General features: G+C 60.3%; 56 protein-coding genes and 1 pseudogene (2 of these 57 cut by a window edge). 14 read left to right on the top strand and 43 right to left on the bottom strand.

The window, feature by feature from the left end:
- Positions 1–339: the 3' end of a DEAD/DEAH box helicase gene (locus HCZ23_RS12675; RefSeq protein ID WP_167602096.1), read on the top strand. 1,125 nt of this gene lie to the left of the window's left edge; 339 of the gene's 1,464 nt are visible here — the last part of the coding sequence; its start codon lies off the left edge, out of view; its stop codon occupies positions 337–339.
- A 181-nt stretch (positions 340–520) separates the two neighbouring features.
- On the opposite strand, the gene HCZ23_RS12670 is transcribed toward HCZ23_RS12675, so the two are convergent.
- The 28 genes from HCZ23_RS12670 to HCZ23_RS12535 form a co-directional block, all read right to left on the bottom strand.
- The gene (locus HCZ23_RS12670) at positions 521–2,182 is read right to left on the bottom strand and encodes a ribonuclease J (RefSeq protein ID WP_167602095.1); all 1,662 of its coding nucleotides are present in this window, start codon (positions 2,180–2,182) and stop codon (positions 521–523) included.
- Positions 2,179–2,958: a type III pantothenate kinase gene (locus tag HCZ23_RS12665; RefSeq protein WP_167602094.1), complete on the bottom strand. Its 780-nt coding sequence runs from the start codon at positions 2,956–2,958 to the stop codon at positions 2,179–2,181. Before HCZ23_RS12665 ends, HCZ23_RS12670 begins: the two co-directional genes overlap by 4 nt.
- Entirely contained in the window at positions 2,958–3,647 is a 690-nt protein-coding gene (locus HCZ23_RS12660; RefSeq protein ID WP_368487352.1) for a biotin--[acetyl-CoA-carboxylase] ligase, read from the bottom strand. Before HCZ23_RS12660 ends, HCZ23_RS12665 begins: the two co-directional genes overlap by 1 nt.
- 59 nt (positions 3,648–3,706) lie before the next feature.
- A complete protein-coding gene (gene nuoN / locus HCZ23_RS12655) occupies positions 3,707–5,143 on the bottom strand; it encodes an NADH-quinone oxidoreductase subunit NuoN (RefSeq protein ID WP_167602092.1) in 1,437 nt (478 codons plus the stop codon).
- 13 nt (positions 5,144–5,156) lie between these two features.
- Positions 5,157–6,689: an NADH-quinone oxidoreductase subunit M gene (locus tag HCZ23_RS12650; RefSeq protein ID WP_167602091.1), complete on the bottom strand. Its 1,533-nt coding sequence runs from the start codon at positions 6,687–6,689 to the stop codon at positions 5,157–5,159.
- Entirely contained in the window at positions 6,689–8,806 is a 2,118-nt protein-coding gene (gene nuoL / locus HCZ23_RS12645; protein WP_167602090.1) for an NADH-quinone oxidoreductase subunit L, read from the bottom strand. The genes HCZ23_RS12650 and nuoL overlap by 1 nt, the downstream gene beginning before the upstream one ends.
- A 6-nt stretch (positions 8,807–8,812) precedes the next feature.
- Positions 8,813–9,118 (bottom strand): NADH-quinone oxidoreductase subunit NuoK, encoded by a 306-nt coding sequence (gene nuoK / locus HCZ23_RS12640; protein ID WP_090056114.1) that lies wholly within the window; start codon positions 9,116–9,118, stop codon positions 8,813–8,815.
- A gap of 89 nt (positions 9,119–9,207) precedes the next feature.
- Positions 9,208–9,822: an NADH-quinone oxidoreductase subunit J gene (locus HCZ23_RS12635; RefSeq protein ID WP_167602089.1), complete on the bottom strand. Its 615-nt coding sequence runs from the start codon at positions 9,820–9,822 to the stop codon at positions 9,208–9,210.
- Positions 9,819–10,226 carry a carboxymuconolactone decarboxylase family protein gene (locus HCZ23_RS12630; RefSeq protein ID WP_167602088.1) on the bottom strand — a complete coding sequence of 136 codons (408 nt, stop codon included), beginning with the start codon at positions 10,224–10,226 and terminating at the stop codon, positions 9,819–9,821. Before HCZ23_RS12630 ends, HCZ23_RS12635 begins: the two co-directional genes overlap by 4 nt.
- Positions 10,223–10,717 carry an NADH-quinone oxidoreductase subunit NuoI gene (gene nuoI, locus HCZ23_RS12625; protein ID WP_167602246.1) on the bottom strand — a complete coding sequence of 165 codons (495 nt, stop codon included), beginning with the start codon at positions 10,715–10,717 and terminating at the stop codon, positions 10,223–10,225. Before nuoI ends, HCZ23_RS12630 begins: the two co-directional genes overlap by 4 nt.
- Positions 10,718–11,755, bottom strand: a complete 1,038-nt coding sequence (nuoH, locus tag HCZ23_RS12620) for an NADH-quinone oxidoreductase subunit NuoH (protein WP_167602087.1) — start codon at positions 11,753–11,755, stop codon at positions 10,718–10,720.
- Between the two features lie 11 nt (positions 11,756–11,766).
- Positions 11,767–12,186 carry a hypothetical protein gene (locus HCZ23_RS12615; protein ID WP_175580907.1) on the bottom strand — a complete coding sequence of 140 codons (420 nt, stop codon included), beginning with the start codon at positions 12,184–12,186 and terminating at the stop codon, positions 11,767–11,769.
- Positions 12,186–14,204, bottom strand: coding sequence for an NADH-quinone oxidoreductase subunit NuoG (gene nuoG, locus HCZ23_RS12610; RefSeq protein ID WP_167602086.1), 2,019 nt, complete (start codon positions 14,202–14,204; stop codon positions 12,186–12,188). The genes HCZ23_RS12615 and nuoG overlap by 1 nt, the downstream gene beginning before the upstream one ends.
- A 6-nt stretch (positions 14,205–14,210) precedes the next feature.
- On the bottom strand, positions 14,211–14,606 hold the full coding sequence (locus tag HCZ23_RS12605) for a DUF5333 family protein (protein WP_167602085.1): 396 nt from the start codon (positions 14,604–14,606) through the stop codon (positions 14,211–14,213).
- Positions 14,603–15,025, bottom strand: a complete 423-nt coding sequence (locus HCZ23_RS12600; RefSeq protein WP_167602084.1) for a DUF5333 domain-containing protein — start codon at positions 15,023–15,025, stop codon at positions 14,603–14,605. The genes HCZ23_RS12605 and HCZ23_RS12600 overlap by 4 nt, the downstream gene beginning before the upstream one ends.
- A gap of 4 nt (positions 15,026–15,029) precedes the next feature.
- Positions 15,030–15,515 carry a DUF3291 domain-containing protein gene (locus tag HCZ23_RS12595; protein WP_167602083.1) on the bottom strand — a complete coding sequence of 162 codons (486 nt, stop codon included), beginning with the start codon at positions 15,513–15,515 and terminating at the stop codon, positions 15,030–15,032.
- A gap of 191 nt (positions 15,516–15,706) precedes the next feature.
- Complete coding sequence (gene nuoF, locus HCZ23_RS12590; protein WP_167602082.1) at positions 15,707–17,005, bottom strand: NADH-quinone oxidoreductase subunit NuoF; 1,299 nt, start codon at positions 17,003–17,005, stop codon at positions 15,707–15,709.
- Between the two features lie 13 nt (positions 17,006–17,018).
- Positions 17,019–17,240, bottom strand: coding sequence for a DUF5337 domain-containing protein (locus HCZ23_RS12585; protein ID WP_167602081.1), 222 nt, complete (start codon positions 17,238–17,240; stop codon positions 17,019–17,021).
- A gap of 11 nt (positions 17,241–17,251) precedes the next feature.
- Positions 17,252–17,968 (bottom strand): helix-hairpin-helix domain-containing protein, encoded by a 717-nt coding sequence (locus tag HCZ23_RS12580; RefSeq protein ID WP_167602080.1) that lies wholly within the window; start codon positions 17,966–17,968, stop codon positions 17,252–17,254.
- Between the two features lie 71 nt (positions 17,969–18,039).
- Positions 18,040–19,242 carry an NADH-quinone oxidoreductase subunit E gene (locus HCZ23_RS12575; protein WP_167602079.1) on the bottom strand — a complete coding sequence of 401 codons (1,203 nt, stop codon included), beginning with the start codon at positions 19,240–19,242 and terminating at the stop codon, positions 18,040–18,042.
- Positions 19,243–19,706: 464 nt separating this feature from the next.
- Positions 19,707–20,951, bottom strand: a complete 1,245-nt coding sequence (locus tag HCZ23_RS12570; RefSeq protein WP_167602078.1) for an NADH-quinone oxidoreductase subunit D — start codon at positions 20,949–20,951, stop codon at positions 19,707–19,709.
- Complete coding sequence (locus HCZ23_RS12565; RefSeq protein ID WP_167602077.1) at positions 20,952–21,848, bottom strand: sulfotransferase; 897 nt, start codon at positions 21,846–21,848, stop codon at positions 20,952–20,954.
- A 1-nt stretch (position 21,849) separates the two neighbouring features.
- Complete coding sequence (locus HCZ23_RS12560; RefSeq protein WP_167602076.1) at positions 21,850–22,449, bottom strand: NADH-quinone oxidoreductase subunit C; 600 nt, start codon at positions 22,447–22,449, stop codon at positions 21,850–21,852.
- A gap of 12 nt (positions 22,450–22,461) precedes the next feature.
- Positions 22,462–22,995 (bottom strand): NADH-quinone oxidoreductase subunit B family protein, encoded by a 534-nt coding sequence (locus HCZ23_RS12555; protein WP_167602075.1) that lies wholly within the window; start codon positions 22,993–22,995, stop codon positions 22,462–22,464.
- Positions 22,986–23,351, bottom strand: a complete 366-nt coding sequence (locus HCZ23_RS12550) for an NADH-quinone oxidoreductase subunit A (RefSeq protein ID WP_167602074.1) — start codon at positions 23,349–23,351, stop codon at positions 22,986–22,988. The genes HCZ23_RS12555 and HCZ23_RS12550 overlap by 10 nt, the downstream gene beginning before the upstream one ends.
- Before the next feature lie 287 nt (positions 23,352–23,638).
- Positions 23,639–24,349, bottom strand: a complete 711-nt coding sequence (locus HCZ23_RS12545; protein ID WP_167602073.1) for a DUF1629 domain-containing protein — start codon at positions 24,347–24,349, stop codon at positions 23,639–23,641.
- A 38-nt stretch (positions 24,350–24,387) separates the two neighbouring features.
- Positions 24,388–25,578: a DegT/DnrJ/EryC1/StrS aminotransferase family protein gene (locus tag HCZ23_RS12540; protein ID WP_167602072.1), complete on the bottom strand. Its 1,191-nt coding sequence runs from the start codon at positions 25,576–25,578 to the stop codon at positions 24,388–24,390.
- Positions 25,575–26,240, bottom strand: coding sequence for an HAD-IA family hydrolase (locus tag HCZ23_RS12535; protein WP_167602071.1), 666 nt, complete (start codon positions 26,238–26,240; stop codon positions 25,575–25,577). The genes HCZ23_RS12540 and HCZ23_RS12535 overlap by 4 nt, the downstream gene beginning before the upstream one ends.
- Before the next feature lie 164 nt (positions 26,241–26,404).
- Here HCZ23_RS12535 and glmU point away from each other — a divergent pair, with 164 nt between their 5' ends.
- Together glmU and glmS are read left to right on the top strand one after the other, a co-directional pair.
- Positions 26,405–27,757, top strand: coding sequence for a bifunctional UDP-N-acetylglucosamine diphosphorylase/glucosamine-1-phosphate N-acetyltransferase GlmU (gene glmU, locus HCZ23_RS12530; RefSeq protein ID WP_167602070.1), 1,353 nt, complete (start codon positions 26,405–26,407; stop codon positions 27,755–27,757).
- A gap of 1 nt (position 27,758) precedes the next feature.
- A complete protein-coding gene (gene glmS, locus HCZ23_RS12525) occupies positions 27,759–29,582 on the top strand; it encodes a glutamine--fructose-6-phosphate transaminase (isomerizing) (protein WP_167602069.1) in 1,824 nt (607 codons plus the stop codon).
- A gap of 68 nt (positions 29,583–29,650) precedes the next feature.
- On the opposite strand, the gene HCZ23_RS12520 is transcribed toward glmS, so the two are convergent.
- Positions 29,651–30,439 (bottom strand): hypothetical protein, encoded by a 789-nt coding sequence (locus tag HCZ23_RS12520; RefSeq protein WP_167602068.1) that lies wholly within the window; start codon positions 30,437–30,439, stop codon positions 29,651–29,653.
- A 63-nt stretch (positions 30,440–30,502) separates the two neighbouring features.
- Here HCZ23_RS12520 and HCZ23_RS12515 point away from each other — a divergent pair, with 63 nt between their 5' ends.
- Together HCZ23_RS12515 and moaA are read left to right on the top strand one after the other, a co-directional pair.
- Positions 30,503–31,153, top strand: coding sequence for a DNA alkylation repair protein (locus HCZ23_RS12515; protein WP_167602067.1), 651 nt, complete (start codon positions 30,503–30,505; stop codon positions 31,151–31,153).
- Positions 31,154–31,194: 41 nt separating this feature from the next.
- Complete coding sequence (gene moaA / locus HCZ23_RS12510; protein ID WP_167602066.1) at positions 31,195–32,208, top strand: GTP 3',8-cyclase MoaA; 1,014 nt, start codon at positions 31,195–31,197, stop codon at positions 32,206–32,208.
- A gap of 81 nt (positions 32,209–32,289) precedes the next feature.
- On the opposite strand, the gene HCZ23_RS12505 is transcribed toward moaA, so the two are convergent.
- Both HCZ23_RS12505 and HCZ23_RS12500 read right to left on the bottom strand, forming a co-directional pair.
- On the bottom strand, positions 32,290–33,453 hold the full coding sequence (locus HCZ23_RS12505; RefSeq protein ID WP_167602065.1) for a M20 aminoacylase family protein: 1,164 nt from the start codon (positions 33,451–33,453) through the stop codon (positions 32,290–32,292).
- Between the two features lie 39 nt (positions 33,454–33,492).
- Complete coding sequence (locus HCZ23_RS12500) at positions 33,493–35,361, bottom strand: ABC transporter ATP-binding protein (RefSeq protein ID WP_167602064.1); 1,869 nt, start codon at positions 35,359–35,361, stop codon at positions 33,493–33,495.
- 459 nt (positions 35,362–35,820) lie between these two features.
- Here HCZ23_RS12500 and HCZ23_RS12495 point away from each other — a divergent pair, with 459 nt between their 5' ends.
- The 4 genes from HCZ23_RS12495 (at position 35,821) to HCZ23_RS12480 (ending at position 40,844) form a co-directional block, all read left to right on the top strand.
- A complete protein-coding gene (locus tag HCZ23_RS12495; protein ID WP_167602063.1) occupies positions 35,821–37,536 on the top strand; it encodes a peptide ABC transporter substrate-binding protein in 1,716 nt (571 codons plus the stop codon).
- Positions 37,537–37,603: 67 nt separating this feature from the next.
- Complete coding sequence (locus tag HCZ23_RS12490) at positions 37,604–38,611, top strand: ABC transporter permease (protein ID WP_167602062.1); 1,008 nt, start codon at positions 37,604–37,606, stop codon at positions 38,609–38,611.
- A gap of 12 nt (positions 38,612–38,623) precedes the next feature.
- Complete coding sequence (locus HCZ23_RS12485) at positions 38,624–39,538, top strand: ABC transporter permease (RefSeq protein WP_167602061.1); 915 nt, start codon at positions 38,624–38,626, stop codon at positions 39,536–39,538.
- A gap of 241 nt (positions 39,539–39,779) precedes the next feature.
- Positions 39,780–40,844: a YeeE/YedE family protein gene (locus HCZ23_RS12480; RefSeq protein WP_167602060.1), complete on the top strand. Its 1,065-nt coding sequence runs from the start codon at positions 39,780–39,782 to the stop codon at positions 40,842–40,844.
- On the opposite strand, the gene HCZ23_RS12475 is transcribed toward HCZ23_RS12480, so the two are convergent.
- Complete coding sequence (locus HCZ23_RS12475; protein ID WP_167602059.1) at positions 40,777–42,063, bottom strand: DUF3422 family protein; 1,287 nt, start codon at positions 42,061–42,063, stop codon at positions 40,777–40,779. The genes HCZ23_RS12480 and HCZ23_RS12475 overlap by 68 nt on opposite strands.
- Before the next feature lie 13 nt (positions 42,064–42,076).
- Positions 42,077–42,271, bottom strand: a complete 195-nt coding sequence (locus HCZ23_RS12470) for a hypothetical protein (RefSeq protein ID WP_167602058.1) — start codon at positions 42,269–42,271, stop codon at positions 42,077–42,079.
- Between HCZ23_RS12470 and HCZ23_RS18240 the strand changes: the two genes are divergently transcribed.
- Positions 42,270–43,007, top strand: coding sequence for a pentapeptide repeat-containing protein (locus HCZ23_RS18240; RefSeq protein WP_167602057.1), 738 nt, complete (start codon positions 42,270–42,272; stop codon positions 43,005–43,007). The genes HCZ23_RS12470 and HCZ23_RS18240 overlap by 2 nt on opposite strands.
- Positions 43,008–43,013: 6 nt before the next feature.
- Here the strand turns inward: HCZ23_RS18240 and HCZ23_RS12460 are convergent, their stop codons facing one another.
- The 6 genes from HCZ23_RS12460 to HCZ23_RS12435 form a co-directional block, all read right to left on the bottom strand.
- Positions 43,014–44,201 carry an amidohydrolase gene (locus HCZ23_RS12460; RefSeq protein WP_167602056.1) on the bottom strand — a complete coding sequence of 396 codons (1,188 nt, stop codon included), beginning with the start codon at positions 44,199–44,201 and terminating at the stop codon, positions 43,014–43,016.
- 108 nt (positions 44,202–44,309) lie between these two features.
- Positions 44,310–44,681: a carboxymuconolactone decarboxylase family protein gene (locus HCZ23_RS12455; RefSeq protein ID WP_167602055.1), complete on the bottom strand. Its 372-nt coding sequence runs from the start codon at positions 44,679–44,681 to the stop codon at positions 44,310–44,312.
- Entirely contained in the window at positions 44,674–45,045 is a 372-nt protein-coding gene (locus HCZ23_RS12450; protein ID WP_167602054.1) for a MerR family transcriptional regulator, read from the bottom strand. Before HCZ23_RS12450 ends, HCZ23_RS12455 begins: the two co-directional genes overlap by 8 nt.
- Positions 45,046–45,217: 172 nt before the next feature.
- Positions 45,218–46,645: an NAD(P)(+) transhydrogenase (Re/Si-specific) subunit beta gene (locus HCZ23_RS12445; RefSeq protein ID WP_167602053.1), complete on the bottom strand. Its 1,428-nt coding sequence runs from the start codon at positions 46,643–46,645 to the stop codon at positions 45,218–45,220.
- A gap of 13 nt (positions 46,646–46,658) precedes the next feature.
- Positions 46,659–48,230: a Re/Si-specific NAD(P)(+) transhydrogenase subunit alpha gene (locus HCZ23_RS12440; RefSeq protein ID WP_167602052.1), complete on the bottom strand. Its 1,572-nt coding sequence runs from the start codon at positions 48,228–48,230 to the stop codon at positions 46,659–46,661.
- A gap of 112 nt (positions 48,231–48,342) precedes the next feature.
- Positions 48,343–48,798: an isoprenylcysteine carboxylmethyltransferase family protein gene (locus tag HCZ23_RS12435; RefSeq protein WP_167602051.1), complete on the bottom strand. Its 456-nt coding sequence runs from the start codon at positions 48,796–48,798 to the stop codon at positions 48,343–48,345.
- Between the two features lie 46 nt (positions 48,799–48,844).
- Between HCZ23_RS12435 and HCZ23_RS12430 the strand changes: the two genes are divergently transcribed.
- Both HCZ23_RS12430 and HCZ23_RS12425 read left to right on the top strand, forming a co-directional pair.
- Positions 48,845–49,309 (top strand): GNAT family N-acetyltransferase, encoded by a 465-nt coding sequence (locus HCZ23_RS12430; RefSeq protein ID WP_167602050.1) that lies wholly within the window; start codon positions 48,845–48,847, stop codon positions 49,307–49,309.
- A 229-nt stretch (positions 49,310–49,538) separates the two neighbouring features.
- Positions 49,539–50,930, top strand: a complete 1,392-nt coding sequence (locus HCZ23_RS12425) for an NAD-dependent succinate-semialdehyde dehydrogenase (RefSeq protein WP_167602049.1) — start codon at positions 49,539–49,541, stop codon at positions 50,928–50,930.
- 174 nt (positions 50,931–51,104) lie between these two features.
- Here the strand turns inward: HCZ23_RS12425 and HCZ23_RS17985 are convergent.
- A pseudogene (locus tag HCZ23_RS17985) lies at positions 51,105–51,206 on the bottom strand (3-hydroxybutyrate dehydrogenase); the annotation flags it as partial.
- Positions 51,207–51,509: 303 nt separating this feature from the next.
- Between HCZ23_RS17985 and HCZ23_RS12415 the strand changes: the two are divergent.
- Positions 51,510–51,992: a hypothetical protein gene (locus tag HCZ23_RS12415; protein WP_167602047.1), complete on the top strand. Its 483-nt coding sequence runs from the start codon at positions 51,510–51,512 to the stop codon at positions 51,990–51,992.
- A gap of 40 nt (positions 51,993–52,032) precedes the next feature.
- Here HCZ23_RS12415 and HCZ23_RS12410 read toward each other — a convergent pair whose 3' ends face one another.
- The 3 genes from HCZ23_RS12410 to HCZ23_RS12400 form a co-directional block, all read right to left on the bottom strand.
- Positions 52,033–52,809: a gamma-glutamyl-gamma-aminobutyrate hydrolase family protein gene (locus tag HCZ23_RS12410; RefSeq protein ID WP_167602046.1), complete on the bottom strand. Its 777-nt coding sequence runs from the start codon at positions 52,807–52,809 to the stop codon at positions 52,033–52,035.
- 340 nt (positions 52,810–53,149) lie between these two features.
- A complete protein-coding gene (locus HCZ23_RS12405) occupies positions 53,150–55,303 on the bottom strand; it encodes a malate synthase G (RefSeq protein WP_167602045.1) in 2,154 nt (717 codons plus the stop codon).
- A gap of 95 nt (positions 55,304–55,398) precedes the next feature.
- Positions 55,399–55,587 (bottom strand): hypothetical protein, encoded by a 189-nt coding sequence (locus tag HCZ23_RS12400; protein WP_167602044.1) that lies wholly within the window; start codon positions 55,585–55,587, stop codon positions 55,399–55,401.
- 129 nt (positions 55,588–55,716) lie between these two features.
- Here HCZ23_RS12400 and pepN point away from each other — a divergent pair, with 129 nt between their 5' ends.
- Positions 55,717–56,000: the 5' portion of an aminopeptidase N gene (gene pepN, locus HCZ23_RS12395; protein ID WP_167602043.1), read on the top strand. 2,302 nt of this gene lie beyond the right edge of the window; 284 of the gene's 2,586 nt are visible here — the first part of the coding sequence; it begins with the start codon at positions 55,717–55,719; its stop codon lies off the right edge, out of view.

Below are 56,000 nucleotides of genomic sequence, written 5' to 3'. Positions count from 1 at the left end.
CCGCGTTTGGAGAACCCGCTTGGGACCGTTACGGAAGAGGCCCCGGCGAGCGACGAAGCAACGTCTGACAAGCCGAAACGCACCCGCTCGCGCCGTCGTCGGTCGGACAAATCGGATGAGGTCAAAACCGCGGATCAAGCGGAAGAGGCTCAACAGGATCGCAGCACCACGCCGCCGAAATCGGAGCCTAAGCCGGAGCCCAAATCCGACCACAGCTCAGACCAGAAACCGCAACATCGTCGTGGCCGTGGCCGCAAAGAGGATGACAAGGTCGTGGGCCTTGGCGACCACCTTCCCTCTTTCATTGCGCTGAGCTTTGACGAGCGTCAGGCGGGATAAACCTCAAGCCAGACCCAGAATTGAAAAACCCGCGCCTGAGAGCGCGGGTTTTCTTTTGAGTATTTGTGGCAGCAAAGGAAACGGCGGCCTGTTAAGCTCTCTCCTCGGCGTTAACCTTAATCAGATTAACCTTAACGCCGAAGAAAGATGAAGACAGTGACGCTGCCTTAAGGCGCTCAGATCAGCTCGACAGGCGCGAGATGATGATCTGGACCTCGGGCTTTTTGCCGACTTCTTCTTGGGTCGTGCGGCGGATGATGCGGCGCATTTCCTCTTCGAGCTTGTCGTCATCGGACAGGGTCTTGGGCTTGGCGCGCATCAGGAACTGGTTCACATCCTCTTCGAGCACCTCATTGAGAGGCGCGCGCGACAGGCCGGTTTCCGGCAGACCGCGCAGCTCGCACCAGCAATCGCCCAGCGGCTCGTCATCTTCGATGATCACCGTGGCCACGACGAGGCCGTTCAAGGCCATGCGGATACGGTCGCGCACGATGCCATCGAGCGCGCCGATCTGGATCGAGCCATCGAGATAGGTGCGGCCGGTTTCGATATAGTCGACCACGCGTGGGGCATTGCCGGAGAGATCCACGCCGACACCGTTCGGCGCCACGATGGATTGGAAACCATTGGAGTCGGCCAGTTTCGCATGTTCGCGCAGGTGGCGGTGTTCGCCATGCATCGGGATCACGACCTGCGGTTTGACGATCTCATGCATCAGCGCCAGATCGGGGCGGTTGGCGTGACCAGAGACGTGAATCTCATCACGGCCAGAGATCGTCTCGACGCCCATTTCCGAGAACGCATTGAGGATGCGACCGACGGAGACCTCATTGCCGGGGATGGTTTTCGAGGAGAAAATCATCGTATCCCCCTCGGCCATCTTGAGGCCAAGGTATTTGCCGCGGGAAAGCTGTGCGGTGGCCGCACGATGTTCGCCCTGCGACCCGGTCGTGAGCAGCATGAGGTTCTCATGCGGAATATCGGCGGCGTTTTCCGGCGACACGGTTTTCGGAAAATCGGAGATGATGCCGGTCTCGATCGCCGCCGTGATCATCCGGCGCATGGCGCGGCCCAGAAGGACGACGGAACGCCCGGCTTTCGAGCCGGCTTCGGCCAGGGTTTTCACCCGCGCGATGTTCGAGGCAAATGTGGTCGCCGCCACCATGCCGTCGAGCGAGGAAATAAGCTCGGTCAGCGGGCCGATCACTTCGGATTCAGAGCGGCCCGGATTGGGCGAGAAGACATTGGTGGAATCGCAGACCAGCGCTTTGACGCCGTTCTTGGAAATCTCTTCGAACAGGGCCCGGTCGAACGGCTCGCCCACCACCGGGTTTTCATCCGTCTTGAAGTCGCCGGTGTGGATCACGCGGCCCGCCGGGCTGTCGATCACAAGGGCGGAGGATTCCGGGATCGAGTGGGAGATCGGCACGAAGCCCACGGTGAAGGGGCCGACAGTGATCTGTTCGGGCCAGGCGGAGACGGTTTTGATCTGCAACTCGTCATGGCCGTGCTCTTCGAATTTCAAACGCGCCAGATGGGCGGTAAACGCGCGGGCATAGATCGGCGCGTCCAGACGCGGCCAGAGGTGGCCGACGGCACCGACGTGATCTTCGTGCGCGTGGGTGATGAAAATGCCGTCGATGCGGTCCTTGCGCTCCTCGAGCCAGGCGACATCGGCGAAGATCAGATCGACGCCCGGCGTGCCATCCATCGAGGGGAAGGTGACGCCCAGATCGACGACGATGAAACGTTCCTGATCCGCAGGCCCGTAGCCATAGACATAGCAGTTCATGCCGATCTCGCCGGCGCCCCCCAGAGGAAGATAGAGAAGACGGTCGCTCATAGGTTACCCATGTCCTTATTATAATTATGGATCACGACGAGGCCGTGAATGGTCAGAAATTCATCGAAATGGTCAAAGAGTTTGTGACCCTGATCGAAGAGCGGCGCAAGGCCTCCGGTCGAAATCACCTGCATCGGACGGCCATATTCGGCCTTGATGCGGTTACATGTCTCACGCACGAGACCAATATAGCCCCAAAACACCCCCGATTGCATACAGGCGACCGTGTTGGTGCCGATGACCTTCTCGGGCATGGTGACATCGACATGCGGCAAAGCGGCGGCTTTGAGGTGGAGGCTTTCGAGCGAGGTGTTCACACCGGGGGAAATCACGCCGCCGACATAAGCCCCGTCCTCCGCCACCACGTCGAAGGTGGTCGCCGTACCGAAATCCACCACGATGAGATCGCCACCAAAGCGATCAAAGGCGCCTGCGGAGTTCACAAGACGGTCGGGACCGACAGTGGTGCCCTCGTCGACACGCGGCATATGCGGCAAGAGGCATTCCGGCTTGCCGACCACAAGCGGCCGACAGTTGAAATAGCGGTTCGCCAGAACCCGCAGGTTGAACACCACACGCGGCACGGTCGAGGAGATGATCACCTCGGTGATGTCCGCCTCGATCTTTTGGAAATTCATCAGCGTCGAGAGCCAGACGTAATACTGATCCGCCGTGCGCTGGTGCTCGGTCGAGGTGCGCCATGTGGCGATGAACGCGCTTCCGTTCCAGATGGAAAAGACGGTGTTGGTGTTGCCGGTGTCGATACAGAGAAGCATCAGAAATAGACCTCTGCGGCTGGGATGGTGAGCTTGCCCTTGGAGGTGGCCAGCACGAGATTGCCAAAGGCATCTACGGTCTCAAACGTGCCGTGATGGGTCTCGCGCATCGTCCGCGCGCGAATTTCACTGCCTAGACGCGCCGCACGCGCCAACCAGGCCTCGCGGATCGGGGCAAAACCGTAGGTGGTGAATTGCGCCTCCCAATGGGCGTAGGCGGGTGCGAGCAGGTCGAGGAATTCCTCAGGCGCCACCAAGGCACCGGTCTCATGCGCCAGGGACACGGGCGGTGTTGCGCCCTCTTCCACCATGGACAGAGGCGGCGCTTCGGCGAGGTTGATGCCGATGCCGATGGCCAGATGCGAGGCGCCGCGCTCCAACAGGATGCCCGCGACCTTGCCACCGTTCAACAGCACGTCGTTGGGCCATTTGAGCGAAAACGGATCGGAGCGGCCGGTCACGGACACGAAGGCGTCATAGAGCGCCAGAGAGGCCACGAAACTGCGCAGCGCGACGAGTTCGGGACGTTCCTGCGGGAACATCAACAGGGTCGCGGCGAAATTGCCCTCCGGCATGGTCCAAGGGCGCCCGCGACGACCGTGCGCCGCCGTCTGGGTCTGGGCCATGATCCATTGCGGAAATGTGGAAGAGGCCGCGACACGCGCGGCCTCCGACATGGTGCTGTCCACAGATGCGAGGACGGTACGTCCTACGCCTGCGGGCCATGTATGACGTGCAGCAGCGGGGCTCACTTGACCAGCGCATCCGCCGCAAGCGCCGCCATACCCTCGACGCCGAACATGTTGACGATGCCGACAAGCATGATCAGAGCGGAGAGGGTCAGAAGCGCGAAGGTCACGGGGCTCGACACCTTGTCGAGCGGCTCGGTCTCGGCGCCGAAGTACATGTAGTAGACGATGCGCAGGTAGTAGAACGCGCCGATCACGGAGGCGATCACACCGAAGACGGCGAGATAGACGAGACCTGCGCCCCAAGCGGCCTGAAGCACCGCCAGCTTCCCGAAGAAACCGAGCATCGGCGGCACACCCGCGAGCGAGAACATCAGGACCAAAAGGGCCAGCGCTTTCGTCGGAGAATTGCGCCAGTAGAGGTTCAGCGCGGAGATGTCGGTGACAGGTTTGCCGTCCCGCTCCATCGTCATGATGAAGGCGAAGGTGCCGATGTTCATCGTCACATAGATCGCCATGTAGATCATCGCGGATTGCACGCCCTCGGCATTGCCAGCCGCCAAGCCCATGAGCGCGAACCCCATGTGGGAGATCGAGGAATAGGCCATCAGACGTTTGATGTTCTTCTGACCGATCCCGGCGATGGCGCCCAAGAACATGGAGGCCACGGCGATGACGGCCAGAACCTGTTGCCAGTCGCCGACGATGCCGCCGAAGGCGTCATGCAGCACGCGGGCGAAGAGGCCCATGGCGGCAAGTTTCGGCGCGGTGGCAAAGAAGGCGGTGGTCGGCGTCGGTGCGCCTTCGTAGACGTCCGGGGTCCACATGTGGAACGGCACGGCGGAGACCTTGAACGCGAGGCCGGTCATCACGAAGACCAGGCCAAAGAGCACGCCCACAGGCACGTCATCTTGCACGACGGAGATGATGCCCGCGAAAGAGGTGGTGCCGGAGAAGCCGTAGACCAAGGACGAGCCATAGAGCAGCAAGCCAGAGGACAGGGAGCCAAGCACGAAATACTTGAGGCCCGCTTCGGTGGATTTCACACTGTCGCGACGGAAGGAGGCGATGACGTAGAGCGCCAGGGACATCAGTTCGAGGCCGAGATAGAGCGCCATCAGGTCGCCCGCAGACACCATGACCATCATGCCGATCGTCGAGAACAGCACGAGGATCGGGTATTCGAATTTGGCGAAGCCGCGTTTGTCCAGGAAGTCATAAGACATCACGAGCACGGCAGCACCCGCGAGAAGCACGCCCACTTTGCCGAAGCGCGAAAACGCATCGTCGATGAACATGCCGCCGAACGCGACACGAGAGCCCTCGCCGCCCAGGCCGATCATCAGCGCGATGATGACGAAGACCGCGGCGGTCACCCAGGTGATCAGAGCCGCGAGTTTGTCCTTGCCGGTGTAGACGGCGAACAGGAGCGCCGCCATGCCGTAGATGGCCAGGAGAACTTCCGGCAGGACGATGGAAAAGTCAGTAGAGGTCATATCCCGGTGTCCTTTAGTGGGTGGCGACGTCTGCCATCATCGGCAGAGCAGCGTGATAGTTGTCGAGAAGCGCGGTCACAGACGGTCCGATCAGATCGAGCACCAGCGCCGGGTAGACCCCCAAGAGGAGCGTCATCGCCACGAGCGGTGCAAAGATCCATTTCTCGCGCGGGGTCATGTCCTTGATCGTCTTGAGGCTTTCCTTGATCAGATCGCCCAGAACGACGCGGCGGTAGAGCCACAGCGCGTAACAGGCGGAGAAGATCACACCGGAGGCGGCGACCAGAGCGATCCAGGTGTTGGCCTGGAACATACCGAGGATCGTCAGGAATTCTCCGATGAAGCCGGAGGTGCCCGGAAGGCCGATGTTCGCCATGGTGAAGAACATGAAGACGAGCGCGTAGGCCGGCATCTTGTTCACGAGGCCGCCGAAGGCGTCGATCTCACGGGTGTGCATCCGGTCGTAGATCACGCCCACACAAAGGAAGAGCGCGCCGGAGACGAACCCGTGGGAGATCATCTGGAAGATCGCGCCATCGAGACCCTGTTGATTGAAGGTAAAGATACCCGCCGTGACGTAGCCCATGTGGGCGACCGAGGAGTAGGCGATCAGCTTTTTCATATCGCTCTGCACCAGGGCGACGAGCGACGCGTAGACAATGGCGATGACCGACAGCACCATGATGAAATCGGCGAGGTTGGCGGAGGCCACCGGGAACATCGGAAGCGAGAAGCGCAGGAAGCCGTAGCCGCCCATTTTCAGCAAAATCGCAGCCAGAACCACAGAACCGGCGGTCGGCGCCTGAACGTGGGCGTCGGGCAACCAAGTGTGCACCGGCCACATCGGCATCTTCACCGCGAAAGAGGCGAAGAAGGCGAGGAAGGCCAAGGTCTGGAACCCGCCGATGATGTTGAAGCCCAGCACCTGAATGGTCTCGGACGAGAAGTCATGTGCCATGAGCTGCACGATGTCGGTGGTGCCCGCGTCGATATACATGGCGACCATGGCGACGAGCATCAGGACGGAGCCCAGGAAGGTGTAGAGGAAGAACTTGAACGCGGCGTAGATGCGGTTCTTGCCGCCCCAGATGCCGATGATCAGGAACATCGGAATGAGGCCTGCCTCGAAGAAGAGGTAGAAGAGCATCAGATCGAGCGCACAGAACACGCCGAGCATGAGCGTTTCCAACAGGAGGAAAGCGATCATGTATTCCTTGACGCGGGTTTTCACATCCCATGCGGACCAGATCACCAGCGGCATGAGCGCGGTGGTGAGCATCACGAAGAGCACCGAAATGCCATCGACGCCCATCTTGTACTTGAGCCCCATGATCCAGTCGGCCTCTTCGACCATCTGGAACCCGGTGTTGTCGGCATCAAAGCCAAAGAGGATGAAGAGCGAGATCACAAAGGTGACCACGGTCGCCAAGAGCGCCACACGTTTTGCGTTGAGTTGAGCCACCGCATCCTCGCCGCGCAGGATCAGCGCGAGCACGAGGGCGGCCATTGTCGGAAGGAAGGTGACGATAGAAAGCACGTTATCCATCAGTGTGCCCCCCCGCCGATCGACATCCAGGTTACCAAGATCACAATCCCCAGAACCATGCTAAAAGCGTAAGTGAAGATGAAGCCCGACTGCGCCCGGCCAGCAAGGCGGGTGAAGAAGGGCACGATGCCAAGCGCAAGACCGTTGATCCCGCCATCAATGGTGCCTTCGTCGCCGCGTTTCCAGAGGAAGCGGCCAAGGGCCAGAACGGGACGCACGAAGATCGCGTTATAGAGCTCGTCGAAATACCATTTGTTCAGCAGAAACTGATAGGCGACGGGCTGGCTTTTCGCCAGTTTCGCGGGCGTTTCCGGTTTCCAGATGTAGAACCAAAGGGCGATCAGGAAGCCAAGCACCATGGCGATGAAGGGCGACACCTTGACCCATGTCGGCGCGTGGTGGGCGTCGTCCAGAACGGTGTTGTCAGCGGCGAGGAAGATCGCGCCTTGCGGAGCCATGCCGTGCGTAGCCTCTTCGCCGTGGGTGTCAGTGGCGGTCTCAGCGACGGTATCAGCCGCCACCGCATGGGTGTCCGCAGCAGCTTCGCCCGAACCCTCACCATGACCCTCAGCCATCTCGACCTCCGCGTGATGCGGCAGGGCGAAAAACTCAGTAAATTTATCATGATCGCCGAAGAAGCTGTTGTACCAGATCATGCCGCCAAAGATCGCACCCAAGGACAGCGTCCCGATCGGCACCAGCATGACAAGCGGGCTTTCGTGCGCATGATCATGCGCATGATGATCGCCGCGCGCCTTGCCGAAGAAGGTCATGAAAATCAGGCGCCACGAATAGAAGGACGTGAACAGCGCCGCGATGACCAGCATCCAGAAGGCATAGCCGACACCGGAGGCATAGGCACTCTCGACGATTGCGTCTTTCGACAGGAAGCCCGCAAACCCGAAATGCGTGAGCGGGATGCCAACGCCGGTGATCGCCAGCGTGCCGATGATCATCATCCAGAAGGTGAAGGGGATCTTTTTACGCAAGTTCCCGTAGTTGCGCATGTCCTGTTCGTGGTGCATCGCGGTGATGACCGAGCCCGCGCCCAAAAAGAGCATGGCTTTGAAGAAGGCGTGCGTCAAAAGGTGGAACATCGCCGGGCCGTAAGCGCCCGCGCCTGCGGCCACGAACATGTAGCCGAGCTGCGAACAGGTCGAATAGGCGATCACGCGTTTGATATCGTTTTGCACCAGACCGACGGTGGCGGCGAAAAACGCCGTGGTCGCACCAATGTAGATGACAAACATCTGGGTCTGCGGCGCATATTCAAAGATCGGCGACATGCGGCAGACGAGGAAGACGCCCGCAGTCACCATGGTCGCGGCGTGGATGAGCGCCGACACAGGCGTCGGGCCTTCCATCGCGTCCGGCAACCAGGTGTGCAGGAAAAGCTGCGCCGATTTGCCCATCGCACCGACGAACAAAAGGAAAGCCAGAAGGTTGGCGGCGTTCCATTCGGTCCAGAGGAAATGCAGCGAGGTATCCGCCAGCATCGGGCCTGCGGCAAACACATCGTCAAAGCGCACGCTGTCGGTCAAAAGGAACAGACCGGCCATGCCGAGGATAAAGCCGAAGTCACCGACACGGTTGACGATGAAGGCCTTCATCGAAGCGGCACCGGCGGAAGGTTTCTTGATGTAGAACCCGATCAGCAGATAGGAGGCCAGACCCACGCCTTCCCAGCCAAAGAACATCTGGATCAGGTTGTCGGAGGTCACCAGCATCAACATGGTGAAGGTGAAGAGAGAGAGATAGGCAAAGAAGCGCGCGCGGTAGGGCTCGTCGTCGCCGAAGTTCTCGTCATGCGCCATGTAGCCCAGAGAGTAGAGGTGCACGAGCGCAGAAACCGTGTTCACCACGATCAGCATGATCGTCGTCAAACGGTCCACACGGATGCCCCAATCGACGGACAGAGACCCGCTTTCGATCCAGCGCAGGATCGTCACATGCTCGGTCGTGCCATCAAAAGTGAGGAACACGATCCACGACAGAATGGCGGCCAGAAACAAAAGACCCGTGGTCAAATATTGCGCGGGCTTCTCGCCGATCACACGCCAGCCAAAGCCGCCGACGAGGGCACCGACCAGCGGCGCGAAGAGGATGATCGTTTCCATTTGCCCTTACCCTTTCATCACGTTGACGTCTTCGACGTCGATCGTGCCGCGGTTGCGGAAGAAGCTCACGAGGATGGCCAACCCGATGGCGGCCTCGGCGGCGGCCACGGTCAGCACAAGCATCGTGAAAATCTGTCCCGTAAGATCCCCCAGGAAGGAGGAGAAGGCGACAAGGTTGATATTGACCGACAGCAGGATCATCTCGATCGACATCAGGATGATGATGATGTTCTTCCGGTTCAAAAAGAGCCCGAAGATGCCGATGACAAACAGCGCCGCGGCCACTGTCAGGTAATGTTCAAGTCCGACCATGTCGTCCCTCAGTTCTTTCTCTCTCGCCGCTTTTGCGGCCTTTGTCCTCGGGGCGCGGGAAGACCTCGCCCCGGTCATTCACGTCAGGCTTAAAGCCCCTGCCCCGGTTTGATGTCTTTCATTTCGAAAGACTCTTCGGGCTTGCGATACATCTGTTTCAGCACGTTCTGGCGCTTGACGTCAGAGCGGTGGCGCAGCGTCAGGACGATGGCCCCGATCATGGCGACCAAAAGGATCAGACCCGCCAGTTGGAAGAGCATCAGGTAATCGTCATACATGAGCTGGCCCAGAGCGGCGGTGTTGTGCACCTCGGCGGCATCCGGCGTCACGGAGCGGCGCAGCGCCTCGGCGCCCTCAGCCGAGTGCCAGTCGCCAAAGGCAAAGCCCATCTGAAGCAACAGCACCACACCGATCAAAAGCGCAAAGGGCAGGTATTTCGCCATGCCCGCCTTGAGCTCCGCGAAATCGACGTCGAGCATCATGACGACGAAGAGGAACAGCACCATCACCGCGCCGACGTAGACGATGACCAAAAGCATCGCGACGAATTCCGCGCCCAACAGGACGAACAGCCCGGAGGCGGTCAGGAAGGTGACGATCAGCCAGAGCACGGAGTGCACCGGGTTGCGCGACACAACCGTGAACACCCCGGCCACCAGCATCACGATGGCGAAAAGGTAAAATGCGTAATCTGCGACAGTCATTCACTGCCCTCCTGCTTTTCGTTGAAGACGGCCTGAGCCAGCTCAAGTGCCTTCGTCATGGCGGGCACACCGCCCATCATCGACATCTGATAAATCACTTCCGCGATCTCTTTCTCGGTGGCACCTGCCTCAAGAGCATGGCGCACGGTGAGTTTGAACGGGGCTTCGGCCTGCGCGCCAAGCACGGTCAGCCCGGCGACCACCACGAGAAGACGTGTTTTCGCATCGAGCCCGTCCTTGTTGAAGGTCGTCCCCCAGACCATCTCCATCCAATCCTTGGACATGGTCGGCCAAAGCTTGTCGAACGCCGGCACCTGAAAGGTCTCCATCGCCGGATTCCAAGCAGAGGCCATTTTGTGGCTCTGCTCCATCATCTGTTCGAAAAGCTTGGTGAAATCACTCATCGGTACGGTGCATCCAATTCGAGGTTGCGGGCGATCTCCGCCTCCCACATTTCGCCATTCGCAAGGAGTTTCTCCTTGTCGTAGAACAGCTCTTCGCGGGTTTCGGTGGAGAATTCGAAATTCGGGCCTTCGACGATGGCGTCCACCGGACAGGCTTCCTGACAGAAGCCACAGTAGATGCATTTCGTCATGTCGATGTCGTAGCGCGTGGTGCGGCGCGAGCCGTCGATCCGCGGTTCGGCATCAATGGTGATGGCCTGCGCCGGGCAGATCGCTTCGCAAAGCTTACAGGCAATGCAGCGTTCCTCGCCGTTCGGGTAACGACGCAGCGCGTGCTCGCCCCGGAAACGCGGGGACAGAGGCCCTTTTTCATGCGGGTAGTTGATCGTCGCCTTGGGCGCGAAGAAATACCGCAGACCGATTTTAAAGCCGGCCCAGATGTCCATCATCAGGAAATACTTGGCGGCGCGGGTGTAATCGAGAGCCATCAGTTAGCCTCCAACGGTCCAGCGCGCATAGGTTCCCCAGAACGCACCGTATTGAGCAAAGAACGCGACCAAAACGACCCAGCCCAGCGACAGCGGCAGGAAGACTTTCCAACCGATGCGCATCAACTGGTCGTAGCGGTAACGCGGCACGATGGCTTTCACCATCGAGAAGACGAAGAACGCGATCAGCATCTTGAGGATCAGCCACAGGATGCCGTCGGGCAGGAATTCGACCGGGGAGTTCCAGCCGCCGAAGAACAGGATCGACACCAGCGCGCACATCAAAACGACGGCCATCAGCTCGCCCATCATGAAGAGAAGGAACGGCGTCGAGGAATATTCCACTTGGTAACCGGCCACGAGTTCCGATTCTGCCTCGGGCAAATCGAACGGCGGGCGGTTGGTTTCCGCCAAGGCAGACACAAAGAACAGGAAGACCATCGGGAAATGCGGCAGCCAGTACCAGCTAAAGATGCCCTTGCCGTCTTGCGCTGCGACGATGTCGCCAAAGTTCATGGAGCCCGAGGACAGAACCACGCCGATGATGATGAGGCCGATCGAAACCTCGTAGGAAATCATCTGGGCTGCGGAACGGAGCGAACCGAGGAAAGGATATTTCGAGTTCGACGCCCAACCGCCCATGATCACGCCGTAGACCTCAAGGGACGAGACAGCGAAGATATAGAGGATCGCGATGTTGATGTCGGAGATCACCCAGCCATCGTTCCATGGGATCACCGCCCAGGCGATAGCAGCCGTGATAAAGGTGATCATCGGCGCGAGGTAAAAGACGAATTTATCCGCCCCTGCCGGCACAACCACCTCTTTCACAAGGTATTTGATAAAGTCCGCGAAGGACTGCAAGAGGCCGAAAATGCCAACGATGTTGGGGCCTTTGCGCATCTGGACAGCCGCCCAGATTTTCCGGTCGCCATACATCAGGAAGGCGAGCGCCACGAAGAGTGGCACGAGGACCAACAAAATCTGCCCAAGGGTGAGCAGGAAGATCCCCAGATTAGTTGTCGTGAAAAATTCGACCATTTTTCAGCCTTTCACACCGTCGGTATTCCGTTGTCCCGACAGTTTGCGACGACGACTTCTGCGTCGAGCTTGCGCAAACCTTCGGGGAGCGCTGGCGAGATGGTGTAAACAGCATCCGCGCGCCAAATTCCAGCCTCTTGTGCGACATTTGTCCGCACATGTCGCGCAAACCCGAAACCCCGGATCAGCGCATATTGGGCGGCCGCACAATCGGCATAGGCCACCACGTTCGTTTTCGCCCCATCTCCCTTGGCGGAGACGAGAAAATTCACCAGATCGCCGTCCAAAAGACGGGTCTCGACCCCGAGATACTCGGAGGCCGCCGCGCGCGACACATCCGCCTCGGACGCGGCGCAGCAGGTCTTGTCACAGCCGGACAAACCCACCGCCACCAGCCCGAGAGCGGCCATATGTGCCCCGCTCAGCGCCATCACTCGGCGGCCACCGGCGTCTCGGCGCGGGCTTTCGCCATGGCGGAGAGCTCGGCCATCAAAACGGAGGCGCGCGCGATCGGGTTCGTCAGGTAGAAATCCTTGACCGCGTTTCGGAAAGAGGCCTTGCCCAGCGATTTCTCCGGCAATGCGACCACGTCGTTCTCGGGCACCCCGTCGATCTGCGCCAGATGCGGCACGTCATTGATCAAAGCGTTGCGCAGTTGCGCGAGCGAGTCGTAGGGCAGCGTCGCGTCCAGTTCAGCAGAGAGGGCACGCAGGATCGCCCAGTTCTCTTTCGCCTCGCCCGGCGGGAAAGCCGCACGGAGTGCCAGTTGCGGACGCCCTTCGAGGTTCACGAAAAGACCGTTTTCTTCGGTATAGGCAGCGCCGGGCAGGATCACATCGGCGCGGTGCGCGCCCAGATCGCCGTGCGACCCCTGGTAGATCACGAAAGGACCGTCGGCAATTTCGACCTCATCGGCGCCGAGGTTGTAGATCACCTCTGCCCCATTCGTCGCGGCGTCAAGCCCACCTTCGGTCACGGCATTCACATCCATCGCCCCCACGCGGGATGCGGCGGTGTGGAGCACCATGAGTTTCGAGCCAGTGGCCTCGCACAGTTTCTGAGCTGTCGCCAGAACCGCTTCGCCATCGGCTTCGTTGATCGCACCGGCGCCGACAATCACCAGCGACGGCTGATCCAGCACATCGCCATAGTTGTGGCCCAGAAGGCTTTCGAGCGCCGCGCGGTCGGTGCCGACATGCGCGTAATCGTAGGTCAGATCAACGGCTTGGCCGACGAGACCGACTTTGGCGCCCTTGGCCCAAGCCTTGCGGATACGGGCGTTCAGCACCGGCGCTTCCTCGCGCGGGTTGGAGCCGATCAACTGAATGTATTTCGCGTCGTCAATGTCGGCGATGGTCGCGGTGCCCGCGTAAACGCCGCGGTTGCCGGCGGGCAGTTTCGCGCCATCCACACGGCACTCGACATGGCCGCCCAGACCTTCGACCAGACCTTTCAAAGCATAGATCGCCTCGACGGGGGCGAGATCGCCGACAAGACCGGCAACTTTCTTGCCCTTCATCGCAGTCGCGGCCGCAGAGAGCGCCTCGGCCCAAGTGGCCTTGGTCAGCTTGCCGTTCTTGCGGATGTAGGGCGTGTCGATGCGCTGGCGTTTCAGACCGTCCCAGATGAAGCGGGTCTTGTCGGAAATCCACTCTTCGTTCACCTCGTCATGGTTGCGCGGAAGGATGCGCATCACTTCGCGGCCTTTGGTGTCGACGCGAATATTGGACCCGAGCGCGTCCATCACGTCGATGGTTTCGGTCTTGGTCAGCTCCCACGGACGGGCGGTGAAGGCATAGGGTTTCGAGGTCAGCGCACCGACCGGGCAAAGATCGATGATGTTGCCCTGAAGGTTGGAGGCCAGCGTTTCGTTGAGATAGCTGGTGATTTCGCTGTCTTCGCCACGGCCCGTCTGGCCCATCTGGGTGATGCCCGCGACCTCGGTCGTGAAGCGCACGCAGCGGGTGCAGGAAATACAGCGCGTCATCGCGGTGCCGACGAGCGGCCCGAGGTTCAACTCCTCAGAGGCCCGCTTCGGTTCGCGGTAGCGCGAAAAATCGACGCCGTAAGCCATGGCCTGGTCTTGCAGGTCGCATTCGCCGCCCTGGTCACAGATCGGGCAATCGAGCGGGTGGTTGATCAGGAGAAACTCCATCACCCCCTCGCGCGCCTTTTTCACCATCGGCGAATTGGTTTTCACCACCGGTGGCTGGCCTTCCGGCCCCGGGCGCATGTCTTTCACCTGCATCGCGCAAGACGCCGCCGGTTTCGGCGGGCCGCCCACGACCTCGACCAGACACATGCGGCAGTTGCCCGCGATGGACAGCCGTTCGTGATAGCAGAACCGCGGCACTTCGATCCCGGCCACTTCACAGGCCTGGAGGATCGTCATGGCCGGATCGACTTCGATCTCGGTCCCGTCAATGATGATTTTGCGCTTATCTGCCATTCTGCATCACCTGTTCTTCATGAGCTTGCCAAGCGGCGTCCGCTTCGCAATCTGCGCTTTGCCGAAGGCGCACATCGCCTCCGTATCCCGTTTTTCAATGCCGTTGGCGGCAAAGAAGCTTTCCGATTTCGCAGCAAGCGTGGCGAGAAACGCCGGGTCTTGCAGCGATTGAATGTCTTCTGGCCCATAGCCCTTGGTCGTGATCACGCCCATCATCTCTTGCGCCTGTTTGTTCACGCGTGCCGGGCGCGGCGCCAGTTTGGGGCAAATCGTCGTCAGTTCCGTGACAATCATATTGTCGACGAGCACGGCGCTGATTTCTTCGTCTGTCGTAATGTCCTGCGCGAGTACCGGCGTGGCCATCAGCGCGAGCAGCGCCGCATATGTCGTGGTGCGGATCATTTCGTGCTCCTCAGGAAAGAGCCGATGATCGACCCGCGTGCAATCTCCGCCTCGCCAAAGGCACAGAGACCTTCGGGGGTTTTCGGATCGAACCCGGCTTGCCGCACATAGGCCTCGCCGAGACGGCGAATGCGGGCTTCTTCATCGTCGCTTTCGACATAGGCGCGGATTTCGTCATCCGTGTAGCCCATCGAGGACGCCTTGTTTTTCAGGCCCCAGAGGAAGGAAACACCTTTGAGCTTGCGCACCTCGATGGTCGGGCATTCGTCCGACACTTCGACGGCAAGGCCAGCCCAGAGCATGTTCCGGTCGATCTCTTGCACCTCGCGCAGTGGCGGCAGCTCCGCCGCAGCGGCAGCACCGGCGGTCAAGGCAAGAGCGAGGGCAATTGGGGGGGCGATATGTTTGGTCAATGTCATGGGACTACTCCGCAGCAACGGGCCGACAGCTTTTCTCGCGGAAAAGCTTGGCCTCTTTGATGTACGACCAGCCAAAGGCCTGATCGCTGTCCCCATGTTTTTCTTTATAGGCAAGACGTTCGAGCGCCTCGTCCAAGGTGGGCTTGTGCCCGGGTTCCACGTACCACATCACGAAATGCTGGTCGGCCATCAGCTCGAACCACTCCGCGCGACGGTCGTAGAATTTCTTGTGCACCGTGTTGAAAACGAAATGCTCAAGGCTTTCAACGTCTTCCCACACGGTGAGATTGGCGACGAATTTCGGATCGTCACCGATGTTGTTTTCGGTATTGCCTGTTCCCGGCTCGCCCGAGCCCTCGGCCATCCACACGAACCCCGGCATGCGTTTGCCCAGGCCGTTGATCTTGTCGAGCGCGCCCATGAACTCGGCCACGCGCGCATCCCCGGGTTCGGCCACAAGCCGCCCGATGTTGAGTTCAGCAAGGAACATCTAAAAATCCCTCCCTGAAAATAGCCCCATGGCCACAAGAAACAGAACCACGATTCCAAGAAAGAGCATCCAACGCTTTGGATCGGACGAGAATGACAGTGTCGCATAGCCACAGACCCGGCATTTCGCGAATGCGAAATACGGAACGTGACCGCAACAAGGACATTTTAATCCGACCAAACGCCACATTCTCACTCCGCCGCAAACGCCGCAGAGAGGCGACCGGTTTTCTTGATTTTGATGCGCTCTTCGATGTCATCGCGGAAGTGACGGATCAGACCCTGGATCGGCCAAGCCGCCGCATCCCCCAGCGCACAGATGGTATGGCCTTCGACCTGTTTCGTCACATCGAGCAACATGTCGATCTCTTCGATTTCCGCGTCACCCGTCACCAGACGGTCCATCACGCGCATCATCCAGCCGGTGCCTTCGCGGCACGGCGTACATTGACCGCAGCTTTCGTGTTTGAAAAACGCCGACAGACGCCAGACCGCTTTGACGACATCGACGGAATTGTCCATCACGATCATACAGCCGGTGCCAAAGGAAGACTTGTTCTCCCGCATCCAGTCGAAGTCGAAAATCGCGTCTTCCAGCGCTTCTTTCGGCAGAACAGGACAGGACGCCCCGCCCGGAATGATGGCTTTCAGATTGTCCCAGCCGCCACGAATGCCGCCGCCGTGTTTCTCGATGATCTCGCGCACGGACATCGACATTTCTTCCTCGAACACGCAGGGCGTGTTGACGTGGCCGGTCAGCGCCATGAGTTTGGTGCCCGCGTTGTTCGGGCGGCCAAAGGAGGCGAACCATTCCGCACCGCGCCGCAGGATCGTCGGCACGACGGCGATGGATTCGACGTTGTTCACCGTGGTCGGGCAACCGTAAAGACCTGCGCCCGCCGGGAAGGGCGGTTTCATCCGGGGCATGCCCTTTTTGCCTTCGAGAGACTCGATGAGGGCGGTTTCCTCGCCACAGATATAGGCCCCTGCCCCATGGTGCAGGTAGATGTCGAAATCATAGCCGGATTTGCAGGCGTTGCGGCCAATGAGACCGGCGTCATATGCCTCGTCGATCGCGGCCTGAAGCGCCTCTTTCTCGCGGATATATTCGCCGCGAATGTAGATATAGGCGGCCACCGCGTTCATCGCGAAGCCGGCAATCAGCGCGCCTTCGACCAGCGTGTGCGGGTCGTGGCGCATGATTTCGCGGTCCTTACAGGTCGCGGGCTCGGATTCGTCGGCGTTGATCACGAGGTACGCCGGGCGACCATCGCTTTCTTTCGGCATGAAGGACCATTTGAGACCCGTCGGGAAGCCCGCGCCACCACGACCACGCAGGCCCGAAGCCTTCATCTGGTCGATGATCCAGTCGCGTCCATTGGCGAGAATGCCCGCCGTGCCATCCCAATGCCCGCGCTTTTTGGCGCCCGCAAGGCTACGGTCATTCATGCCGTAGAGGTTGGTAAAGATCCGATCCTGATCCTTGAGCATCGCTCTTGTCCCTTCAGTCTTTCCGGCGCGTGTCACGCCAAATCTGATACATCACCACAAACGACCAGACGAACCCGGCCAAAGCGGCAAGATCGAGGAGAAACGCGTAGCGCGACGGCAATCCGAGTTTCCCACCCAACCATTGAGCCCCCAACCAGACCAACATCGTCACGGCGATCACGACGGCGACCATGCGCGCCTTTTTCGCCAAATGCTGGTCCTTGTCAGGCACCATTTCCTTACTCCTCAGTAAACATCGCCATCCTTGACGCGTTTCGAGAATTCCGTGTCCCCGCCCGCGGCGAGGATTTTGGCCTGTTCGGCCCATTTCGTCAGCTGCGCCGCCGAGGTGCCTTTGAGGGCCGCGCCCAGGGCTTCGATCTCATCTGCGCTCAGCGCCGCCACCTGTGCAAAGGTGGTGATCCCCCGCGCGTGCAGCTGCACTTCGATTTTCGGCCCGACGCCTTTGATCGACTTCAGATCGTCGGGCACTGCCGCGACCGCGGCGTCCGGGACAGACGCGAAAGCAACCGGGGCGGCCTCCGTTTTTTCTTCGACCTCTTCGACCGGTTCCGCAACCGGCTCGACCGGTGCGTCATCGACCGGATGGGCCTCCGGCGTCGCCGCCGCAGCTTTCGAGCGCACCTCGCGGGTGTCCGCTGCGTGCGGCTCAATCGCAATCTCATCCGCCGCCGACACCGGCTCATCGCCAATGCCCGAAGTTGCCATCAGGCCAGAGGCGCTGACATCGGCTTCGGGGTGGCCAACATTTGCCTCCGTCGCCTCTTCGTACCAACCGATCCACAGCAGGATCGCGACCAAAAGCGCCACGAGAACACCAACGATCACCGAGGCCGCCGTCGAATAGCCCGCGATCCACATCAGTGCCAAAAAGGCGATCACACCGCAAATCGCGGCGATCAATCCGATCTTGGGCGTTTTGCCCTGCTGTGCGTCCGTCATGTGGTACTCCTGAAATATCCCTGTTGATCACTCATTCGGGCCGATTTCTTTGGCCTCTCGAGCTTTTCGTCTCAGTATTTCGCACGTTTCGAAAATTCGGTCTCTCCGCCTTCGGCGAGGATTTTGGCCTGGTCAATCCAGCCATCGCGTTGGATCCGGCCTTTGAACTTCAGCCGCGCATCGACCCAGGCGATCTCTTCCGCCGTCCATTTCGCCACCTGATCGAAATGCCAAAAGCCCAGCTCGTTGAGCGTCTGCTCAAGCTTCGGACCCACGCCTTTGAGCTTTTTCAGATCATCGGCACCCGCTTTGCGCGGCGCTTTCATGGTGCGCGGTTTCTTCTCCGCGACCTCACCTTCGACGGGTTCGGCTTTGGAGACCGGCTGGGCCTTGGATTTGGCATCAGCTTGCTGTTTGGTCACGCCGGTGTCCGACGCGGGCGTGTTCGCCGCAGGTTTGGCTTCGAGCTTGTCCGAGGCTTTCTTTTCTGCCGCCTGTTGCACGGCGGATTTCGGCGTCGGCGCCGGTTTCGGCACGGATTTGCCCGCGCCACCATGCCCCGCGCCTTTGGAAATCCAAGGCGTCAAAAGCGGCACTTCGGTGCCGTCGATGCGCTTGAGCGTGTCACCGACGTCCATGGCGATCTGCACGGAGCCATTATACTGCGCGCCCGTGCCTTTGTAGTCGGCCAGCACATTCGGCCCACCGGCGGGCTCCGACGAATAGCGCCCCTGTTGCGAGCCCGGCACCGGCACAGTGCCTGCGGCCATATCGTCCAGAAGCTTGGAGAAATTCTCAGCCGTGAGGTCTTCGTAATAGTCCTTGCCGATCTGAGCCATCGGCGCGTTGGCGCAAGCACCAAGGCACTCGACCTCTTCCCAGGAAAACTTGCCATCCGCCGACAGCGTGTGCTGCGTCGGCGCGATTTTCTCTTTGCAGACCGAAATGATGTCGCCCGAGCCGCAAATCATGCAGGTCGTTGTGCCGCAAACCTGAATATGCGCAACAGACCCAACAGGTTGCAGTTGGAACATGAAGTAGAAGGTCGCGACCTCAAGCACGCGAATATCGGCCATGCCCAGCATGTCGGCGATATATTCGATGGCCGGTTTGGTGAGCCAGCCCTCTTGCTCTTGCGCGCGCCACAACAGCGGGATAACCGCCGATTGCTGACGCCCTTCGGGATATTTCGCGATCTGCCCCTCAGCCCAGGCGAGGTTCGCGGGCGTGAATTCGAAAGAGGCGGGTTGTTCGTGATAGAGACGGCGTAGCATAGAACGTCCTTACCTTATTCCAAAAGTTCCACCGGGGCGTGGCCCAGCGCAATCTGTTTCATTAGCAAAAGCAATCGAAATCCCTGTGGCTCCTTGGCTGAAGCCAGTATGCACGAGCTTCATGCCACCTTTCGGAGATGCATTCACACGTGACATATTCATGGGCCGTTCACAGGTCTTGTAGGCTTCTATGTTCGCCTCTTCCAGCGCCACTACAAGCTCACGCGTTCCCTCGGGAGCAACATTGTTCTCGTACCGTAGCGCAACCGCCTTCCGACAGAGGTCCTCTGGTAACTTGCACAATTGCCAAGGCTCACGCTCAGGTATTGTCCCGGCGGCAGGCTGAGGAACCGCTCGGTTCAGAGTATATGTTTCACGGGGCACAGAGGTATCCTCTACACAGCCCGCCAACATGCACAGCATGATACCCGCAGCAACACCTGACCGAGAGATCGTGATGGTCGTCAACGGTCGACCTCCCCGAAAACGATGTCCATGGTGGCGATGAGGGCGGAGACGTCGGCCAGCTGGTGACCTTTCGCCATGTGATCCATCGCCTGCAAGTGAAGGTAGCCCGGCGCGCGCAGTTTCGCGCGGTAGGGTTTGTTCGAGCCGTCCGAATTGAGGTAGACGCCAAACTCGCCCTTCGGCGCTTCGACTGCGGCGTAGACCTCACCCTCGGGCAGTTTGAACCCTTCGGTGTAGAGTTTGAAGTGGTGGATAAGCGCCTCCATCGAGGTCTTCATATCCTTGCGCTTCGGCGGTGTGAGTTTGCCACGGGCCAGAACATCGCCCTGATTTTCCGGTTCACGCAGCTTGGCCACACATTGTTTGATGATCTTCGTCGCCTCGGTCATCTCCTGCATCCGCACCATGTAGCGGTCGTAGCAGTCGCCATTGGTGCCGACGGGGATCTGGAAATCGAACTCGTCGTAGCACTCATAAGGCTGGCTGCGACGCAGGTCCCAGGCCATGCCGGAGCCCCGCACCATCACGCCGGAGAAGCCCCAGTCGAGCGCTTCCTGTTCGGTGATCAGACCGATGTCGACAGTCCGCTGTTTGAAGATGCGGTTGTCGGAAATCAGGTAGTGAATGTCGTCGAGAACCTTCGGGAAAGCGTCGGCCCAGGCCTCGATATCGTCTATCAGCTCCGGCGGCAGGTCCTGATGGACGCCACCCGGGCGGAAATAGGCGGAGTGCAGACGGGCACCGCAAGCGCGCTCGTAGAAGATCATGAGCTTTTCACGCTCTTCAAAGCCCCAAAGCGGCGGCGTCAAAGCGCCCACGTCCATCGCGCCGGTGGTGACGTTCAGGAGGTGGTTCAGCACACGGCCGATCTCGGAATAGAGCACGCGGATCAAAGACGCGCGGCGCGGCACTTCGACACCGGCCAGACGTTCGATCGCCAGACACCAGGCATGTTCCTGGTTCATCGGCGCCACGTAATCGAGGCGGTCGAGATACGGCAGGTTTTGCAGATAGGTGCGGTTTTCCATCAGCTTTTCGGTGCCGCGGTGCAACAGCCCGATATGCGGGTCGGCCCGTTCCACGATCTCGCCGTCCAGCTCCAGAACCATCCGCAACACACCGTGGGCCGCAGGGTGCTGGGGCCCGAAGTTGATGTTGAAATTCCGGATCTTCTGTTCACCGTCCGTCGCGTCATGCGACCCATCGTCATAGGTGTTTTGCCGGATGTCGCCGTCCATCATTCAGATCCTCGCCATATTCGCTTGCCACCGCGCGGGCAGCTCGCCAAAGGTCTTTTCCACATAGGCATACTGCGGGGCCAGAAAGCGCGCCGCCTCATGCCGTTGCTTGTCACTCAGTTGCAGTTTCACGCCCTTATGGGAGTGCGGTTCTTTTTCCACGGGCTTGGCCGCGATCCCCAGAAAGGCGCAGAGGCTCTGAAGCCCTTCGCCCGTCAAAAGATCCTCGGTGAAGCCCACCAAAAGCTTGTCTTCGGGCACCGCGCGTTTGAGCTTTTCCACGATGCCTTCGTAGTCGCCACGCGGCGCAATGTGTTTTTCCAGATCGCGATTGACCACACGATTCATGATCCGCTTGGCCTTGACCGCGACCTCTTCGCCGGGGCGGCGCTGGCGCGAGGCCTGCATCCGCACATGCGACCAGAGCCGGTCCACCGGATCGCGCATCATGAACACGAACCGCACGTCCGGCGCCATATGTGCCATGTCGCGCAGCCGGTCCTCGGAGAGCAACCCGTAGCCCGGCGTTATGTCGCCCGCGAGCTTCTTGTCGCCAATCCCGTCCAGCAGGTAGAAGAGATAGTCCGAGACCCCCTCTTCGCCCAGCTCCAGAATGCGCACCATTTCATCGACATCCATGATCTGGCGTTCGAGATTGGTGACTTTCCAAAGATTGGCGTTGCTCCGCGCAATGTCCTGGCGCCGGACCAAATCCGCGCGCAGCCGCGAGAAAACGTCGAATTGAAACGCGTAGTCGTTGTTCTCGACCGTGTCGAAATAATGCAATTCCTTGATCGAGCGCAGGTGGCAATCCGGGTGATCGTGCAAATAGCGATAAAGCGAGCTGGTGCCCGCTTTGGTCGCGCCAACGCAGATCATGATGGCCGGATCGCCGCTCACATCAGGCTCCCTTCTCGTCGCCGGGAAGGATGTATTTCGCGCCTTCCCACGGGGAAAGGTTATCGAACTGGCGGTATTCCTGCACCAGGCTCACCGGCTCGTAGACGACGCGCTTCAGCTCTTCGTCATAGCGCACTTCGGTGTAGCCCGTCGCCGGGAAATCCTTGCGCAGCGGGTAGCCACGGAAACCGTAATCCGTCAGCAGGCGCCGCAGGTCCGGGTGACCGGAGAAAATGATCCCGAACATGTCGAAAGTCTCACGTTCGAACCAGCCCGCGGAGGGGTGGACGGCGATGATCGACGGGATGGTTTCCTCTTCGCGCACCGACGCAATGACGCGGATACGCTGGTTCTGGTACATCGACAGGAAGTGATAGACCACATCGAACCGCTGATCGCGGCTCGGATGATCGACCGCCGTGATGTCCACCAGAGAGGAGAATTTACAGGTGCTGTCGGTCTTCAGAAACTCGACGAAATCGACGATGCCTGCGGAGGTGACCGTGACGGTCAGCTCACCGTAAGCCACCTCGGTTTTCAACACATCGTTCGGACGCTTGATCTCGATATGCGCAGCAAGTTCTTGGAGGGCTTCGCTCATCTCATGCTCTCCTTAGCGGGCGATCGTGCCGGTGCGGCGGATTTTGCGTTGCAGCTGCAGAATGCCGTACATCAGCGCCTCTGCGGTCGGCGGGCAGCCGGGGACATAGACGTCCACAGGCACGATGCGGTCACAGCCGCGCACCACCGAATAGCTGTAGTGATAATAGCCACCACCGTTGGCGCAGGACCCCATGGAGATCACGTAACGCGGCTCCGGCATCTGGTCGTAAACCTTGCGCAGCGCCGGCGCCATTTTATTGGTCAGCGTGCCCGCGACGATCATCAGGTCGGACTGGCGCGGAGAGGCGCGCGGGGCCGTACCGTACCGCTCAAGGTCGTAACGCGGCATCGACGTATGCATCATCTCGACAGCGCAGCAGGCGAGACCAAAGGTCATCCAGTGCAGCGACCCGGTGCGCGCCCAGTTGATGATGTCTTCCGTGGAGGTCAGCAAAAAGCCCTTGTCCTGCAGTTCCTTGTTGAGAACCTGCGTGGAATGCTCCTTGTCCACACCTGCGGTGTTGGCTCCGGTCGTCACGCCCATTCCAGCGCCCCTTTCTTCCATTCATAGGCAAAGCCCACGGTCAGCACAGCGAGGAACACCATCATCGACCAGAAGCCCACGATCCCGATGTCCTTGAACGCGACGGCCCAGGGAAACAGGAAAGCGATTTCGAGATCGAAAATGATGAACAGGATCGACACGAGGTAGAACCGCACGTCGAATTTCATCCGCGCGTCGTCGAATGCGTTGAATCCGCACTCATAGGCCGACACTTTCTCAGGGTCGGGATTGCGAACGGCGAGGATGAGAGCTGCGAAGATGAACACAAGACCCAGCACGATGGCGAGGCCGAGGAAAATGACGATAGGGAGATATTCCCGAAGCAAGACTTCCACGAGCGGCTCCTTGATAGGCGCGCTTCTTCGCGGGACGGATGTCAGGCGATCGCAGGCGCGCTGCTTTGCTAGCTTGTCGTGGTTTAGCCCCCTGCGACACTATGGTCAACCAACGCCAGCGTGAGAAAGCCCCATGTTTCAAGGGGGGTGGCAAGTTTTTTTGATCCGTCCATCCGATTTTGCGGCGCTGCGGCGGAAATTTCAACAGTCGCACGATTCGAGAGGTTTTTCCTTAGTTTTTTAGTCGGAAAGCTGCCAGTTGTGCAGAGTTCGGGGCCCCCCAGCCCTCACACATCTTTCACCGGATAAAGCTTGGGCATCCGCAGACCGGCGGCATCAATCGCCTCTTTCAGCTTGTCGGACATCATAAATTCCGGCCAGCTACGCAGGGTCCTTTCCCGCCATAAATGGTGATCTCCAATCGCAGCTTTGGAAAACGCCAAACCGGCATAATCTGCCTTTTTCATCGCAAGCTTGATCTCGTTAAAGTGGAAGTGCTCGTTTTTGACAGTTCGCGTCACAAGCCCCTCAGCACAGGCCTCGGGCCGAAAACTGTCGAGGAATGTGCCAATCACCATGACATAATATTCTTTGGGATAGGTCTTGCCCCGCGGCATGGTGATGGTCACCGGCCAGAACTGATGCACGCCCGGCTCAATCTCTTCGATGATCGCCTTAAGCGCTTCATCCACCGCCCAATGACCAATGCGGATCATTGAGGCCAGGTTCTTGTAGCTCTTCTGCGCCTCGACAACAGTCGGCGCTTCATGCTCCAAAAGCGGGGTCAACACGCGTCCAAACGGGCTGGTCCCGATCTCTTTTGAAAACTTCAAAGCGACAAAATGCTCATATGTTGAGATCGCTTGAAAGCGCTCTTTTTTGTCCTCGTCAGAAATCTCATTACGCCAATAGTCCGCCAAAACCTCGTCATAGGCCTTCATTTCCACTTCCGGCCAATAATCGCCACCAAATCCGGGTTCAATCAACGCCCATGTCATGTCAAAAAATCCTTTTAAAATTAAGGGTAGGCGCGGCGTTACAGGTTCTGCACCTCATCGCGAATGATCCGCGCCAGCATCGCGCAATCCTCAAGACTGAAAGTCAGCGGCAGGCGCATATCCATGATCGCGCGCAGCACCCGGTCGCTGTCCGGCAGGCTCTGCGGCTCGGCGTAGCGCCAGCTCTCGTAACGCGAGGTAAAGGCCGTCGGCTCCGGCGCGCCGAACCATTTCAGCTCGGCCCCGCGTTTGAGACAGGCGGCGACCAGCGCTTCGATCTTGGCGTCGGCCCAATCCATCAGCAGGAATTGAAACGACGAGCCGACGTAATGTTCCTGTTGCGGTCGGTCGATCAACGTCAGACCCGGCGTGTCCCGCAGCCCCTCCTCGACCACACGATAGCGCGCGTTCCAGTTTTCGACCTGCGCCTCCAGGCTCCGCAGCTGCACCCGCAGGATCGCGGCCCTGAGATGGTCCATCCGACCCGAGACATTCGGCGTGGTATATTTGACCTTTTCGAACACATCCGGGCTAGGACCGGCCAGGTGCTTGCCATATAACATGTACGATCCCGACAACATGATGGCCCGCGCGGCGATCTCGTCATCATCGGTGATCAGGAACCCGCCTTCGCCCGAATTGATATGTTTATAGGTCTGCGTCGAATAGCAACCGACCACGCCATGCCGGCCCGACGGCACCCCGTCCCAATGCGCGCCCATGGTATGCGCGCAATCCTCAATGACCGCCACGCCCGCGCCGTTACAGATGTACATCAGCGCATCCATATCGACGATATGACCGCGCATGTGGGACAGCATCAAAACCTTGGCGCCCGTCTCAGCGATCTTCACCTGAAGATCATCGAGATCAATCACCAGCCCCTCGGTCACGCCGACAAACACGGGCTTGGCGCCCACGCTCGCAATCGCGCCGGGCACAGGCGCGAGCGTGAAGGCGTTGGTCAAAACCGGCGCACCGGGCTGGACCTCCAGCGCACGCAAGGCGCACCCCAGAGCATAACCGCCCGAGGCCACGGCAAGACAATATTTCGCCCCCGTGTAAGCCGCAAACTCCTCTTCAAGCAGGGCAACCTCCCCCGCCTCCCCCGGCGCGGTGTTGTAGCGGTGCAGCCGTCCCGAACGCATCACCGCAACAGCGGCCGCGATGGCCTCTTCCGGGATCGGTTCCTGTTGGGTGAAATTGCCTCTAAAAACCTCGTCGCTCATCCGATCAACTCCCGCGTCAAACGACCCAAGTCATTGTAATGCGTTAGCAACGCCTCCGGCTCCAACCGTTTCACCCCATCGCCATCGGGTCCGAAGGTCACCAAGGCACAGGGCACCCCCGCCGCCTTGGCGGTCGAACGATCCGTTTCGGTATCGCCCACGAGGAAGGACTGCGTCAGCACGCCGCCAGCCTCTTCGACGGCGGCCAGATAGGGCTTCGGATCGGGTTTCGAGACACCGACCGTCTTCGCCCCGATCATAGATCCGAACAGGTCGCGCACGCCCAACCGCGTGAGCAACCGATCCGCCAAATCTTCGGGCTTGTTGGTGCAAACGCCCACCGCATAGCCCCCGCTGCGCAGCGCCTCGATGGCCTCCACCGCGCCCTCGTAAAGCCGCGTGTGGGTGTCGATGTCCTCGGCATAAGCCTCCAGCAACACCGGATATTGCGTCATCACATCATCCTCGGAAAACCCCGGTTTCACCCGAGAAAACCCGAGCGTCAGCATCGCCCGCCCGCCGCGAAAGGCCGTATGGGCGTCCGCTTGCGCGTCCAACACATCGCCGTATCCCAGGCCCCGGAAACAGGCATTGGCCGCGGCGATCAAATCGGCGGAAGTGTCCGCGAGCGTCCCGTCGAGATCGAAAATAACGGTTTTCATAGTGTTTTGGCCTCCTGCGGCCCCAATCGCGCCGGTTCTGGGCGGCTCCCCGCCCACAACTGTAATCTCGCGTCAGAAACTGTGATGCCACAACCCTTGCGGCTTGGTGCATCATGGGTAAAACGGCAAACAGATAAAGAAAAGAGCAGATCGGGACGAACACCATGGCAACAGCCCTCATTCTCTTGGCCGCCGGGCAAGGCACACGGATGAACTCCGACCTGCCCAAGGTCCTCCACCCGATCGGCAACGCGCCGATGTTCGCGCATGCGCTCGCCTCGGGCGCGGCTTTGAACCCGGAACGCACGGTCTTGGTCGTGGGTCATGGCGGCGATCAGGTGGCCACGGAGGCCGCAAAGATCGACGAAGACATCGTAATTGCCCGCCAGGAAGACCAACTCGGCACAGCGCACGCAGTGTTGCAGGCGAAAGCGGCGCTTGAGGGCTTCGAGGGCGACGCCATCGTGCTCTTCGGCGATACGCCCTTCATTTCCGAGGACACGATCCTGCGCATGGCAGAGGCGCGCAAGTCCGCCGATGTGGTCGTGCTGGGATTTGAGGCCAAAGATCCGGCGCGTTACGGGCGGCTGGTGATGGAGGGCGACACGCTCACCCGCATTGTCGAGTTCAAGGACGCGACCGAGGCCGAGCGCGCGATTACGTTTTGTAACTCGGGCCTCGTGGCCGCCGACGCCACCGTGCTCTTCGAGTTGCTCGAACAGGTCGGAAACGACAATGCAGCGGGGGAATATTACCTGCCGGATATCGTTGAAATTGCTTGGAAGACCGGCAAAACGGCGACCGCTGTCGCCTGTGACGAATCCGAAACGCTGGGCGTCAACACCCGTGCGGAACTGGCCCGTGCCGAAGGCATTTTCCAGACCATGAAACGAGCAGACGCGCTTGAAAATGGCGTCACTTTGATGGCGCCTGAGACGGTGTTCTTCTCACTCGACACCTATATCGGACGCGACACGGTGGTGGAGCCCAACGTCATCTTTGGTCCCGGTGTGACCGTGGAGTCCCTGACACGCATCCGCGCGTTCAGCCACTTCGAGGGCTGCCATGTCTCGATGGGCTCGACCGTCGGTCCCTTCGCCCGCCTGCGCCCCGGTGCGGAGCTGGCGAACAACGCGCATATCGGCAATTTCGTCGAAGTGAAAAACGCCCAGATCGGCGAAGGCACCAAGGTGAACCACCTGAGTTACATTGGCGATGCCGACATTGGCGACGGCACCAATGTGGGCGCGGGCACGATCACCTGTAACTATGACGGCGTGTTCAAACATCGCACCATCGTTGGCCGCAATGCGTTCATCGGGTCGAACACCATGCTGGTCGCGCCCGTGACGGTGGGTGACGAAGCCATGACCGCGAGCGGCTCTGTGATCACCTCCGACATCGAGCCGGGGGCTTTGGCGATCGCGCGGGCGAAACAGGTGAACAAACCGATGCTCGCGGTGCGAATGTTCGAAAAGTTAAAGTCTTTGAAGGCCAAAAAGCAAAAAGGGCAGTAAAATGTGCGGTATTGTAGGGGTTTTGGGAAATCACGAAGCGGCGCCGATCCTCGTTGAGGCGCTCAAACGGCTGGAATATCGCGGCTATGACAGCGCCGGGATCGCCACCGTGTCGAAGGGCAAGCTGGACCGTCGGCGTGCGGTCGGCAAGTTGGTGAACCTGTCCGATTTGTTGGTGCATGAGCCGCTCGCGGGCAAATCCGGCATAGGTCACACCCGCTGGGCCACGCACGGCGCGCCCTCCGTGGTCAACGCCCACCCGCACAAGGCCGGTCCCGTCGCCGTTGTCCACAACGGCATCATCGAGAATTTCCGTGAGCTGCGCGAAGAGCTTGGCCAAAAAGGCTATAACTTCGTGACCCAGACGGACACGGAAACCGTCGTCCTTCTCTGCCAGAGCTTCATGGATGCCGGCAAAACGCCTGTGGAGGCCGCCATGGCCACCATCAACACGCTCGAAGGCGCGTTTGCGCTCTGTTTCCTGTTCGACGGCGAAGAGGACCTTTTGGTCGCCGCGCGCAAGGGCTCGCCGCTGGCCATCGGGCACGGCAAGGGCGAGATGTTCGTCGGCTCCGACGCCATCGCGCTTGCGCCCATGACCGATCAGGTCACCTATCTCGACGAAGGCGACCGGGCGGTGATCACCCGCGAGAGCCTCGAGATTTTCGATGAGACCGGCGCGCAGGTGCAACGTGCGCGGCGTACCATCGCCTTGAACGCCGCCCGCATTGAAAAAGCCGGGCACAAACACTTCATGGCGAAAGAAATCGCTGAACAGCCGACGGTGATTTCCGAAGCACTCGCCTATTACCTCAACGCCGATGACACCGGCATCGTGTTGCCCGATCCGGGCCTCGATTTCACCGCCTTTGACCGGATCATCATGGTCGCCTGCGGCACGGCCTATTACGCCTGTTACACGGCGAAATACTGGCTCGAACAGGTGGCGCGCATTCCGGTCGAGATCGACGTGGCCTCCGAGTTCCGATACCGCGAGCCGCCCGTCGCCCCCCGGACATTGGCGATTTTCGTCAGCCAATCGGGCGAGACCGCCGACACTTTGGCGGCGCTGCGATACATGTCCGGCAAGGCCGACAAGATCGTCTCTGTCGTCAACGTCGCGGAAAGCTCCATCGCGCGCGAAAGCGACATCGCCCTGCCGATTTTGGCGGGTGTCGAGGTCGGCGTGGCCTCGACCAAGGCCTTCTCCTGTCAGCTCACGGTGCTCGCACTTTTGGCGCTGGAGGCCGCCCATCAACGCGGTCAGATCGACGATGCGACGCTGGCCAAACGCCTCTCAGAGCTGCGCACCCTGCCGGGGCTTTTGACCCGTGCGCTCGATCTGGACGAACATCTCAACGCCGTCTCCAACGAGCTGTCCGAGGCCAAGGACGTGCTGTTCCTGGGCCGTGGCCCGATGTATCCCCTGGCCCTTGAGGGCGCCCTTAAACTCAAGGAAATCAGCTATATACATGCCGAAGGTTATGCATCGGGCGAATTGAAACACGGACCCATCGCGCTCATCGACAGCCACACGCCCGTGATCGTTTTCGCGCCGCATGACGCGCTGTTCGACAAGACCGTGTCGAACATGCAAGAGGTCATGGCGCGCGGCGGCAAGGTGCTTTTGGTGTCGGACAAAAAGGGCCTCGAAGTGGCCTCCGACGGGGTCTGGCAAGCGGTGCAAATGCCCGAAGTGCCGGACTTTTTCGCGCCCCTTCTTTACGCCATCCCGGCCCAGCTCATCGCCTATCACACCGCGGTCGCCAAGGGCACGGATGTCGACCAGCCGCGCAATCTGGCGAAATCGGTGACGGTCGAATAACGCTCAAAAAGAAGCCGCCCCAAATGCGGGGCGGCTTCGACGTGGGTCTCTGACTCGGGGGGAAAGGCTCAGACCCCGAGTTTGGATTTGGCGTAATCCAGCATCTCCGGCGTCACATCATCCGCCGTGATCGGCCCATTGCCGGTGGCATTCTGAGCCGCCACGATCGCGTCGATCAGAGCCTCGTCTGAAATCGCGCCTTCTGCATCCGCCACATCTTCTACCGCCGCATCGAGCACGGCCTTGTCCGCCAAAGCCTGGTCGTAATCCGCCTGTGCCTGCTCTACAGCGGCCAGTTGATCGAGATAGTCCTGGTAGCCGGGCTCACCTTCCGCCACTGGATTCGCGGCAAGATCGGCATTCAACTGGTCAATCTCAGCCCCCCAGCTCGCCGGATCGGACGACAGGCCCAGCGCCGCCGCGGCGGCCGCGAGATCGGCATAGCTGTCCGCATAGGCCGCACTGGCCGCATTCAAGGCATCCTCGGCGGTCTCATACTCGGCCACGGCGTTGAGATACGCCTTGATCGGCACCATTTTCGGGTCCGAGGAATTCATGATGCCATTCGGGTTGCGCCGCAGGGAATTCAGGGACTTGAGCGCGGAAGCCAGCGGTTTGCCTCTTGGATTTCCCGCAGTGCCGGCATTCCCATGGGTGCCGCCCGTCGACTGATCCCGATTGCCGGAATTGCCGCGATTCCCCGAATTTCCATGTCCGCCGGAGTTGCCGGAATTGCCGCCATTGGCATTCGCATTGCGCGCTTCTGCGCCACTCAAACCAGCGAAATCGGCCGTCACGATGGGCATCGCGTAGGCAAAAGCGGAGGCAGTCAACAGCAGTTTGATAAGGTTTTTCATTGTCCCTTTGGCTCTCTTGTGGTTTTGGCTGATCAAGCGATACCTCATCAAAAGGGCAAAAAGATGTCGATCACTCCCGAAACGGTCCTGGAAACCCTGCGGCTCTCCGCCGACCCGGAAAAGGCGTCTGCGCTCAGCAGCCGCGCTGGCCGTTCGGAGGCTCTCGGGGTTCCGCCCCAAGTGCTGGAGAATTTTGCGCGCGAATGGCGTCAGGACGTGAGCTTTCCCGAACGTCTCGATCTGGCACGCGCGCTCTGGGAACAGCCGGTATTCGAGGCCCGACTGATGGCCGCGAAACTTTTGACACAGGCGCGCATTGCCGACGATGCCGCCATCTGGGATCAGATCTGTGTTTGGATTTCTGAAGCCGACACCTGGGCCGAATTGGATGCGCTTGCGGGCGCCGGGGCGCGTCGCATTTCTGTCGATCTGTCGCGCATGGCCGTGGTGCATGAGCTGGCCAAATCCGAACGCGCGCTGGATCGTCGTGCGGCTTTGGGACTGTCCCTGCCCCTGGCGAAACTCGCCCATCCGACGGAGGACGAGGTGAACGCCATCGACGATGTGCTCTATTGGCTGACCTATGCGTTGCAGGACCCGGACAAGGATGTGTCGCGCATGGCCGACAGCTGGCTCAAGAGCCTCGGCAAACATGATCGCAAACGCGCCGGCATGGTGCGGCGCGTGGTCCAATCGCGCACAAAGTCTGACTAAATCGCTTGGCAGCCCGCCCCCCGCGCCCTAGATTACCGGTCATGTCCAACGCACCCCGCCTCATCGACCCTTTCGCCCGTCCGATCACCTACCTGCGTGTGTCGGTCACGGATCGCTGCGATTTTCGCTGTGTCTATTGCATGTCGGAAAACATGACGTTCCTGCCGAAAAAGGAATTGCTGACGCTCGAAGAGCTGGACCGCATGTGCTCTACCTTCATCGGGCTCGGCGTCGAGAAGCTGCGGATCACCGGCGGTGAACCTTTGGTGCGGCGCGGGATCATGACGTTTTTCAACGCCATGTCGCGTCACCTCGAAAGCGGCGCTTTGCGTGAACTGACCCTGACGACAAACGGCTCGCAACTGGAGCGCTTTGCCGGCGATCTCTATGCGGCTGGCGTGCGCCGGATCAACGTCTCGCTCGACACGCTGGATGCGGCGAAATTCCAACGCGTGACCCGTTGGGGCCGCCTCGATCAGGTCCTACGCGGCATCGAGGCAGCGCGCAACGCAGGGCTCCGGGTCAAGATCAACACGGTCGCGCTCAAAGGCTTCAACGAGGACGAATTGTTCACGCTGATCGACTGGTGCGCGCGCGAGGATATGGACCAGACCTTTATCGAGGTCATGCCGATGGGCGACATCGGCAACGAGGACCGCGTCGGGCAATATTGGTCGCTCAAGGACATGCGCAGCACCTTGGCGGAGCGCTTTACCCTCACCGATCTGCCGGAAAGCACGGGCGGGCCAGCACGCTATGTCCGCGTTGAGGAGACCGGGCAAAAGATCGGCTTCATCACGCCGCTCTCGCATGAGTTCTGTGAAAGCTGCAACCGCGTGCGGATGACCTGTACGGGAGAGCTGTTCATGTGTTTGGGCCAGGAAGACAATGCCTCGCTCCGCGACGTCCTGCGCGCGTCTCCCGACGACGATACGCCGCTGATCCATGCCATCGAAGCGGCCATTCTGCGCAAACCCAAAGGCCATGATTTCGACTATTCACGGCAAAAACCCGACGGTCAGGTCTCGCGGCATATGAGTCATACCGGCGGATGAAGCCCCTTCGCGCCTCATAAAAAAGCGCCCCCAACTGGGAGCGCTCCTTTTTGGTTTCCTTTGTGCCGGAAATACTCAGGGTCACGCCGCAGGCAGACGGCTTTCCACCATTTCAGCATACCACGAACAGCCCGCAGGCAGGGCCTCGTCGTTGAACATGTATTTCGGGTGATGCACCGGCGCGCCGGGGCCGTTGCCGACGATGATATAGGCGCCGGGGCGTTCCTCTAACATGTAAGCGAAATCTTCGCCGCCCATGACGAGCGGGTATTCTTCGCACCCGCCAGCCACCTTCGTGGCCGCCTCGATGGCGTATTCGGTTTCCTGATCGTGGTTCACCATGACCGGGTAGCCGCGATGGTAATCGACCTCGATCTCAGCCCCATAGGTGGCCCCCACCCCGGCACAGATTGCCTCAAGACGCTCCTGCGCCTGATCGCGGACCTCTCCGTCAAGCGTCCGCACCGTGCCTTTCAAAGACACGGTCGCCGGCAGGACGTTATGCGCCTTGGACGAGCTCTCCACCGTACAGACAGAGACGACCACCTGTTTCGTCGGGTCCACATTGCGCGAGGCGATGGATTGCAGAGCAAGCACGAGATGCGCGGCGGTCACCGTGCTGTCGACGGCCTCATGCGGTTTGGCGGCATGTCCGCCCTTGCCACGCACCACGATGTCGAACTCGTCGGCGGCGGCAAAGAACGGGCCAGGACGGATCGCGAAAGTGCCCGTCGGCAGGTTCGGCCAATTGTGCATGCCGTAGACCTCGTCGATGCCAAAGCGCTCCATCAACCCCTCTTCGCACATCACACGACCTCCGCCGCCGCCCTCTTCGGCGGGTTGGAAAATCACCACCGCCGTGCCGTCGAAATTGCGGGTCTCGCAGAGATATTTCGCCGCCCCCAAGAGCATCGCAGTGTGGCCGTCATGGCCGCAGGCATGCATCACGCCCGGGTTTTTCGAGGCAAATTCCGACCCGGTTTCCTCCAGGATCGGCAGCGCGTCCATATCGGCGCGCAAGCCAATGGTGCGGCCTTTGCTATCCGATTTGCCTTTGATCACGCCCACAACGCCGGTCTTGGCCATGCCTTCGACCACCTCGTCACAGCCAAACTCGCGCAGCAGGTCCGCGACTTTTTTCGAGGTGCGCGGCAGCTCGAACATCAGCTCGGGGTTTTCGTGAATATCGCGACGCCATGCGGTGATTTCCGGCAACAATTCGGCAAGGCGGTTCTTGATGGGCATGTCAGTCTCTTTTCTGGTCAGGTCGGAACGCGGTGACGTTCAATAGGTAAAGCCCTCGATGGGCTCCAAGACGAAGTGGTCTTTCGCCACTTCGCGGTAGGTGGATTTGGCGGGCGTGTGATCCGCCGGGAAGATCGGCGAGGGGATCGGTTTGAACGAGAGGTTCGAACTGATCTTCTTGTTGCGCGGATCGGCGATCGGCACGGCCAGCATAAGCGATTTCGTATAGTCGTGCTGCGGGTTCTCGAACACGGCCTGACGTGGGCCAATCTCTACGATGCGGCCCAGATACATCACCGCCGTGTGGTGGCTGACGCGTTCGACCACGGCCATGTCGTGGCTGATGAAGAGCATGGCGATGCCCAACTCGGCCTGAAGCTCCATCAACAGGTTCACCACCTGCGCCTGCACCGACACATCGAGCGCAGAGACGGCTTCGTCGGCGATCACCAGCTTCGGGTTGATCGAAAGCGCGCGGGCGATGGCGATCCGTTGGCGTTGCCCGCCCGAAAGTTCGTGCGGATAGCGTTTCATGAAAGAGCGCGGCAGCTCGACCCGGTCGAACAGATTGGCGACGCGGTCGGTCACCTCGGAGCCATGGGCGAGGCCATAATTGCGCAGCGGTTCGGCCACCTGATCCACAAGGCGCACCTGCGGGTTCAGCGACGCGAAAGGATCCTGAAAGATCATCTGCATGTCCTGACGCAAGCGGCGCAGATCGCCCGGACCTTGGTCGAGCACCTCTTTGCCGTCCAAAAGGATTGACCCCGCTTGCGGCTCCACCAGGCGCAGCACAGAGCGCCCGCAGGTCGATTTGCCACAACCGCTTTCGCCCACCAGAGACAGGGTTTCTCCCGGCTTGATCGAGAAAGACACATCCTCGACGGCATGCACATTGGCGACCGTCTTGCGCAACAACCCCGCCTTCACGGGGAAGCGCGTGACGAGGTTCTTGACCTCTAACACAGGCGCGCTGCCTTCGGGCGCGTAGGGCACGGGTTTGATCTCGCCCTGCGGCACACCGATCAGACGCATCGGTTCGGGCGCGGGCTTGCCGGTCATCTCGCCCAGTTTCGGCACGGCGGCCAGAAGCGCCTTGGTGTATTCCTCTTTCGGGGTCTCGAAAATCTCTTCGACACGGCCCTCTTCGACCACGTCGCCACGGAACATCACCAAAACGCGGTCGGCCATTTGCGCCACCACCGCCATGTCATGGGTGATGAACAGAACGGCGGTGCCATGTTCGCGTTTCAGCCGGTCGATGAGCGCCAGAATCTCCGCCTGAATCGTCACATCGAGCGCCGTCGTGGGTTCGTCGCAGATCAGCAGTTTCGGCTCACAGGCCATCGCCATGGCGATCATCACGCGCTGGCGCATACCGCCGGACAGCTCGTGCGGGTACTGGCTCAGACGGCGTTCCGGTTCGGGAATGCGCACGTCTTTCATCAACTCGATGGCGCGCGCGCGGGCCTGATCTTTGGTCATGCCCTTATGAACCCGCAGCCCCTCGCAAAGCTGGCGTTCGATGGTGAACACCGGATTGAGCGAAGTCATCGGCTCCTGAAAGATCATGCCGATGTCATTACCGCGGAGCGCCCGCATTTTTTCCGGGTTCATCGCTGTCAGGTCGATGATCTGCTCGCCCTTGCGCAGCTTGATGTCGCCCTCGGCGATCTTGCCGCCGCCGAATTCGATGAGCCGCATGATCGCCAGAGAAGACACGGATTTGCCCGAACCCGATTCTCCGACCACGCAGAGCGTCTCCCCCGGCGCGATGGTGAAGGACACGTCCTTGACCCCCACAACCGTCCCGCCCCGGGTCGGGAATTCGACCCTGAGATGCGACACGTCGATCAGGGCACGGGCTTCAGGCGTGTCTTGTTGCGTATCGGGAGTGGTATCGAGCATGGATCGCCTTTCGGGTCATGGTGAATTGAGATCGGTCCTCGTGCGGCTCAAAAGCGGCAAGAACCGTCCCCATGGATCTGTCATGAGGACCTTTTCCTCGACGCTATGCCTGCCGCGCTGGAACTGTCAAATCGGTTTGTCTGAAATACGAGCATTCGCTGAAACCGCATGCAAGGATAACGTAACGATATGGGCGGTCTGCCAATTTTCTCAGAGAAACCGCCTTGCTTCGCCTAAGTTTTTATCATTCGATAAATTTATAGCCGCGCAGCCCGGCGAGTCGCCTTGCCCTCAGCAAGTCCACTCGCACAGGTTGCGTCAGGTTCGATAAAGAGGAATGAGTTAAGACACGTCCGGCGGGAAACCTTAAAATGTGCGGTTCACGCACTGGTCCAAGCCCTGAAACAATGAAGTTCAGGCAGAGGCCCGAAGCCGGTTCAACAAGGAGAGGTTGTTATAATGAAACTCAAGACTGCCCTGATGGGCACTGTTCTGGGCACCGTCGCCGCATTGTCTATGGCGCCCGCCGCCTTCGCCGAACGCGGAGCCGACGGCCATGTCAACATCATCTATTACCAAGCCCCGTCGACGATGAACCCCTATCTGTCGGGCGGCACCAAAGAGCTCGAATCCGCGTCTCTCGTGCTGGAACCGCTGGCGCGTTACGATGAAACCGGCGCGATGGTGCCGTTCCTGGCCGAATCCGTTCCGACCGTCGAAAACGGTGGCGTTTCCGAAGACCTGATGACCATCACCTGGAAACTCAAGGACGGTCTTATGTGGTCGGACGGCACGCCGTTCACCTCCGAAGATGTGAAATTCACCTGGGAATATTGTACTTCTGAAGGTGGCGGTTGTTCCCAATCCGAGAAATACAATGACGTTGTCTCCGTCGAGACCCCGGACGATCTGACCGTGATTGTGACCTTCGGCGTGCCGAAGCCCTTCCCCTACGGTCCTTTCGTGGGCGCACAGGCGCCGATCGTGCAAAAGGCCCAATTCGCGGATTGTACCGGCGAAGCCATGGCGTCCTGTACCGATCAGAACTTTGCCCCCATCGGCACCGGCCCGTTTGTGGTCGATGAGTTCAAGACCAACGACGTGGTCTCCCTCTCCGCCAACACGAATTACCGCGATCCGATGAAACCGGCCTTTGCGACCGCAACGCTCAAGGGCGGCGGTGACGCGCAATCCGCAGCGCGGGCGGTGCTTGAGACCGGCGAATTCGATTACGCCTGGAACACGCAAGTTGCGCCCGATCTTTTGGAGGCCATGCTCGCCAAGGGTCAGGGCCAGCTCGTGAACTCCTTCGGCACACTTGTCGAACGGATCATGGTCAACCTGACCGACCCGGATCCGGCTCTCGGCGACGAACGCGCCACGGCCGCACATCCGCACCCGTTCCTCTCGGACATCGCCGTGCGCAAAGCGCTCTCCATGGCCATCGACCGCGCGCTTTTGACCGAGATCGGTTATGGCGATGCGGGGCGTCCGACCTGTAACGTGCTGCCGGCGCCGGAGATCTACAAATCCACCGCCAACGACGCCTGTCTGACGCAGGACATCGAAGGCGCGAAAGCCGTGCTCGAAGAGGCCGGTTGGGTCGACAGCGATGGCGATGGCATCCGCGAGAAGGACGGTGTGAAACTGTCGCTCCTGTTCCAATCTTCGACCAACGCGATCCGTCAGGATTTCCAGGCCATCATCAAACAGTGGTGGGAAGAAATCGGTGTCGAAACCGAGCTGCGCAACATCGACGCCTCCGTGTTCTTCGGCGGCGATGCGGGCTCGCCCGACACGTTCCAGAAGTTCTACGCGGACGTGGAGATGTACGCCAACAACTTCGACGGCACCGACCCCGAAGCCTATATGGCCAACTGGGAATGCAAACAGGCGCCGCGCCCGGAAACTCAGTGGCAGGGCAACAACATGCCGCGTTTCTGCTCCGAAGAGTATGACGCGCTTGTGGCCGAAATGGCCAAGACCGGTGACATCAACGAGCGTGCGGAAATGGCGAAGGCCATGAACGACATGCTGATGCAGGAATATGTCATCATCCCGCTCGTCGACCGTGGCCGCCTCTCGGCCCACGCGAATTCGCTGGGCGGTGTCATCCTGAACACTTGGGATTCCGAGCTCTGGAATGCGGCCGACTGGTATCGCATCAAAGAGTGATCTCTTGTGGGGCGCTCCGGTTTCCGGGGCGCCCGCTTCAATGACATAAGACCGCAAGGCCGCCTTCATGCTTCATTTCACGATCCGTCGCCTGGTTCTCGCCGTGCCGACGCTGCTGTTCATCTCCTTGGTGATCTTCCTGCTGCTCGATCTGGCCCCCGGCGATCCGATGGCCTCGATCCCGCTCACCGTGCCGCCCGAGGTGAAAGAGAAAATGCGCGAGGCTCTGGGCCTTGGCGAACCCGTCCACATCCGGTTTCTGAACTGGCTTTACCAGTTCTTCGTGGTCGAGCCGCAGGTCGCCTTTGACCATATCTTCGGCACCGATTTTGCCGAGGGGAAACAACGGATTATCTCCTTCCAATCCCGTTCCCCGGTGATGTCCGTCGTCGCCGAACGCATGCCCCAGACGCTTTGGGTCGTTGGCCTGTCCTACATCTTCGCGACGCTGATCGCCGTGCCCATCGGGATCATCTCCGCCTATCGCCAGTACAGCTGGTTCGACCAGCTCGGCACCTTTGTCTCGATGGTCGGGTTTTCGATCCCGACGTTCTTCTCCGGCGTGCTTTTGATCGTCATCTTCTCGGTGACGCTGGGTTGGTTCCCGTCGATCTACGACACCACCCATGAGATCACCGACTGGCCGTCGTTCTGGTTCCAAGTCCGCCAAATGGCGATGCCCGTCTTCGTCCTGACACTCTATAACGCCGCCCAAGTCAGCCGCTTCATGCGCGCTTCCATGCTCGACAATCTCAATCAGGATTACGTCCGCACCGCGCGGGCCAAGGGCCTGTCCGAGCGCGTTGTCGTGCTCATGCATGTGTTGCGCAACTCGATGATCCCGGTGGTGACCGTGATTGCCTTGGGTGTGCCGAATATCTTTGGCGGCGCCATCATCACCGAGCAGGTGTTCCAAGTGAACGGTCTCGGCCAGATGCTGATCACCGCGATCTACGCCTCCGACGCGCCGATGGTGCAGACCCTGACGTTTATCTTCGCGGTGCTCATCGTGCTCTTCAACCTCATTGCGGACATCATCTACGGCATGCTCGATCCGCGCATCCGCTACGATTAAAGGAAGCTGACCATGACTGACACAGCGACCATTCCCGCCCCCGATGAGAAACCCCGCAACCAGTGGTGGGACGTCTGGGATCAGTTCAAGACCCACAAGGGTGCCATGGCCGGGCTGATCTTTTTCGTCTTCATCGTGCTGGCCGTCTATCTCGGCCCGTTCCTCTGGACCATCGACCCCGGCCACATCGACATCCGCGCCCGCAACCAAGGCCCGTCTCTGGCGCATCCCTTTGGCGCCGACCAGTTGGGCCGCGATGTGCTTGCGCGTATGTTGCAGGGCGGGCAGGTCTCGATCTCTGTCGGCCTCACCGCCATGTTCCTGTCCCTGGTTTTGGGCACCTTCGTGGGCGTCCTCGCGGGCTATTGGAAGAAACTCGACGGCATCTTGATGCGCCTCACCGATTTGTTTCTGGCCCTGCCGCTGTTGCCGCTTCTTCTGGTGATCATCATGCTGTTCCGCGATCCTTTGCGGTCGGTCTTTGGCCTCGAGACCGGGATTTTCATCCTGATCGTTTTCGTCATCGGCATCACCAGTTGGATGCAGACCGCCCGGATCGTGCGCGGCGATGTCTTGGCATTGAAGGAACGCGAATATGTCCTGGCCGCCCGTTCCATCGGCACGCCGTCCGACCGGATCGTCACGCGCCATATCCTTCCGAATATCATGTCGCCGATCATGGTGTCCGCGACGCTTGGCATCGCCAATGCGATCATCACGGAATCCGCTCTGTCGTTTCTGGGCCTCGGTTTCCCGCCGGATTACCCGACCTGGGGTCGCCTGCTCTACGATTCGAAGGATTTCATTCAACAATATCCCGAACGCGTCATCTGGCCCGGTTTGGCGATCTCTTTGACCGTTCTCGCGGTCAATTACATCGGCGACGGGCTGCGCGATGCGCTCGATCCGCGTATTCGCGGGCGGTGAGCCGGAACAGCCAAATAAAAACAAAAAGCGCGCCGCTCCCCCGGCGCGTTTTTCTTTGGTTCCATGCTTTGTCAAAGCGCGCGAACACCTGTTTCGCCCTACCGACAGGATCGGAACATTTTCCCAATACCTACGTCGCAACAGCAACCCTATAAGATTGCCACGCATCTCTTTTCACGCATATGAGGAACAAATTTCCTCTCGCAGCCAATTTTGGCCCGCACATATGGAAGGACGCGACATGTATGAATCTCTCGGACTGGACCTGTCCCCGCGCCAAGCGGCGGTGATCCTTGGCCTTGTGATCGGTGTGCTTTTCGGCGCACTGGCCGAAGTGTCGCGCTTTTGTTTCCGTCGCTCCGTCGCCGGGGCAAAGGGCGAACGTGGCGCCGCGGCGGGCGTGTGGCTCGCAGGTCTCGCCACCGCCGTCCTCGGCACGCAACTCGCCGTCGCGCAGGGCCTGATTTCCTTCGCCGACCACCGTTTCCTGACGCCCGATCTGCCTTGGCTTGCCATTGTGATCGGCGGGGTGATGTTCGGCGTCGGCATGGTGTTGACCCGAGGCTGCGTCTCGCGTCTCACTGTTCTGTCCGGTTCCGGCAACCTGCGTGCGGCCCTCGTGCTCGTGGTCTTCGCCGTCGTGGCCCACGCCACGCTCAAAGGCGTGCTGGCCCCGCTGCGCACCACATTGGGTGGGGTCACGCTGTCGCTGGACACGGCCGCCCTGCCCGGCTCTGCGCTGATCTGGACTTTGCTCATCGTCGGGGCTGCGGGTATCGCCGCGTGGCGTCTCGCCACGTCCAAACGCGATCTCGTTCTCGGCGCCTTGATCGGCCTTCTGGTGCCCGCCGCATGGATCGGCACGGGTTTTGTCCTCTTCGACGAATTCGACCCGATCGCGATGGAAAGCCTGTCATTCACCTCGCCCGCCGCCGAGACCCTGTTCTGGTCCGTCGCGGCGTCTTCTATCCCTGCGGGATTTGGCACCGGCCTTATCGGTGGTGTCATTTTGGGGGCTCTCGTCTCGTCGCTGTTGTCTGACCGCTTCCGGTGGCAGAGTTTCGAGAGCCCCCGTCAAACCGGGCGTTACATGGCCGGTGCGGCCTTGATGGGTGTGGGCGGTGTGTTGGCTGGCGGCTGCACCGTGGGTGCGGGCCTTGCGGGTGTGCCGAGCCTGTCTCTGGCCGCCATCCTCGCGCTTGTCTCGATTGCTCTGGGGGGCGTGAGCGCCGCCCGGCTCATCCGAGATGGTGCTTCTTTATCCCCCGCAGGCCAAGCCAGACCGCAAGCACAACCAGCGGAGTGACCAGCGCCAGAGCCAGCCCTTTCGACAGGTGCAGCGGTTCGAGGAATGGGTAAACCAGATAGCCCACGAGGCTCACGGCGTAATAGCTGATCGCCACCACCGACAGCCCCTCCACGGTCTCCTGCAAGCGCAATTGCAAATCGGCGCGTTTGTCCATACTTTCCAAAAGCGCCTGGTTTTGCGCCTGACGTCCGACATCGACCTTTGTGCGCAACAGGTTCGCCGCCCGCGCGGTCCGCTCGGCGAGGCTTTCAAGCTGTGACTTGGCCGCCTGCACCGTGCGCATCGCCGGATCATAGCGCCGCATCATGAACTCGCCAAACAATTGCCGCGCCATGAATCGGCTTTCGCGCAGCACGTCGATCCTTTGAGTGACAATCGCCTCATAGGCCCCGGTCGCGCCAAAGCGGAAATTCGTCCGCGTCACGATGCCCTCGATCCGGGTCGAGAGGCCGAGAATATCGTCGAGCACCTCTTCCGTAGAAGTCTCAGTTTTCGAGGTCAGCGTCGCCATCAGCTCCGCCAGTTCCTGTTCAATATCCGCAAGCTCCCGCACCACTTTGCGCGCCTGCACGAGGCCCAGCATCGACATCGCCTTATAGGTCTCGATCTCGCAAAGCCGCTGCAGCACCCGCCCGATCCGGCGGCGACCACAATCCGGTTCCGGGAAAATAGCAAAGCGCATATGCCCGGCCTCATCGATGCGAAAATCCCCCGCGACCGTCAGCGCCCCGTCGAGGACATGGGCCACGGCGAGGCTTTCCCGCTCGAACCAGCTGTCGATCCGCTCGACGATTTGCGCCTCCGTTTCCACGGTTTCCACCCGGATGAGCGCGGAGGTGATCCGCTGCCCCGGCGCCTCATTCAGCCAGTCTTCCGGGAAGAGATCGAAGGTGCCTTTGTCAAAGGCCCGGTCCGCCACGCCATCGGCGAAAATCGTATAGGTCACGAATTCCGTATGGCTTTCCCATTTCAGACGATATTTGCCCAAAGGCCCGATGTAATGCGTTGCCCCCGGCGCCGGATGCGGCGCGCCGTAACGGTCCAAAAGCGCCAAAAGATGCGCCCGGTCCAGATTGTGGTCCCGGCGCGCCGCATCGCCTGCCGCCCGGATCGCCAGATAGGCGGCACGCGCATTGGTGCTCACCTCCGGGAAAGGACGGGCGTGCAGTTCATTGGCCAGCTCATAGCGGCGCGGGTGGTCTTGCAAAGGGGCCATATGCGTCTCTTATTCAACGTTGTTTTACGCCTATAGCCTGCGCGCGCCCTTCAAAGCAAATAATATTTTCATTCCATTTCAAAGACTTAAAGGAATGCCATGGTATACTTTCGTCGCAGATGCCCCTTTTAAAGCCCCAAATGCGGATTTTTCCCTGTCCCATCAGAGCCAAAGCCCTAAACTGGGAAAAACCAAGCGAAAGATCCATGGTCACAATCCTCTATAGTCTGTTCGGCGCAATCGGCACGGTTGTCCTCACGCTCGTGGCCCTGTGGCTCTGGCGCAAACCCCGTTGGACGGGGTTCGAGGGGCGCACGCTTTGGGACTGGATGGGCATCCTCACGATCCCCGCCTATCTCGGTTTTGGCTCGCTCTTGTTGGGCTTTGTGCAGTTGGAGCTTGCCGCGCTCCGGGCGGAAGAAGCGGCGTTCCAGACCTATCTCGACCGGATTTCCCAAATGGATTTGAGCGACCCGGGCACACATGCCATCGCGCGCGCCCAAACCGGCGCGGTGATGACCCAGGTGACCGGCCCGAGAGCCGCACGGGTGTTGCAGTTTCTCTCCGATCTCGACGCGCTTGCGATCACCCGGCCCGATCTCGAAAACCAGGATCTGCGTGGTGCAGAGCTCAAGGGGCTCGATCTGCGCGGTTTCAGTTTCGAAGAGGCCGACTTGCGCGGGGTAGATTTCGAAGGGGCACAACTCACCGGAGCCAGTTTCGAAGATGCCAATCTCAAGGGCGCGGATTTCAAATCGGCGGATCTGTCTGCCGCGGATTTCGCCGGCGCCAATATGCGCCGGGTCAGCCTGTCTTTTGCCGCCGTGGCCGGGGCCCATTTTGAGCAGGCGCGTCATCTCTCCGACAGTGAGTTGGAAAAGGCCTGTCAGACCGTCGGCATCTGTCTGGCCGAGCGGCACAAGACCGATGACACGGACGACTGACCCGTATCAGCCCAATTCTTCGGCCACGACATTCATCCAGAACGCCACGCCGATGGGGATCAGATCGTCGTTGAAATTGAATTTCGGCGTGTGGACAAAGGCCGATCCCGGCCCGTCGCCATTGCCGATCGACACATAAGCGCCTGGGATTTTCTCAAGGTAATAGGCGAAATCCTCGCTGGCGCCGATGGCGGGCGCCTCCGTCACTGTCAGGGCGTCGCCCACGGCGGCGATATGCGCGCGGCCCGTGACGGCAACCTCATCCGCAGTGTTCAACAGCGGCGGATAGCCCCGCTCATAAAACACATGCGCGGCGACATCGCCCGCCAGAGCACAGCCCTCCGCGAGCCGGGTGATCTCGCGCTGCAATGTGTCGCGCACCTCCGCCGTATAGCTCCGCGCCGTGCCTGCGACCGTGACCTTGGCCGGGATGATGTTCGGGCTTTGCCGCTCGCCGCCCGTGACATAACCAATTGAAACCACGGCCCAATCCGTGAGCGCCACTTTGCGCGAGACGACATTGCCGAGGCTCGCCATGAATTGCCCGCCGGCGACGGTCGGATCGGTGCCGCTTTCCGGCGAGGCGCCATGGCCACCCGTGCCCTCGAACACCACCTCCCACGTGTCGGAGGCGGACGTGTAGGGCCCGACCCGCGTGGTCAACTGGCCCAGAGGCTGCATCGGATCGTTGTGCACGCCGTAGATCGCATCCGTTGGAAACAGATCGAACAAGCCGTCCTTAATCATCGCATCGGCCCCGCCGCCGCCCTCTTCGGCGGGTTGGAACACGAAATACACAGTGCCTGCGAAATCCGGGTTGGCGGCGAGTTTCTCCGCCGCGCCCAAAAGCATGGTGGTGTGGCCGTCATGACCGCAAGCATGCATCTTGCCGGGCACCGTGGAGCTATAAGGCACGCCGGTGTCCTCGGTGATATGAAGCGCATCCATATCGGCGCGCAATGCGATGGATTTCTGCCCTGGACGCGCGCCTTTCAACGTGCCGACCACGCCCGTCTTGCCCAGCCCACGGTGCACCTCCAGACCCAAGCCCTCCAGAAAATCCGCGACCAAAGCCGAGGTCCGCACCTCCTCATAAGCGGTTTCGGGATGGGCGTGGATATCCCGCCGGATGGCGGTCATTTTTTCGATGAAAGCCAGGTCGGTCTGGATGTCTTCGGGACGGGTGTGCTGCATGGGGATCTCCTGTTCCCACACAGCATGCCCTTGGAGCAGGACGATGAAAAGCCACCGTCCTGCATACGGCCCTGCAACCCCGCTGTGCAGGACGGGACCAAGCCCGTTTCAGGCCGCCTCGAACACTTCGCGCGCCGCGTTCAGCCCGTTGATCGCCGCCGGCATGCCACCATAAACCGCCATTTGCCAGATAATCTCTGTGATCTCCTGCTGTGTCGCGCCCGCCGCCAGCGTGTGTGCGATATTGACCTTAAGCTGCGGCCCGGTTTGCCCACCCAAAGCGGTGAGCGCCGCGATGGTGCAGAGCTGACGTGTTTTGAGATCGACGGCTTCGCGCGCATAGTGCCGCCCGTAGGCCCATTCGATCAGCGTCTCCGCCATCTGCGGGATCATATCGTCGTATTTATCGGCCAGCGCCTCTTCGAGCCCCGGGTTCAACTGCGCGACAAGATCGCGGCCTTTTTGCAATGCGTCAGACATGGCTGCGCTCCTCTTCTTCAAGCTGTTCATAAAGTGCGACTTTGCGGTCCATGAGGGCGAGTGTCTCCTGCATCTGCTTGAGCTTCTGCCGGATCACCTCGCGATGCGCCTGCAACATCTCGCGCCGCTCGGTGTAGGTGGACGCCCCAAGACGACGCAGCTCCGCATAGCGGATGCGATCCGCCTGCGGCATTCCGGTGGCGTTGAGCTGGCCCAGAAATCCGATCCAACCGATCACGTCGTCCGGATAATCGCGCCGCCCGCCCGCATCCCGCGGCGGCGGGTCGATCAACCCGATCTTCTCGTAGAACCTGAGCGTGTCGATGCTCAGGCCCGTGTGCTCCGCGACGGTGGAAATCTTCATTCTGACCCTCCTGAACCTCATGAGTCGCTTGCAGCTTACGAGCTGGAGTGTACTCCAGCTCAAGCGCTTATTTCCCCTCATTTCCTGCGCGTTTCCTTTGCTGGCCAAAATACTCAAACAAAAAGGGCGGTCCGAAGACCGCCCTTCCTGAGTATTGATCCTGCAATGAAGATCAGTCGATCTTCGGCAGAAGCGCGTTCATGGAGGCTTTCGCATCGCCATAGAACATCCGGGTGTTCTCTTTGTAGAACAGCGGGTTCTCGATGCCCGAGTAGCCCGTGCCCTGACCGCGTTTCGAGACGAACACCTGTTTCGCCTTCCACACCTCGAGGACCGGCATGCCGGCAATCGGCGAGTTCGGGTCTTCTTGCGCGGCGGGGTTCACGATGTCGTTCGAACCGATCACGATCACCACGTCGGTGTCCGGGAAGTCGTCGTTGATCTCGTCCATTTCCATCACGATGTCGTAGGGCACCTTGGCTTCGGCCAGGAGCACGTTCATGTGCCCCGGCAGGCGGCCTGCGACCGGGTGGATCGCGAAGCGGACGTTCTTGCCCTTGGCGCGCAGCTTGTTGGTCAGCTCGGACACGGCACCTTGCGCCTGCGCCACCGCCATGCCGTAGCCCGGCACGATGATCACAGAGTCGGCCTCATTGAGTGCATTGGCCACGCCGTCGGCGTCGATCGCGACTTGTTCGCCCTCGACCTCCATCGCCGGACCCGCCGTGCCGCCGAAGCCGCCGAGGATCACGGAGATGAACGAGCGGTTCATCGCCTTACACATGATGTAGGAGAGGATCGCACCCGAGGAGCCGACCAGCGCGCCGACCACGATCAAAAGATCGTTCGACAGCGAGAAACCAATCGCAGCAGCCGCCCAGCCCGAGTAGGAGTTGAGCATGGAGACCACGACCGGCATGTCAGCGCCGCCGATGCCCATGATCAGATGGTAGCCAATGAAGAGGGCCGCCAGCGTCATCAGGATGACCGGGAAGAGCCCGCCGGTGTTGAAGTACCAGATCAGACAGATCAGCGAGAGCGCAGCCGCACCCGCGTTCAGCATATGCCCGCCCGGAAGCTTTTTCGCCGCCGAAGAGACTTTGCCCGCGAGTTTGCCATAGGCGATCACGGAACCGGTGAAGGTCACCGCCCCGATGAAGATGCCGAGGAACAGCTCGACCTTGAGAATGTTCAGCTCAACCGGCGACTTATGCGCCACAAGTGCTGCGAACGTCCCAAGCTCTTCACCACCATGCAGACCCGCCACATGATGCATCACGAAATGCGCGTTGAAGCCGACAAAAACGGCCGCCAGACCAACGAGCGAATGCATCGCCGCGACCAGCTGCGGCATCTCGGTCATCTCGACCTTATTTGCGACATACCAGCCGATGATCCCGCCCGCCGCGATCAGGATGAGCGACAGAAGCCAAAGCCCCGCGCCCGGCCCGATGAGCGTTGCAAACACCGCCAAAGCCATGCCGGCAATGCCGTACCACACCGCGCGCTTGGCGCTTTCCTGCCCCGACAAACCGCCCAGGGAGAGGATGAAGAGAACCGCCGCGACCACATAGGCCGCCGTCGTAAATCCGAAATCCATTGCCTCTTCTCCTTTACGATTTCTGGAACATGGCGAGCATGCGCCGTGTCACGAGGAAGCCGCCGAAAATGTTGATCCCCGCCATAAAGACAGAGAGCGCGGCCAAGAGGATCACCAACCAGTTGCCCGAGCCGATTTGCAGCAGAGCGCCCAAAATGATGATGGAGGAGATCGCGTTGGTCACGGCCATCAAGGGCGTGTGCAGCGCGTGGCTGACGTTCCAGATCACCTGGAAGCCGATGAAGACGGAGAGCACGAAAACGATGAAGTGCTGCATGAAGCTTGCGGGAGCTACGAGCCCCACGCCAAGCAAAAGCACGGCGCCCACGGCGATCAGCGTCACCTGTTGTTTGGTCTGCGCTTTGAAGGCGGCGACCTCTTCGGCGCGTTTCTCCTCGGGGGTCTTTTCCTTGACCTTTTCTTTCGGCTTCGCGGCGATCGCGGCCACTTTCGGCGGCGGCGGCGGGAAGGTGATCTCGCCCTCATAGGTCACGGTCGCGCCACGGATCACGTCGTCTTCCATGTTGTGATTGATCTGACCGTCTTTCTCAGGGGTCAGGTCGGTCATCATGTGACGGATGTTGGTGGCGTAAAGCGTCGAGGCCTGTGTGGCCATCCGGGACGGGAAATCGGTGTAGCCGATGATGGTCACGCCGTTGTCGGTGACGATTTTCTCGTCCTTGACGGTCAACTTGCAGTTGCCGCCTTTTTCTGCGGCCAGGTCGACGATCACGGAACCCGGCTTCATCGCCTCGACCATGTCTTTGGTCCAAAGCTCCGGCGCCTCGCGGTTCGGAATGAGCGCCGTGGTGATGACGATGTCCATCTCCGGCGCCAGCTCGCGGAATTTGGCAAGCTGCGCTTCGCGGAACTCAGGGGAGGACACGGAGGCGTACCCACCCGTGGCCGCACCGTCCTGTTGCTCTTCTTCGAAGTCGAGATAGACGAACTCTGCGCCCATGCTCTCGACCTGTTCGGCCACTTCGGGCCGCACGTCGAAGGCGTAGGTCACAGCGCCCAGAGAGGTCGAGGTGCCGATGGCGGCCAGACCCGCCACACCGGCGCCCACGACCAGAACCTTTGCGGGCGGAACTTTACCCGCCGCGGTGATCTGACCGGTGAAGAAGCGGCCGAAATTGTTGCCCGCCTCGATCACGGCCCGGTAGCCCGCGATGTTGGCCATGCTTGAGAGCGCGTCCATCTTCTGCGCACGCGAGATGCGCGGCACCATTTCCATGGCGATGACATTGGCGCCTTTGGCCTTTGCGGCCTCCATGCCGGCCTCATTGCCGCCCGGATTGAAGAAGGAGATCAAGGTCTGGCCCTTTTTGAGACGTTTCATTTCCGTCTCGTTGGGCTGGCGGACCTTTGCGACGATGTCGCATTCCTTCCACAAAGCAGGCGCGGTCTTGACGATCTCGACGCCTGCCTCTTCGTAATCCTTATCCGAGAACCCGGCGAGCGCACCCGCTCCGGTCTCGATGGCACAGTCATACCCAAGCTTTTGTAATTGCTTGGCGCTTTCAGGCGTCAGCGCGACACGCGCTTCCCCCTCAAAGACTTCCTTAGGAACACCGAATTTCACGTGTTGATCCTCTTTTCCCCAGTCATAGTCCTTCGTTGACCTCTTCCTTACCCAATTGCAGCGGCGCAGCGCAACATTATTGCGCAAACATCGCCAAAAGTAGGACGTAAAGTCACAGCCAACGCCGCGTTTGTTCTGCCCAGGTTTGAAACTCCTGCGAGAATTTCGTCCTGAGCCATGTTTCTTCCTCGGCAATGAAACGCCTTTGGATCACCGCCATGAAGATGGGGGTCAAAAGCACGCCTGCCGGATGGGCGAACAGTAGAGCAAAGCCCACGAGTGTAAAGGCGTCGCCCAGATAAATCGGGTTTCTAGTCAATCTGTAAACGCCATCCGTCACGATGTCGGAGGGCACCCGATGCGGCACCACGGTGGTGCGATGCCGCAGCATGGCAAAGACCGCCAGCGCCATAAGCAAAAGCCCCACGGCGATCAGCACCCCGCCCAAGAGTTTGAGCGCGTATGGCGCCTCAAAGCCAAGCCCGACTTTCGTCAAAGCCCAGTTGAGCGCCCAAGCGAGCCCCATGAAGCCCAAAAGCCAGATCGGTGGATAATCGAGTCTTTTCATGGCTTCAGCCTAGCCCCGGTTTGCGACAGCCGCTAGAAGGTCGCGCATGTTACTTCGCCCTTTGACCCCAAAAGATGCAGATGCCTGCTATGCGCTCTTTCACCGCACCGTTCACGGCGGCACGGGAGCGTTCTATGGGCCTGAGCAGCGCGCGGCCTGGGCGCCCGTAGGCGGCCAGGCCCCCGAGAGCTGGCCGGAACGCCTGACCAGCGGCTTTGCGATCTGCGCCACGCGTTGGGGCAAGATTCGCGGTTTTTTCACCATGGGCCACGACGGCCACATCGACTTTGCTTATGTTGCGCTCGAAGAGATGGGCAAAGGCACCGCCGCGCGGCTCTATGACGCCTGCGAGGCGGAAGCGCGCCGTCTGGGTCTCACGCATATGGACACGGAAGCCAGCCACCTCGCGCGGCGGTTCTTTGAAAAACGCGGCTGGCAGGTGGTGGCGCGGCAAAGCGTGATCCGCGAGGGCGTCGCGATCGAAAACTTTCGCATGCAGAAAAGCTGGTGAAAAAACTGTGACCGGATGTGAGCAATCGCGCCGGTCTCAAGGGATGTAAATCTTTGATCGCAAACCTATCTTCACGTCATGGGCCCGCGAGGCCCAAGGCCTCAAGGCCGCGCAGGGAGAGACGCCACGCCAGTGAGAGACAATGGTCTTGAGAGACGATGATCTCCGCCCGTCAGGACGCCTCCCGGATCGCCCTCCGATCCACGCGCCTCATGAAAAGGAGACGATCATGACCTATGCAACGATCAACCCGTTCACCGCAGAAACCCTTGCCACCTTCCCCGACGCCACGGATGACGAAGTCCGAAGCACGCTCGACAGCGCCCAGGCGGCCTTTCTGAAATGGAAAGAAACCTCGTTTGCCGAACGCGCCCGCGTGCTGCAAAACGCCGCTGACATTCTGCGCCGTGACAGCGATAAATTCGCCGAAATCCTGACCTTGGAAATGGGCAAACTTTTGTCCGAAGCGAAGCTCGAAGTCGAGCTTTCCGCGAAAATCTTTGAATATTATGTCCGCCATGCCGAAGAGCTATTGAAGCCCGAAAAGCTGCCGGTGCTCGACCCGGAGGAGGGCGAAAACACCCTGGTGCACGAGCCTCTGGGCATTCTTTTGGCGATTGAGCCGTGGAACTTCCCCTATTATCAAATCGCCCGCATCCTCGCGCCGCAGCTTTCCGCCGGCAATGTGTTGATCCTGAAACACGCCTCCAACGTGCCGCAAAGTGCCGCCGCGTTTGCCAAACTCATGGAAGAGGCCGGTCTGATGACGGGCGCCTTCACCAATCTCTATGCAACCCGCGACCAGATCGAGATGATCATCAACGATCCGCGCGTGCATGGCGTGGCGCTCACCGGCTCTGAGGCCGCAGGCTCCGTTGTCGCCGCGCAGGCTGGCAAGGCGCTCAAGAAATCCACCATGGAGCTGGGCGGGGCCGATGCCTTTGTGGTGCTCGAAGACGCCGACATGCCGAAAACCATCGACTGGGCCGTCATGGGGCGGCATTGGAACGGCGGTCAGGTCTGTGTGTCCTCGAAACGGATGATCGTGGTCGACAAGGTCTATGATGAATTCATGGAAGGCTACCGCAAAGGCGTGGCCGCGTTGGTCGCGGGCGACCCGATGGACCCGAACACCACGCTGGCGCCGCTCTCGTCGCAAAAAGCCGCGGACGACGTCAAAGCACAGATCGCGAAAGCCGTGGAACTTGGCGCCAAAGCCGAGGAAATCGGTGCACCTGTGCCGAACCAGGGCGCCTTCGTGCAGCCGACCATTCTCACGGAAATGGGCGAGGACAACCCGGCGCGCTATTGGGAATTCTTCGGCCCTGTGTCGATGATCTTCCGTGCCAAAGACGAGGAAGACGCGATCCGCATCGCCAATGACAGCCCCTTCGGGCTCGGTGGCTCGGTGTTTACCCAAGACGTCAAACACGGGCTTGAGGTGGCGGCGAAAATCTCCACCGGCATGGTCTTTGTGAACCACCCGACCAAGGTTGAGGCCGACCTGCCCTTTGGCGGCATCCGCCGTTCCGGTTATGGCCGCGAGCTTTTGGGCCTCGGTCTCAAAGAGTTCGTCAATCACAAGCTGATCGGCGCCGTCGACATCGACGCGCATTTCTAACGGATTGAAATGCTCAAGAAAAAGGCGCCCTTCGGGGCGCCTTTTGTTGTTTGGGCCAGAGGGATCAGGTCGCGCTTTGGGATCAGGCAATGCTGTCGACCATCCCGCCTTCGACCATGAGCACCGCCATCATCGGCCATGCCCTTGATCATCGACACCGCGCCTTCGCTGCGCGTCGGCCCCGGCCTCCGCAAGCCCTTGGGCAATGGCAAGCCCGATGCCGCCGGTCGAACCGGTCGAGCCGGTCACGATGGCGGTTTTTCCAGAAAGGTCGATCTTAAAGCGTTTCGAGTTTAACCTGATTTACCAGATAAAGTCGAAACGCGCGCTCCGCTTTAATGATCCGTATCTCCAATGATTTCATTCGATTGTCCTGGCGAAGATCGCGGAGCCATTGCCTTTTCCCAAATGGGCGGCTTGGGCCCGGAAAGGACAGTTTCGGAGAAGCACTTTCCACAAAACATTCCAAACAAGCCCAAGAAAAAACAAATTTTTACGCAATAAATCCTTGGTAAACGGCGCTCATGACAGAGCAGCTTCGGATCACATGACAGAGTTTCGCGCGTATTGGATGCTACGATGACACCCCAGACCCCCACTCCCCTTGCCCCGAGCCCCTTTCGTCATGTCGGCTTCTGGGCGCTTGTCGCCGCAGCGCTGGGGCTTTTGATCGTCTTCATCGGCATCGGCCTGCCCATGATGGACCCGAAACCCTCCGTCGGCACACAGATCGGCGAAATCGCTGGCGAGATGCGCCGCGCCGCATGGCGGGGATTTTTCGGATTGGCCGGTCCAGAGCCTGAACCGGTCCCGGCCGGGACACAATGGCAAGCGATATTGGCGATGATCGGACCGGCGCTTGGCGCGCTCGCTGTCATCCTCGGCGTTGTTTCCGGCGTGAAAGGAGAAAACTGGCGCTATGCGGTCTACGCCGGGACGCTTGGCATCATGGCAATCGTCTTTCAGTTTTTCTGGTGGGTTGCCCTTCTCATCACCGGCGTCATCATCATCGTGGCAATTCTCGACAATATCGGCGACATCTTCGGCGGCATTTTCAGCTAAATCGTTGGGCGATCACGCGAGAGGCCCGCGAAGTGCGATGTCACGCCACTTCGCTCACCTTGCCACGCCGCGCTTCGGCGAATTGATAGACCGCCTGACCGAAGGCCTCGAACAGCGGCCGAGACACCGGGTCCTCGCTGGCGCGATACTCAGGGTGCCATTGCACCGACAGGGTGAACCCCGGCGCGTCCTTCACATAGATCGCCTCCGGCGTGCCGTCGGGCGCATAACCGTCCACCACGATGCGGGCGCCGGGTTTCTTGATCCCCTGCCCGTGTAGCGTGTTGGTCATCACCTCATCGGCGCCCAAAAGCTTGTGGAACACGCCCTCTTCCGACAGGCGTACCGGGTGGCGCAGGGCGAATTTTTCCTCGAGCGTCCCATCCGGCGGCATGCGGTGGTTCATCCGCCCCGGCAGGTCGCGAATTTCCGGATAAAGCGTGCCGCCCATGGCGACGTTGACCTCTTGAAACCCACGGCAGATGCCGAGGATCGGCTGGCCCACCTCGACACAGGCGCGAATGAGCGGCAGCGCCACGGCATCGCGACAACGGTCGAAATCGCCATGCGCCTCGGTCTCTTGTTCGCCATATTCCTCGGGGTGCACATTCGGGCGCCCGCCGGTGAAGAGAAAGCCGTCACAGGCCTCCATCAACTCCGCCACAGAGACGAAATTCGGATGCGGCGGGATCAGGAGCGGCATGCAGTTCGACACTTCCGCCACGGCCTCGGCATTCATCCTCCCACCCGTATAGGCCGGGTAGCTCCCGTTCAACAGATCCGTGTTGCCGATGATGCCAACGACTGGTCGTGTCATATTCTACTCCCCTTTTGGCATTACAATAGGCGCTTTGAGACAAGAAAAAAGGGGGGAGCTGCCCGGAGCACCGTTGGTGAAAGCACAACGGTTGTGCACGTGTTGCGCGCGGGGCTGATTGGCCCGTTTTTTGATCATATGCAGAATCCCTCAGGCGCGCGCAGCCAGACCCGCCGCGTTGATGCCCACCCGCGCGGCATCGGCGCGGGCGAAGGCCTGAACATGGCCGCCTGAATCCAGCACCACGGACGCTCAAGGGGTTCCAGCCCTGCGCCTGCCCCTAGGCCATCGCCTCTCCGATGAGGGTCTGAGCTTGCTCCAGTGACATCGACGCCAAGGGTTAGCCCTGCGCCTTAAGTTCCAGCCGCCGTGCGTGGAGCACCGGCTCGGTGTAGCCCGAGGGCTGCACCCGGCCCTTGAACACCAGATCGCAGGCGGCTTTGAAGGCGACGCCGTCAAACGTCGGCGCCATCGGGGTGTAGAGCGGATCATCCGCGTTCTGACGGTCCACAACGGCGGCCATTTTCTTCATCGCCTCCATGACTTGCGCCTCGGAAACAACGCCATGGTGCAGCCAGTTGGCGAGGCCCTGAGACGAAATCCGACAGGTGGCGCGGTCTTCCATCAGGCCCACATCATGGATGTCCGGCACTTTCGAACAGCCGACGCCTTGGTCGATCCAACGCACCACATATCCGAGGATGCCTTGGGCATTGTTCTCAATCTCGGCGGTGATTTCATCGTCGGACCAGTTGACGCCTTTGGCGACCGGAATGGTCAAAAGATCATCGAGCGAGCCGCGTGCCCCGCCTTTGGCGATCTCATCTTGAACGGCGAAGACATCGACCTTGTGATAATGCGTCGCGTGCAGCGTCGCCGCAGTGGGCGACGGCACCCAGGCACAGGTCGCGCCCGCCTTCGGATGGCCGATTTTCGCCTCAAGCATCGCATGCATCAGGTCCGGCATGGCCCACATGCCCTTGCCGATCTGCGCGCGCCCCTTGAGACCACAAGCGAGACCAATATCGACGTTGCGCTCCTCATAAGATTTGATCCACGGCTGATCCTTCATCTCGCCTTTGCGGATCATCGGCCCGGCTTCCATCGAGGTGTGAATCTCGTCTCCGGTCCGGTCCAAAAAGCCGGTGTTGATAAAGGCGACGCGGTGTTTCGCGGCGCGGATGCATTCCTTGAGGTTCACGCTCGTGCGGCGCTCTTCATCCATGATGCCAAGCTTCACGGTGTTGGGTTCAAGGCCCAAAATCTCTTCGACACGGGTGAAAATTTCATCCGCGAAAGCCACCTCTTCCGGCCCGTGCATCTTCGGCTTCACGACATAGACGGAGCCTTCGCGCGAGTTGCGCGGGCCGGTGGTTTTTTGCAGGTCGTGCATGGCGATCATCGTGGTCACGAGCGCGTCCATGATCCCCTCGCCGATCTCCAATCCCTCTTCGTCGAGGATCGCCGGGTTGGTCATCAGGTGCCCGACATTGCGCACCAGCATCAGCGCGCGGCATTTCACATCGAACGCGGTGCCGTCGGGCGCGGTATAGGTGAAGTCGGGATAGAGCGCGCGGGTAAAGGTCTCCCCGCCCTTGGTGACCTCTTCGGTCAAATCGCCCTTCATCAGGCCGAGCCAGTTGCGATAGGCGCCAACCTTTTCCTCGGCATCGACGGCCGCCACCGAATCTTCGCAATCCATGATCGCGGAAATCGCAGCCTCGACGTTCACGCCCGCAAGCCCCATCGGGTCGTCCTTGCCGATATAATGGTCGCGGTTGATCGCCAATTCGAGGCCCAGCCCGTGACGCTCCAGAAGGATCATCTGCCAGTCGCCCGTGCGCGCATGGCCTTTGAATTGCGCCGGATCGGCCAGGCCGGTCTCGCCCATCGCGCCATCGACCAGCAACATCCCGTTGGTCACGGTAAGCTTGGTCACATCGGCCCAAGAGCCCCCCGCGAGCGGCGCAACCGCGTCCAGATGCGCCTTGGCCCAGGCAATCACCCGCGCGCCACGGTCGGCATCATAGCCCTTGCCAGATGGCAAATCGCCCAGCGCATCGGTGCCGTAAAGCGCATCGTAAAGCGAGCCCCAGCGGGCGTTCGCGGCATTCAGCGCGTAGCGCGCATTGGTGATCGGCACCACGAGCTGCGGCCCCGGCTTGGAGGCGAATTCCGGGTCGATCTTGCTGGTTTCGATCTGGAAATCCGGGCCTTCTGGGACGAGATAGCCGATCTCTTTCAGAAACGCCGTGTATTCTGCGGCCTCAAAATCCTGCCCTTTGCGGGCCAGATGCCAGTCGTCGATCTTCGCCTGAATCTCTTCGCGTTTCGCCAGTAGCGCACGGTTCTTTGGCCCGAATTCACGCACCATACCCGCAAGACCGTCCCAGAACGTCTCTGCTGTCACGCCCGTGCCCGGCAACGCCTCTGATTCGATGAATTGGGCAAGGTCTGTGGCGACCTTCAGGCCGGATTTTTCTGTGGCGCTCATGGGGAATCACTTCTGCTTTTGGATGGTCCCCGACATTAGCGCGTTTCCCATCGGAACAAAATTGCACCGACTGGGTTTGTCCGGCTCGGGTGTCCTCACTCCGCGGCGGCCGGAAGATCACCCTCTGTGACCACCGGCGTTGTCTCCACCGAGTCATCGTCAAAGGCCAGGTTCGTCACACCAAAAATCATCAGCGCGCCGACCGCCACAGCAAGCGCAATGCCAATGAGGGGAAACTTATGACGTTTCTTTTGTGTGTCGACATTTGTCTCAGGTGCAGACATGACAATCTCCTTTCATCTGGTCATTCGGGCTCAGAGGCCCGGAGTTTGCGAGAGCGAGAGTTGCAGCTCTCCGCTCACCAAACTAACCTCCGACCCAGACACCAAGTTCCCATCATGAAAGCTCCCGCGATGAACAACGCCGCGCCTCAAACAATTTTCCTCAAGGATTACAAACCGTTTGATTACACGATCGACAGCGTCGAATTGACCTTCAAACTGCACCCGACCGCGACGCGGGTGCGCTCGAAGATTGTGTTTTCGCCGAACCCGAAGGCGCCTGAGTCCTCCCCGGTGACCTCCCCCGAGGCCTCCGAAGGCAAACGGTTTTTCCTGCATGGCGAAGAGCTGCGCCTGATCTCTGCCGCCATTGACGGCGCGTCTGTCACGCCCCGCGAGGTCGCGGGCGGCATTGA

Source organism: Celeribacter sp. HF31 (genome assembly GCF_011806455.1).
GTDB lineage: Bacteria > Pseudomonadota > Alphaproteobacteria > Rhodobacterales > Rhodobacteraceae > Celeribacter.
Note: the sequence above shows the minus strand (reverse complement) of the source record. Positions and strands in the feature narration are given on the sequence as shown.

What these genes read in the sequence shown, in the direction of transcription:
- HCZ23_RS12415 (WP_167602047.1), top strand. Translation starts at nt 51,510, where the DNA reads ATGACACCCCAGACCCCCACTCCCCTTGCCCCGAGCCCCTTTCGTCAT.
- HCZ23_RS12670 (WP_167602095.1), bottom strand. Translation starts at nt 2,182, where the DNA reads ATGAGCGACCGTCTTCTCTATCTTCCTCTGGGGGGCGCCGGCGAGATC.
- HCZ23_RS12595 (WP_167602083.1), bottom strand. Translation starts at nt 15,515, where the DNA reads ATGTTCCTTGCTGAACTCAACATCGGGCGGCTTGTGGCCGAACCCGGG.
- HCZ23_RS12435 (WP_167602051.1), bottom strand. Translation starts at nt 48,798, where the DNA reads ATGAAAAGACTCGATTATCCACCGATCTGGCTTTTGGGCTTCATGGGG.
- HCZ23_RS12635 (WP_167602089.1), bottom strand. Translation starts at nt 9,822, where the DNA reads ATGACTGTCGCAGATTACGCATTTTACCTTTTCGCCATCGTGATGCTG.
- HCZ23_RS12450 (WP_167602054.1), bottom strand. Translation starts at nt 45,045, where the DNA reads ATGAAGATTTCCACCGTCGCGGAGCACACGGGCCTGAGCATCGACACG.
- HCZ23_RS12430 (WP_167602050.1), top strand. Translation starts at nt 48,845, where the DNA reads ATGTTACTTCGCCCTTTGACCCCAAAAGATGCAGATGCCTGCTATGCG.
- HCZ23_RS12500 (WP_167602064.1), bottom strand. Translation starts at nt 35,361, where the DNA reads ATGCTCGATACCACTCCCGATACGCAACAAGACACGCCTGAAGCCCGT.
- HCZ23_RS12485 (WP_167602061.1), top strand. Translation starts at nt 38,624, where the DNA reads ATGACTGACACAGCGACCATTCCCGCCCCCGATGAGAAACCCCGCAAC.
- HCZ23_RS12600 (WP_167602084.1), bottom strand. Translation starts at nt 15,025, where the DNA reads ATGACATTGACCAAACATATCGCCCCCCCAATTGCCCTCGCTCTTGCC.
- HCZ23_RS18240 (WP_167602057.1), top strand. Translation starts at nt 42,270, where the DNA reads ATGGTCACAATCCTCTATAGTCTGTTCGGCGCAATCGGCACGGTTGTC.
- nuoL (WP_167602090.1), bottom strand. Translation starts at nt 8,806, where the DNA reads ATGGAAACGATCATCCTCTTCGCGCCGCTGGTCGGTGCCCTCGTCGGC.
- HCZ23_RS12535 (WP_167602071.1), bottom strand. Translation starts at nt 26,240, where the DNA reads ATGAAAACCGTTATTTTCGATCTCGACGGGACGCTCGCGGACACTTCC.
- HCZ23_RS12400 (WP_167602044.1), bottom strand. Translation starts at nt 55,587, where the DNA reads ATGTCTGCACCTGAGACAAATGTCGACACACAAAAGAAACGTCATAAG.
- HCZ23_RS12490 (WP_167602062.1), top strand. Translation starts at nt 37,604, where the DNA reads ATGCTTCATTTCACGATCCGTCGCCTGGTTCTCGCCGTGCCGACGCTG.
- HCZ23_RS12665 (WP_167602094.1), bottom strand. Translation starts at nt 2,958, where the DNA reads ATGCTTCTCTGTATCGACACCGGCAACACCAACACCGTCTTTTCCATC.
- HCZ23_RS12615 (WP_175580907.1), bottom strand. Translation starts at nt 12,186, where the DNA reads ATGGCGCTGAGCGGGGCACATATGGCCGCTCTCGGGCTGGTGGCGGTG.
- HCZ23_RS12405 (WP_167602045.1), bottom strand. Translation starts at nt 55,303, where the DNA reads ATGAGCGCCACAGAAAAATCCGGCCTGAAGGTCGCCACAGACCTTGCC.
- nuoK (WP_090056114.1), bottom strand. Translation starts at nt 9,118, where the DNA reads ATGGTCGGACTTGAACATTACCTGACAGTGGCCGCGGCGCTGTTTGTC.
- HCZ23_RS12585 (WP_167602081.1), bottom strand. Translation starts at nt 17,240, where the DNA reads ATGGTGCCTGACAAGGACCAGCATTTGGCGAAAAAGGCGCGCATGGTC.
- HCZ23_RS12555 (WP_167602075.1), bottom strand. Translation starts at nt 22,995, where the DNA reads ATGGGCGTGACGACCGGAGCCAACACCGCAGGTGTGGACAAGGAGCAT.
- HCZ23_RS12520 (WP_167602068.1), bottom strand. Translation starts at nt 30,439, where the DNA reads ATGAAAAACCTTATCAAACTGCTGTTGACTGCCTCCGCTTTTGCCTAC.
- HCZ23_RS12650 (WP_167602091.1), bottom strand. Translation starts at nt 6,689, where the DNA reads ATGGATAACGTGCTTTCTATCGTCACCTTCCTTCCGACAATGGCCGCC.
- HCZ23_RS12480 (WP_167602060.1), top strand. Translation starts at nt 39,780, where the DNA reads ATGTATGAATCTCTCGGACTGGACCTGTCCCCGCGCCAAGCGGCGGTG.
- HCZ23_RS12505 (WP_167602065.1), bottom strand. Translation starts at nt 33,453, where the DNA reads ATGCCCATCAAGAACCGCCTTGCCGAATTGTTGCCGGAAATCACCGCA.
- HCZ23_RS12455 (WP_167602055.1), bottom strand. Translation starts at nt 44,681, where the DNA reads ATGTCTGACGCATTGCAAAAAGGCCGCGATCTTGTCGCGCAGTTGAAC.
- HCZ23_RS12475 (WP_167602059.1), bottom strand. Translation starts at nt 42,063, where the DNA reads ATGGCCCCTTTGCAAGACCACCCGCGCCGCTATGAGCTGGCCAATGAA.
- HCZ23_RS12580 (WP_167602080.1), bottom strand. Translation starts at nt 17,968, where the DNA reads ATGACGGACGCACAGCAGGGCAAAACGCCCAAGATCGGATTGATCGCC.
- nuoF (WP_167602082.1), bottom strand. Translation starts at nt 17,005, where the DNA reads ATGCTCAAGGATCAGGATCGGATCTTTACCAACCTCTACGGCATGAAT.
- HCZ23_RS12515 (WP_167602067.1), top strand. Translation starts at nt 30,503, where the DNA reads ATGTCGATCACTCCCGAAACGGTCCTGGAAACCCTGCGGCTCTCCGCC.
- HCZ23_RS12460 (WP_167602056.1), bottom strand. Translation starts at nt 44,201, where the DNA reads ATGCAGCACACCCGTCCCGAAGACATCCAGACCGACCTGGCTTTCATC.
- nuoH (WP_167602087.1), bottom strand. Translation starts at nt 11,755, where the DNA reads ATGGTCGAATTTTTCACGACAACTAATCTGGGGATCTTCCTGCTCACC.
- glmU (WP_167602070.1), top strand. Translation starts at nt 26,405, where the DNA reads ATGGCAACAGCCCTCATTCTCTTGGCCGCCGGGCAAGGCACACGGATG.
- HCZ23_RS12575 (WP_167602079.1), bottom strand. Translation starts at nt 19,242, where the DNA reads ATGCTACGCCGTCTCTATCACGAACAACCCGCCTCTTTCGAATTCACG.
- moaA (WP_167602066.1), top strand. Translation starts at nt 31,195, where the DNA reads ATGTCCAACGCACCCCGCCTCATCGACCCTTTCGCCCGTCCGATCACC.
- HCZ23_RS12560 (WP_167602076.1), bottom strand. Translation starts at nt 22,449, where the DNA reads ATGAGCGAAGCCCTCCAAGAACTTGCTGCGCATATCGAGATCAAGCGT.
- HCZ23_RS12445 (WP_167602053.1), bottom strand. Translation starts at nt 46,645, where the DNA reads ATGGATTTCGGATTTACGACGGCGGCCTATGTGGTCGCGGCGGTTCTC.
- HCZ23_RS12410 (WP_167602046.1), bottom strand. Translation starts at nt 52,809, where the DNA reads ATGACACGACCAGTCGTTGGCATCATCGGCAACACGGATCTGTTGAAC.
- HCZ23_RS12425 (WP_167602049.1), top strand. Translation starts at nt 49,539, where the DNA reads ATGACCTATGCAACGATCAACCCGTTCACCGCAGAAACCCTTGCCACC.
- glmS (WP_167602069.1), top strand. Translation starts at nt 27,759, where the DNA reads ATGTGCGGTATTGTAGGGGTTTTGGGAAATCACGAAGCGGCGCCGATC.
- nuoG (WP_167602086.1), bottom strand. Translation starts at nt 14,204, where the DNA reads ATGGCAGATAAGCGCAAAATCATCATTGACGGGACCGAGATCGAAGTC.
- HCZ23_RS12630 (WP_167602088.1), bottom strand. Translation starts at nt 10,226, where the DNA reads ATGAGTGATTTCACCAAGCTTTTCGAACAGATGATGGAGCAGAGCCAC.
- HCZ23_RS12545 (WP_167602073.1), bottom strand. Translation starts at nt 24,349, where the DNA reads ATGACATGGGCGTTGATTGAACCCGGATTTGGTGGCGATTATTGGCCG.
- nuoN (WP_167602092.1), bottom strand. Translation starts at nt 5,143, where the DNA reads ATGACCTCTACTGACTTTTCCATCGTCCTGCCGGAAGTTCTCCTGGCC.
- HCZ23_RS12605 (WP_167602085.1), bottom strand. Translation starts at nt 14,606, where the DNA reads ATGATCCGCACCACGACATATGCGGCGCTGCTCGCGCTGATGGCCACG.
- HCZ23_RS12495 (WP_167602063.1), top strand. Translation starts at nt 35,821, where the DNA reads ATGAAACTCAAGACTGCCCTGATGGGCACTGTTCTGGGCACCGTCGCC.
- HCZ23_RS12470 (WP_167602058.1), bottom strand. Translation starts at nt 42,271, where the DNA reads ATGGATCTTTCGCTTGGTTTTTCCCAGTTTAGGGCTTTGGCTCTGATG.
- HCZ23_RS12540 (WP_167602072.1), bottom strand. Translation starts at nt 25,578, where the DNA reads ATGAGCGACGAGGTTTTTAGAGGCAATTTCACCCAACAGGAACCGATC.
- HCZ23_RS12570 (WP_167602078.1), bottom strand. Translation starts at nt 20,951, where the DNA reads ATGATGGACGGCGACATCCGGCAAAACACCTATGACGATGGGTCGCAT.